The sequence below is a fragment of the Aurantimonas manganoxydans SI85-9A1 genome (genome assembly GCF_000153465.1).
Taxonomy (GTDB): domain Bacteria; phylum Pseudomonadota; class Alphaproteobacteria; order Rhizobiales; family Rhizobiaceae; genus Aurantimonas; species Aurantimonas manganoxydans.
On sequence record NZ_CH672387.1, the window covers coordinates 2,189,458 to 2,245,331 of the forward strand.

At 65.4% G+C, this 55,874-nt stretch carries 55 protein-coding genes and 4 tRNA genes (2 of these 59 only partly in view); 17 read left to right on the plus strand and 42 right to left on the minus strand.

Translation table 11 applies throughout. The features are described from left to right. The 18 genes from rplD to SI859A1_RS10470 all read right to left on the minus strand — a co-directional run. Window positions 1-384: the 5' portion of a 50S ribosomal protein L4 gene (gene rplD, locus SI859A1_RS10385; RefSeq protein ID WP_009209731.1), read on the minus strand. The gene continues 237 nt to the left of window position 1, outside the view; 384 of the gene's 621 nt are visible here — the first part of the coding sequence; it begins with the start codon at window positions 382-384; its stop codon lies beyond the left edge, outside the window. Then, complete coding sequence (gene rplC, locus SI859A1_RS10390; protein WP_009209732.1) at window positions 384-1,109, minus strand: 50S ribosomal protein L3; 726 nt, start codon at window positions 1,107-1,109, stop codon at window positions 384-386. The genes rplD and rplC overlap by 1 nt, the downstream gene beginning before the upstream one ends. A gap of 25 nt (window positions 1,110-1,134) precedes the next feature. Then, window positions 1,135-1,443 carry a 30S ribosomal protein S10 gene (gene rpsJ / locus SI859A1_RS10395; RefSeq protein ID WP_006205468.1) on the minus strand — a complete coding sequence of 103 codons (309 nt, stop codon included), beginning with the start codon at window positions 1,441-1,443 and terminating at the stop codon, window positions 1,135-1,137. A gap of 165 nt (window positions 1,444-1,608) precedes the next feature. Beyond that, window positions 1,609-2,784, minus strand: coding sequence for an elongation factor Tu (tuf, locus tag SI859A1_RS10400; RefSeq protein ID WP_009209733.1), 1,176 nt, complete (start codon window positions 2,782-2,784; stop codon window positions 1,609-1,611). A gap of 63 nt (window positions 2,785-2,847) precedes the next feature. Beyond that, on the minus strand, window positions 2,848-4,938 hold the full coding sequence (gene fusA / locus SI859A1_RS10405; protein ID WP_009209734.1) for an elongation factor G: 2,091 nt from the start codon (window positions 4,936-4,938) through the stop codon (window positions 2,848-2,850). 30 nt (window positions 4,939-4,968) lie between these two features. Then, a complete protein-coding gene (rpsG, locus tag SI859A1_RS10410; RefSeq protein ID WP_009209735.1) occupies window positions 4,969-5,439 on the minus strand; it encodes a 30S ribosomal protein S7 in 471 nt (156 codons plus the stop codon). A gap of 31 nt (window positions 5,440-5,470) precedes the next feature. After that, window positions 5,471-5,842 carry a 30S ribosomal protein S12 gene (gene rpsL, locus SI859A1_RS10415; protein WP_009209736.1) on the minus strand — a complete coding sequence of 124 codons (372 nt, stop codon included), beginning with the start codon at window positions 5,840-5,842 and terminating at the stop codon, window positions 5,471-5,473. Window positions 5,843-6,266: 424 nt separating this feature from the next. Then, entirely contained in the window at window positions 6,267-10,463 is a 4,197-nt protein-coding gene (gene rpoC, locus SI859A1_RS10420) for a DNA-directed RNA polymerase subunit beta' (protein WP_009209737.1), read from the minus strand. 140 nt (window positions 10,464-10,603) lie between these two features. After that, entirely contained in the window at window positions 10,604-14,773 is a 4,170-nt protein-coding gene (gene rpoB, locus SI859A1_RS10425; protein WP_009209738.1) for a DNA-directed RNA polymerase subunit beta, read from the minus strand. Between the two features lie 324 nt (window positions 14,774-15,097). Further along, window positions 15,098-15,472, minus strand: a complete 375-nt coding sequence (rplL, locus tag SI859A1_RS10430) for a 50S ribosomal protein L7/L12 (protein WP_009209739.1) — start codon at window positions 15,470-15,472, stop codon at window positions 15,098-15,100. Window positions 15,473-15,523: 51 nt separating this feature from the next. Continuing rightward, window positions 15,524-16,042, minus strand: a complete 519-nt coding sequence (rplJ, locus tag SI859A1_RS10435; RefSeq protein ID WP_009209740.1) for a 50S ribosomal protein L10 — start codon at window positions 16,040-16,042, stop codon at window positions 15,524-15,526. A gap of 363 nt (window positions 16,043-16,405) precedes the next feature. Then, entirely contained in the window at window positions 16,406-17,110 is a 705-nt protein-coding gene (gene rplA / locus SI859A1_RS10440) for a 50S ribosomal protein L1 (protein ID WP_009209741.1), read from the minus strand. A gap of 4 nt (window positions 17,111-17,114) precedes the next feature. Next, window positions 17,115-17,543, minus strand: a complete 429-nt coding sequence (gene rplK / locus SI859A1_RS10445; protein WP_009209742.1) for a 50S ribosomal protein L11 — start codon at window positions 17,541-17,543, stop codon at window positions 17,115-17,117. A 145-nt stretch (window positions 17,544-17,688) separates the two neighbouring features. Continuing rightward, entirely contained in the window at window positions 17,689-18,219 is a 531-nt protein-coding gene (gene nusG, locus SI859A1_RS10450) for a transcription termination/antitermination protein NusG (protein ID WP_009209743.1), read from the minus strand. A 31-nt stretch (window positions 18,220-18,250) separates the two neighbouring features. Then, complete coding sequence (gene secE, locus SI859A1_RS10455; protein ID WP_029703862.1) at window positions 18,251-18,442, minus strand: preprotein translocase subunit SecE; 192 nt, start codon at window positions 18,440-18,442, stop codon at window positions 18,251-18,253. Between the two features lie 131 nt (window positions 18,443-18,573). After that, window positions 18,574-18,649, minus strand: a tRNA-Trp gene (locus SI859A1_RS10460). 216 nt (window positions 18,650-18,865) lie between these two features. Beyond that, window positions 18,866-19,726 (minus strand): hypothetical protein, encoded by an 861-nt coding sequence (locus SI859A1_RS10465; RefSeq protein ID WP_009209744.1) that lies wholly within the window; start codon window positions 19,724-19,726, stop codon window positions 18,866-18,868. Window positions 19,727-19,758: 32 nt separating this feature from the next. After that, window positions 19,759-20,451, minus strand: a complete 693-nt coding sequence (locus tag SI859A1_RS10470; protein ID WP_009209745.1) for a glycosyltransferase family protein — start codon at window positions 20,449-20,451, stop codon at window positions 19,759-19,761. A 211-nt stretch (window positions 20,452-20,662) separates the two neighbouring features. On the opposite strand from SI859A1_RS10470, the gene SI859A1_RS10475 reads away from it, so the two are divergent. Beyond that, window positions 20,663-21,487 (plus strand): glycosyl transferase, encoded by an 825-nt coding sequence (locus SI859A1_RS10475; RefSeq protein ID WP_009209746.1) that lies wholly within the window; start codon window positions 20,663-20,665, stop codon window positions 21,485-21,487. A 57-nt stretch (window positions 21,488-21,544) separates the two neighbouring features. Here SI859A1_RS10475 and SI859A1_RS10480 read toward each other — a convergent pair whose 3' ends face one another. The 4 genes from SI859A1_RS10480 to SI859A1_RS10495 form a co-directional block, all read right to left on the minus strand. Continuing rightward, window positions 21,545-22,255 (minus strand): hypothetical protein, encoded by a 711-nt coding sequence (locus SI859A1_RS10480; RefSeq protein ID WP_009209747.1) that lies wholly within the window; start codon window positions 22,253-22,255, stop codon window positions 21,545-21,547. A gap of 335 nt (window positions 22,256-22,590) precedes the next feature. Next, window positions 22,591-23,766, minus strand: a complete 1,176-nt coding sequence (tuf, locus tag SI859A1_RS10485; RefSeq protein WP_009209733.1) for an elongation factor Tu — start codon at window positions 23,764-23,766, stop codon at window positions 22,591-22,593. A 161-nt stretch (window positions 23,767-23,927) separates the two neighbouring features. Further along, window positions 23,928-24,001 (minus strand) — tRNA-Gly (locus tag SI859A1_RS10490). 27 nt (window positions 24,002-24,028) lie between these two features. Continuing rightward, window positions 24,029-24,113 (minus strand) — tRNA-Tyr (locus tag SI859A1_RS10495). A gap of 264 nt (window positions 24,114-24,377) precedes the next feature. Here SI859A1_RS10495 and rlmB point away from each other — a divergent pair. The 4 genes from rlmB to SI859A1_RS21465 all read left to right on the plus strand — a co-directional run bounded on the left by rlmB (window position 24,378) and on the right by SI859A1_RS21465 (window position 27,459). Next, entirely contained in the window at window positions 24,378-25,232 is an 855-nt protein-coding gene (gene rlmB, locus SI859A1_RS10500) for a 23S rRNA (guanosine(2251)-2'-O)-methyltransferase RlmB (protein WP_009209748.1), read from the plus strand. A gap of 218 nt (window positions 25,233-25,450) precedes the next feature. Beyond that, window positions 25,451-25,906 carry a hypothetical protein gene (locus SI859A1_RS10505; RefSeq protein ID WP_244400962.1) on the plus strand — a complete coding sequence of 152 codons (456 nt, stop codon included), beginning with the start codon at window positions 25,451-25,453 and terminating at the stop codon, window positions 25,904-25,906. A gap of 119 nt (window positions 25,907-26,025) precedes the next feature. Next, on the plus strand, window positions 26,026-26,322 hold the full coding sequence (locus SI859A1_RS10510; protein WP_148233808.1) for a hypothetical protein: 297 nt from the start codon (window positions 26,026-26,028) through the stop codon (window positions 26,320-26,322). 300 nt (window positions 26,323-26,622) lie between these two features. Beyond that, window positions 26,623-27,459 carry a hypothetical protein gene (locus SI859A1_RS21465; protein WP_148233809.1) on the plus strand — a complete coding sequence of 279 codons (837 nt, stop codon included), beginning with the start codon at window positions 26,623-26,625 and terminating at the stop codon, window positions 27,457-27,459. Between the two features lie 424 nt (window positions 27,460-27,883). Here the strand turns inward: SI859A1_RS21465 and SI859A1_RS10515 are convergent. Next, window positions 27,884-27,958: transfer RNA gene (locus SI859A1_RS10515), tRNA-Thr, on the minus strand. Between the two features lie 157 nt (window positions 27,959-28,115). On the opposite strand from SI859A1_RS10515, the gene SI859A1_RS10520 reads away from it, so the two are divergent. Continuing rightward, complete coding sequence (locus SI859A1_RS10520; RefSeq protein ID WP_040325676.1) at window positions 28,116-28,889, plus strand: NAD kinase; 774 nt, start codon at window positions 28,116-28,118, stop codon at window positions 28,887-28,889. Window positions 28,890-28,916: 27 nt separating this feature from the next. Here SI859A1_RS10520 and SI859A1_RS10525 read toward each other — a convergent pair whose 3' ends face one another. From SI859A1_RS10525 to SI859A1_RS10535, 3 genes are all read right to left on the minus strand, one after another. After that, the gene (locus SI859A1_RS10525) at window positions 28,917-30,056 is read right to left on the minus strand and encodes a DUF2336 domain-containing protein (RefSeq protein ID WP_009209753.1); all 1,140 of its coding nucleotides are present in this window, start codon (window positions 30,054-30,056) and stop codon (window positions 28,917-28,919) included. A 160-nt stretch (window positions 30,057-30,216) separates the two neighbouring features. Further along, window positions 30,217-30,837 (minus strand): flavin reductase family protein, encoded by a 621-nt coding sequence (locus SI859A1_RS10530; protein ID WP_040326454.1) that lies wholly within the window; start codon window positions 30,835-30,837, stop codon window positions 30,217-30,219. Between the two features lie 2 nt (window positions 30,838-30,839). Beyond that, window positions 30,840-31,424 (minus strand): nitroreductase family protein, encoded by a 585-nt coding sequence (locus SI859A1_RS10535; protein WP_040325677.1) that lies wholly within the window; start codon window positions 31,422-31,424, stop codon window positions 30,840-30,842. A 162-nt stretch (window positions 31,425-31,586) separates the two neighbouring features. Between SI859A1_RS10535 and SI859A1_RS10540 the strand changes: the two genes are divergently transcribed. Then, window positions 31,587-32,744, plus strand: coding sequence for an RgsD C-terminal domain-containing protein (locus tag SI859A1_RS10540; protein ID WP_081451370.1), 1,158 nt, complete (start codon window positions 31,587-31,589; stop codon window positions 32,742-32,744). A gap of 36 nt (window positions 32,745-32,780) precedes the next feature. On the opposite strand, the gene SI859A1_RS10545 is transcribed toward SI859A1_RS10540, so the two are convergent. Further along, the gene (locus tag SI859A1_RS10545; RefSeq protein ID WP_009209757.1) at window positions 32,781-33,635 is read right to left on the minus strand and encodes a lysophospholipid acyltransferase family protein; all 855 of its coding nucleotides are present in this window, start codon (window positions 33,633-33,635) and stop codon (window positions 32,781-32,783) included. A gap of 102 nt (window positions 33,636-33,737) precedes the next feature. Then, entirely contained in the window at window positions 33,738-35,714 is a 1,977-nt protein-coding gene (gene thrS, locus SI859A1_RS10550; RefSeq protein ID WP_040326455.1) for a threonine--tRNA ligase, read from the minus strand. 154 nt (window positions 35,715-35,868) lie between these two features. Between thrS and SI859A1_RS10555 the strand changes: the two genes are divergently transcribed. Further along, complete coding sequence (locus SI859A1_RS10555; protein ID WP_040325678.1) at window positions 35,869-36,360, plus strand: LysM peptidoglycan-binding domain-containing protein; 492 nt, start codon at window positions 35,869-35,871, stop codon at window positions 36,358-36,360. Window positions 36,361-36,384: 24 nt separating this feature from the next. Here the strand turns inward: SI859A1_RS10555 and yidD are convergent, their stop codons facing one another. Continuing rightward, complete coding sequence (yidD, locus tag SI859A1_RS10560) at window positions 36,385-36,780, minus strand: membrane protein insertion efficiency factor YidD (protein ID WP_040325679.1); 396 nt, start codon at window positions 36,778-36,780, stop codon at window positions 36,385-36,387. A 48-nt stretch (window positions 36,781-36,828) separates the two neighbouring features. After that, a complete protein-coding gene (locus tag SI859A1_RS10565) occupies window positions 36,829-37,275 on the minus strand; it encodes an iron-sulfur cluster assembly scaffold protein (RefSeq protein ID WP_040325680.1) in 447 nt (148 codons plus the stop codon). A 259-nt stretch (window positions 37,276-37,534) separates the two neighbouring features. On the opposite strand from SI859A1_RS10565, the gene folE reads away from it, so the two are divergent. From folE to SI859A1_RS10580, 3 genes are all read left to right on the plus strand, one after another. Beyond that, window positions 37,535-38,158: a GTP cyclohydrolase I FolE gene (gene folE, locus SI859A1_RS10570; RefSeq protein WP_009209762.1), complete on the plus strand. Its 624-nt coding sequence runs from the start codon at window positions 37,535-37,537 to the stop codon at window positions 38,156-38,158. A gap of 8 nt (window positions 38,159-38,166) precedes the next feature. After that, on the plus strand, window positions 38,167-38,598 hold the full coding sequence (gene hisI, locus SI859A1_RS10575; RefSeq protein WP_009209763.1) for a phosphoribosyl-AMP cyclohydrolase: 432 nt from the start codon (window positions 38,167-38,169) through the stop codon (window positions 38,596-38,598). Between the two features lie 111 nt (window positions 38,599-38,709). Further along, the gene (locus SI859A1_RS10580; RefSeq protein ID WP_009209764.1) at window positions 38,710-39,654 is read left to right on the plus strand and encodes a patatin-like phospholipase family protein; all 945 of its coding nucleotides are present in this window, start codon (window positions 38,710-38,712) and stop codon (window positions 39,652-39,654) included. A 52-nt stretch (window positions 39,655-39,706) separates the two neighbouring features. On the opposite strand, the gene SI859A1_RS10585 is transcribed toward SI859A1_RS10580, so the two are convergent. Next, window positions 39,707-40,138, minus strand: a complete 432-nt coding sequence (locus tag SI859A1_RS10585) for a CBS domain-containing protein (protein WP_009209765.1) — start codon at window positions 40,136-40,138, stop codon at window positions 39,707-39,709. A 72-nt stretch (window positions 40,139-40,210) separates the two neighbouring features. Beyond that, entirely contained in the window at window positions 40,211-40,957 is a 747-nt protein-coding gene (locus tag SI859A1_RS10590) for a rhomboid family intramembrane serine protease (RefSeq protein WP_009209766.1), read from the minus strand. 405 nt (window positions 40,958-41,362) lie between these two features. On the opposite strand from SI859A1_RS10590, the gene SI859A1_RS10595 reads away from it, so the two are divergent. The 3 genes from SI859A1_RS10595 (at window position 41,363) to SI859A1_RS10605 (ending at window position 43,848) form a co-directional block, all read left to right on the plus strand. Continuing rightward, entirely contained in the window at window positions 41,363-41,962 is a 600-nt protein-coding gene (locus SI859A1_RS10595) for a PilZ domain-containing protein (RefSeq protein WP_050767707.1), read from the plus strand. A gap of 291 nt (window positions 41,963-42,253) precedes the next feature. After that, complete coding sequence (locus SI859A1_RS10600; RefSeq protein WP_009209768.1) at window positions 42,254-43,507, plus strand: AI-2E family transporter; 1,254 nt, start codon at window positions 42,254-42,256, stop codon at window positions 43,505-43,507. Between the two features lie 128 nt (window positions 43,508-43,635). Next, window positions 43,636-43,848: a hypothetical protein gene (locus tag SI859A1_RS10605; protein ID WP_040325682.1), complete on the plus strand. Its 213-nt coding sequence runs from the start codon at window positions 43,636-43,638 to the stop codon at window positions 43,846-43,848. Between the two features lie 165 nt (window positions 43,849-44,013). Here SI859A1_RS10605 and SI859A1_RS10610 read toward each other — a convergent pair whose 3' ends face one another. The 3 genes from SI859A1_RS10610 to SI859A1_RS10620 form a co-directional block, all read right to left on the minus strand. Beyond that, window positions 44,014-44,388, minus strand: coding sequence for a hypothetical protein (locus tag SI859A1_RS10610; protein ID WP_040325683.1), 375 nt, complete (start codon window positions 44,386-44,388; stop codon window positions 44,014-44,016). A 44-nt stretch (window positions 44,389-44,432) separates the two neighbouring features. Beyond that, window positions 44,433-44,822: a hypothetical protein gene (locus tag SI859A1_RS10615; RefSeq protein WP_040325684.1), complete on the minus strand. Its 390-nt coding sequence runs from the start codon at window positions 44,820-44,822 to the stop codon at window positions 44,433-44,435. Window positions 44,823-44,953: 131 nt separating this feature from the next. Further along, window positions 44,954-46,537, minus strand: coding sequence for a bifunctional aminoglycoside phosphotransferase/ATP-binding protein (locus SI859A1_RS10620; RefSeq protein ID WP_009209770.1), 1,584 nt, complete (start codon window positions 46,535-46,537; stop codon window positions 44,954-44,956). 142 nt (window positions 46,538-46,679) lie between these two features. On the opposite strand from SI859A1_RS10620, the gene SI859A1_RS10625 reads away from it, so the two are divergent. Beyond that, the gene (locus SI859A1_RS10625; protein WP_009209771.1) at window positions 46,680-47,030 is read left to right on the plus strand and encodes a c-type cytochrome; all 351 of its coding nucleotides are present in this window, start codon (window positions 46,680-46,682) and stop codon (window positions 47,028-47,030) included. A gap of 44 nt (window positions 47,031-47,074) precedes the next feature. Here the strand turns inward: SI859A1_RS10625 and SI859A1_RS10630 are convergent, their stop codons facing one another. The 4 genes from SI859A1_RS10630 to SI859A1_RS10645 form a co-directional block, all read right to left on the minus strand. Beyond that, window positions 47,075-49,768, minus strand: coding sequence for a bifunctional acetate--CoA ligase family protein/GNAT family N-acetyltransferase (locus SI859A1_RS10630; RefSeq protein ID WP_009209772.1), 2,694 nt, complete (start codon window positions 49,766-49,768; stop codon window positions 47,075-47,077). 107 nt (window positions 49,769-49,875) lie between these two features. After that, window positions 49,876-50,949: an NAD(P)-dependent alcohol dehydrogenase gene (locus SI859A1_RS10635; protein WP_040325686.1), complete on the minus strand. Its 1,074-nt coding sequence runs from the start codon at window positions 50,947-50,949 to the stop codon at window positions 49,876-49,878. Window positions 50,950-51,012: 63 nt separating this feature from the next. Beyond that, complete coding sequence (locus tag SI859A1_RS10640; protein WP_040325687.1) at window positions 51,013-51,270, minus strand: hypothetical protein; 258 nt, start codon at window positions 51,268-51,270, stop codon at window positions 51,013-51,015. Window positions 51,271-51,291: 21 nt separating this feature from the next. After that, window positions 51,292-52,134 carry a universal stress protein gene (locus SI859A1_RS10645; RefSeq protein WP_040325688.1) on the minus strand — a complete coding sequence of 281 codons (843 nt, stop codon included), beginning with the start codon at window positions 52,132-52,134 and terminating at the stop codon, window positions 51,292-51,294. Window positions 52,135-52,309: 175 nt separating this feature from the next. Here SI859A1_RS10645 and xth point away from each other — a divergent pair, with 175 nt between their 5' ends. Both xth and SI859A1_RS10655 read left to right on the plus strand, forming a co-directional pair. Next, entirely contained in the window at window positions 52,310-53,140 is an 831-nt protein-coding gene (xth, locus tag SI859A1_RS10650) for an exodeoxyribonuclease III (protein WP_009209775.1), read from the plus strand. A 4-nt stretch (window positions 53,141-53,144) separates the two neighbouring features. Continuing rightward, window positions 53,145-53,585 (plus strand): DUF1810 domain-containing protein, encoded by a 441-nt coding sequence (locus SI859A1_RS10655; protein WP_009209776.1) that lies wholly within the window; start codon window positions 53,145-53,147, stop codon window positions 53,583-53,585. A gap of 17 nt (window positions 53,586-53,602) precedes the next feature. On the opposite strand, the gene SI859A1_RS10660 is transcribed toward SI859A1_RS10655, so the two are convergent. The 3 genes in view from SI859A1_RS10660 to SI859A1_RS10670 are tightly spaced (each overlapping or abutting the next) and all read right to left on the minus strand, a layout consistent with a single transcriptional unit that may run on beyond the window. Continuing rightward, window positions 53,603-54,547: an ABC transporter permease gene (locus SI859A1_RS10660; protein WP_040325689.1), complete on the minus strand. Its 945-nt coding sequence runs from the start codon at window positions 54,545-54,547 to the stop codon at window positions 53,603-53,605. Further along, entirely contained in the window at window positions 54,544-55,596 is a 1,053-nt protein-coding gene (locus SI859A1_RS10665; protein ID WP_009209777.1) for an ABC transporter permease, read from the minus strand. Before SI859A1_RS10665 ends, SI859A1_RS10660 begins: the two co-directional genes overlap by 4 nt. After that, window positions 55,596-55,874 carry the 3' end of an ABC transporter ATP-binding protein gene (locus tag SI859A1_RS10670; protein ID WP_009209778.1) on the minus strand. 1,245 nt of this gene lie beyond the right edge of the window, so only the last 279 of its 1,524 coding nucleotides appear in the window; the start codon falls outside the window, past its right edge — the gene reads right to left on this strand; it ends in the stop codon at window positions 55,596-55,598. The genes SI859A1_RS10665 and SI859A1_RS10670 overlap by 1 nt, the downstream gene beginning before the upstream one ends.

Sequence of the window (55,874 nt, forward strand, 5' to 3'; positions counted from 1 at the left end):
CAGCTCGTCGATGACGACGATGCCGCCCGACTTGGCCTTGGCCGACAGCGCATGGCGCAGGGCCAGGGCCCGCACCTTCTTCGGCAGGTCATGCGCATGGCTGCGCGAGACCGGACCGTGAGCCTTGCCGCCACCGCGGAACTGCGGCGCACGCGCCGAGCCGTGGCGGGCGCGACCGGTGCCCTTCTGGCGGTACAGCTTGGCGCCTGTCCGTGCGATTTCCGCACGGCCGAGGGTCTGGTGGGACCCCTGCTGGCGCTTGGCCAACTGCCAGCGAACCATGCGCTGAAGAATGTCTTCGCGCGGCTCGAGACCGAAGATGTCGTCGGCCAGGGTCGCCGTGCCGGCGTCCTTGCCGTCGAGGCTTTTGATCGTAACGTCCATTATTCCGCTCCCTCGGAAGCGTCCGCGGTCTCGACAGCAGCACCGTTTCCGGCGTTGCGGAGCGCGGCCGGCTTCGGCGCGTTGTCGGGCAGCGACGCCTTCACGGCGTCACGAATTTCGATCCAGCCACCCTTGGAGCCCGGGACGGCGCCACGAACCAGGATCAGGCCCTTCTCGGGATCGATGCGCACGACCTGCAGGTTCTGCGTGGTCACGCGGACGTCGCCCATATGGCCGGCCATCTTCTTGTTCTTGAAGACCTTGCCGGGATCCTGACGCTGACCGGTCGAACCGTGCGAACGGTGCGAGACGGACACGCCGTGGGTGGCGCGCAGGCCGCCGAAGTTGTGGCGCTTCATGGCGCCGGCGAAGCCCTTACCGATCGAGGTACCGGTCACGTCGACCATCTGGCCCGGCACGAAGTGCTCGGCCGTGATCTCGGCACCGACGTCGATCATGTTGTCGTCCGACACGCGGAACTCGACGAGCTTGCGCTTCGGTTCGACCGAAGCCTGGGCAAACACGCCGCGCATCGGCTTGGACGTGTTCTTGACCTTGGCGAGGCCAGCGCCGACCTGGACGGCGGTGTAACCGTTCTTTTCCTTGGTCCGCTGGGCGACGACCTGGAGGTTCTCGACCTTCAGGACGGTGACCGGAACATGCTCACCGACGTCGTTGTAGACGCGGGTCATGCCGACCTTCTGTGCTATCACACCTGAACGCATGGGCGTTATCCTTCCCGTGCTCGGATCAGAGCTTGATCTCGACATCAACGCCGGCGGCGAGGTCGAGCTTCATGAGCGCATCAACCGTCTGCGGCGTCGGATCGACAATGTCGAGGAGCCGCTTGTGGGTGCGCATTTCGAACTGCTCGCGCGACTTCTTGTCGACGTGCGGCGAACGGTTCACGGTAAACTTTTCGATCCGCGTCGGCAGCGGGATCGGCCCCCGCACATTCGCGCCGGTGCGCTTAGCGGTCGACACGATCTCGCGGGTCGACGCATCGAGAACCCGGTGATCGAACGCCTTGAGGCGGATGCGGATATTCTGGCCGTTCATTTTATTCGTCCTCTCGTCGGAGACCACCGGCGCGGCGGCGCTTTCCGAGCGCTTGTCTTGTCAAAGCAGCCAATGTCGCGCGGGGCGAACCCCGGCTCGCCCGCGGGGGGCAAAGAACCGGGGACGCCGTTCTCAAGCGCGCGGCGTCCCCGAGATCGCTTCGTCCTACTCGATGATCGAGGCGACGATGCCGGCGCCGACGGTGCGGCCGCCTTCGCGGATGGCGAAGCGCAGCTTGTCTTCCATCGCGATCGGCACGATCAGCGTCACGTCCATCGTCACGTTGTCGCCCGGCATCACCATCTCGGTGCCCTCGGGGAGCGTGCACACGCCGGTCACGTCCGTCGTGCGGAAGTAGAACTGCGGACGGTAGTTGGTGAAGAACGGCGTATGACGGCCGCCTTCTTCCTTCGTCAGGATGTAGGCCTCGGCCATGAAGCGCGTGTGCGGCTTCACCGAACCCGGCTTGCACAGAACCTGACCGCGCTCGACGCCCTCACGATCGACACCGCGAACCAGCGCGCCGATGTTGTCGCCGGCCTGGCCCTGGTCGAGCAGCTTGCGGAACATCTCGACGCCGGTCACCGTCGTCTTCTTGGTGTCGCGGATGCCGACGATCTCGACTTCCTCGCCGACCTTGACGATGCCGCGCTCGACGCGGCCGGTCACCACCGTGCCGCGACCCGAGATCGAGAACACGTCCTCGATCGGCATCAGGAACGGCTGGTCCACCGGACGCTCCGGGGTCGGGATGTAGGCGTCGACTTCCTTCATCAGCTCACGCACCGCGTCCTCGCCGATCTCCTTGTTGGAGTCTTCGAGAGCGGCCAGCGCCGAGCCCTTGACGATCGGAATGTCGTCGCCCGGGAAATCGTAGGACGACAGCAGCTCGCGAACCTCGAGCTCGACCAGCTCCAGCAGCTCGGCGTCGTCCACCTGGTCGACCTTGTTCAGGAACACCACGATCGCCGGCACGCCGACCTGGCGGGCCAGAAGGATGTGCTCGCGGGTCTGCGGCATCGGGCCGTCGGCGGCCGAGCACACCAGGATCGCGCCGTCCATCTGGGCGGCACCGGTGATCATGTTCTTCACGTAGTCGGCATGGCCCGGGCAGTCGACATGGGCGTAGTGACGGGCTTCCGTCTCGTACTCCACATGCGCCGTCGAAATCGTGATGCCGCGCGCCTTCTCTTCCGGCGCCGCGTCGATCATGTCGTACGCACGGTACTCGCCGAAGTACTTCGTGATCGCCGCCGTCAGCGACGTCTTGCCATGGTCAACGTGACCGATCGTGCCGATGTTCACATGCGGCTTGTTGCGCTCGAATTTGCTCTTGGCCATCTTGCCACTCCGTTTGTCTAGTGCGGGCTCAGGAAGCCCTATTCGTCTCGAAGCCGTTCGCGATCAGGCGAACTTCTTCTGGATCTCGTCAGCGACCTGGTTCGGAACCTGCTCGTAGTGATCGAACTGCATCGTGTACTGGGCGCGGCCCTGGGACATCGAGCGGAGCTGGTTCACGTAACCGAACATGTTGGCCAGCGGGACCATGGCATTGACGACCTGCGCGATGCCGCGCGGCTCGGTGCCCTGGATCTGGCCACGCCGGGAGTTCAAGTCGCCGATGACATCGCCGACGTAATCCTCAGGCGTCACAACCTCGACCTTCATCACCGGCTCCAGGAGGCGCGGACCGGCCTTCTGGATGGCTTCGCGGAACGCCGCACGGGAGGCGATCTCGAAGGCCAGGACCGAGGAGTCGACGTCATGGTAAGCACCGTCGAGGAGCTCGGCCTTGATGTCGACCATCGGGAAGCCCGCAAGCGGACCCGCACCGAGGACGGACTGGATGCCCTTCTGGACGCCCGGGATGTATTCCTTCGGCACGGCGCCGCCGACGATCTTCGACTCGAAGGAGAACCCTTCGCCGATCTCGGCCGGCTCGAACACCAGCTTGACGCGGGCGAACTGGCCCGTACCGCCGGTCTGCTTCTTGTGGGTGTAGTCCACCTCGGCCTTCCGCGTGATCGTCTCGCGGTATGCCACCTGCGGTGCACCGATGTTCGCCTCGACCTTGAACTCCCGCTTCATGCGGTCGACCAGGATGTCGAGGTGAAGCTCACCCATGCCGGCGATGATCGTCTGGCCGGATTCCTCGTCGGTCTTGACGCGGAAGGACGGATCCTCGGCTGCCAGGCGGTTGAGCGCGAGGCCCATCTTCTCCTGGTCGCCCTTGGTCTTCGGCTCGATCGCGATCTCGATGACCGGATCGGGGAATTCCATGCGCTCGAGAATGACCGGCTTCAGCGGATCGCAGAGCGTGTCGCCCGTGGTGGTCTCCTTGAGACCGGCCAGAGCCACGATGTCGCCTGCATACGCCTCTTCGATGTCTTCACGCGAGTTGGAGTGCATCTGCAGCATGCGGCCGACGCGCTCGCGCTTGTCCTTCACCGTGTTCATCACCGAGGAACCCTTGGTGAGGACCCCCGAATAGATGCGGGCGAAGGTGAGCGAACCGACGAACGGGTCGTTCATGATCTTGAAGGCCAGCATCGACAGCGGCTCGTCGTCCGACGACTTGCGGATCATCTCGCCATCGGTCTTCGGGTCGATACCCTTGATCGCCTGGACTTCGACCGGTGACGGCAGGAAGTCGACGACGGCGTCGAGCAGCGGCTGAACGCCCTTGTTCTTGAAGGCCGAGCCACACAGAACCGGGGTGAACCAGACGTCGCAGGTGCCCTTGCGGATCAGGCGACGCAGTTCGTCATTGTCGGGCATCTCGCCTTCGAGATACTTCTCGGTAGCGGCCTCGTCGATCTCGACCGCAGCCTCGATCATCAGCTCGCGATATTCCTCGGCGCGGTCCTTCAGATCATCCGGGATCTCGACGATGTCCCACTCGGCGCCGAGATTCTCGTTGCGCCAGACAAGCGCCTTCATCTCGATGAGGTCGACGACGCCCTTGAACTCGTTCTCGGCGCCGATCGGCAGCTGGATCACGACCGGACGCGCACCGAGGCGCGACTTGATCATGTCGACGCAGCGGTAGAAGTCGGCGCCGGTCTTGTCCATCTTGTTGACGAAGATCATGCGCGGGACATGATACTTGTCGGCCTGGCGCCAGACGGTCTCGGTCTGCGGCTCGACACCGGCGTTGGCGTCGAGCAGTGCGATCGCACCGTCGAGCACGCGGAGCGAACGCTCGACTTCAATGGTGAAGTCGACGTGGCCCGGGGTGTCGATGATGTTGAAGCGGCGCTTCTTGCCGTCGCGACCCTGCCAGAAGGTGGTCGTCGCAGCGGACGTGATCGTGATGCCGCGCTCCTGCTCCTGCTCCATCCAGTCCATCGTCGCAGCGCCGTCGTGCACTTCGCCGATCTTGTGGGACTTGCCGGTGTAGAAGAGCACCCGCTCGGTCGTCGTCGTCTTTCCCGCATCGATGTGAGCCATGATGCCGAAATTACGGTAATCTTCGATCTTATAGTCGCGTGCCATCGGGCGTCGCCTTTCGGACAGAAGCTAGAATTACCAGCGGTAGTGCGAGAAGGCGCGGTTCGCTTCCGCCATGCGGTGCGTGTCTTCGCGCTTCTTCACGGCGGTACCGCGGTTGTTGGCGGCGTCCATGAGTTCGCCCGACAGGCGATCGACCATGGTCGTCTCGTTGCGGTTGCGAGCCGCGGTGATCAGCCAGCGAATGGCCAGTGCCTGACGACGCTCCGGACGAACGTCGACCGGGACCTGGTAGGTCGCACCACCAACGCGGCGCGAACGGACTTCCACATGCGGCGAGATGTTCTCGAGCGCCTGGTGGAAGATCGCCACGGCGTCCTGGCGGGACTTCTCGTGGACGGCGTCGAACGCGCCATACACGATGCGCTCGGCAACCGACTTCTTGCCGTCATACATGACGGCATTCATGAACTTGGATACGATGAGATCGCCGAACTTCGGGTCCGGGTTGATCTCGCGCTTTTCGGCTCTGTGACGGCGGGACATTTATCGTCTCTTCCAGTGATCAGCGTTGGGCTTATTTCGGACGCTTGGCGCCGTACTTCGAACGCCGCTGCTTCCGGTTCTTGACACCCTGCGTGTCGAGCACGCCGCGAATGATGTGATAGCGAACGCCGGGAAGATCCTTCACGCGACCGCCGCGGATCATCACCACGGAGTGCTCCTGAAGGTTATGCCCCTCGCCCGGGATATAGCCGATCACCTCGTAACCGTTGACGAGGCGAACCTTGGCGACCTTACGCAGAGCCGAGTTCGGCTTCTTCGGGGTCGTCGTATAAACTCGCGTGCAGACACCGCGCTTCTGCGGGTTCGCTTCGAGTGCCGGGACCGTATTGCGCTCGGTGGGACGCACGCGAGGCTTGCGGACAAGCTGGTTGATGGTCGGCATTCCAACCTTCCCTCTTCTTCCAAATCCAAAGTTCGAAACGAAGCAGCCCGCCCGTACATGGAGTGGACTTCTCCATGCACGAAACCGAGCATATCGTTCGCATGTATTGCGAACTGCCCGGCACGAAGCAGAGGACCGCCAGGGCGATCATGCATACAGCGATGTGGCGTCTCGTTGAACGAAGCCTTGTTTGAAGCTCTGGATCCCGGACGCGGCGTCCTTGGGAAGAGTCGGCTTCACATCGGCTCTGTTGGAGGGCTATCTATCGATTCCCTCCCCCCTCGTCAACCCCGATCCCCCGCTCCTGCCGCAAAGCGCCGGCATATTGCGGGCGCCCGCGCCCAGCAGCGCCGCATTGCGGGGCAGGAATGACAAAGGGCCGCCCGAAGGCGGCCCCTGAAGGGTCTTAACAGGCGGTTAAGGCCTATTCGGCCGGGTCGCTGACCGAGGTCAGCATCCGGTCGGTCTCGGCGACGTTGGCCGCCTTGCGGCGATCGTCGAGAATCAGGTCGTCGCGCGCCGTGGCGATGCGGCGGACCTGGGTCATGGTGCCACCGGTACCGGCCGGGATGAGTCGGCCGACGATGACGTTCTCCTTGAGGCCCTGCAGCGTGTCCGTCTTGCCGGCAACCGCGGCCTCGGTGAGCACCCGGGTCGTCTCCTGGAAGGAGGCGGCCGAGATGAAGGACGGGGTCTGCAGCGACGCCTTGGTGATGCCGAGCAGGACCGGGTTGCCCGAGGCGGGACGCTTGCCCTCCTCGTTCAGGCGCTCGTTCAGCTCCGCCAGCTCGATCCGGTCGACATGGTCGCCCGGAATGTAGCCGCTGTCGCCGGATTCGACGATCTCGACCTTCTGCAGCATCTGCCGGACGATGACCTCGATGTGCTTGTCGTTGATCAGAACGCCCTGGAGCCGGTAGACCTCCTGGATCTCGTTGACGAGGTAGCTCGCGAGAGCCTCCACGCCGCGGATGGCCAGAATGTCGTGCGGTGCCGGGTTGCCGTCGAGGATGTAGTCGCCCTTCTCGATGACGTCGCCTTCCTGGAGATGGAACGGCTTGCCCTTCGGGATCAGGTACTCGACGGGCTCGGCGCCCTCCTCGTGCGGCTCGATGACGATCCGGCGCTTGTTCTTGTAGTCGCGCCCGAACTTCACCGTACCGTCGATCTCGGCGATGACCGCGTTGTCCTTCGGCTTGCGGGCCTCGAACAGCTCGGCGACGCGCGGCAGACCACCGGTGATGTCCTTGGTCTTGGCGCTTTCCATCGGAATACGCGACAGGACGTCACCGGCCGAGACCCGCGTGCCCGGCTCGACCGACAGGATGGCGTCGACCGACTGGTAGTAGCGGGCATCGGAACCGCGCGGCAGCTTGAGAACCTCGCCGTCGTCGCCCTTGATGACCATCGCCGGCTTGAGGTCCTGACCGCGCGGGCTCGCCCGCCAGTCGATGACCGCACGCTTGGTGATGCCGGTGGCCTCGTCGGCCTGTTCGGACACCGAGATGCCGTCGACCAAGTCCTCGAAGTCCACCGTGCCGTCGAGCTCGGTGAGCACCGGGCGGGTATACGGGTCCCACTCGGCGACACGCTGGCCGCGCCGCACGGTATCGCCATCGTCCACATAGACGCGGCTACCGTAGGTGACGCGATGCGAGGCCCGTTCCTTGCCCGCCTGATCCATGATCAGGATGGCCATGTTGCGGCCCATGGCGACCAGCTGGCCATCGGAGTTGCGCACCACGTTGCGGTTGCGGATCTGCACCGTGCCTTCGTAGGACGCCTCGAGGAACGAGGAATCCACCACCTGCGCGGTACCGCCCATGTGGAAGGTCCGCATGGTGAGCTGCGTGCCCGGCTCGCCGATCGACTGTGCGGCGATGACACCGACGGCCTCGCCCATGTTGACGGGCGTGCCACGGGCCAGATCGCGGCCGTAGCAGGTGCCGCAGATGCCGGTGCGGATCTCGCAGGTCAGCGCCGAGCGAATGTTGATCGACTGGATGCCGGCCTTCTCGATGATCTCGACATCCGGCTCCTCGATGGTGACGCCACCCTTGACGATGACCTCGCCGGTGAGCGGATGCACGATGTCCTCGAGCGCGGTCCGGCCCAGCACGCGCTGGCCCAGCGACGCGACCACCTGGCCGGCATCGACGATCGGCTGCATCGTCAGACCCTTGTCGGTCCCGCAGTCGACCTGCGTGATGATGCAATCCTGCGCGACGTCGACGAGACGACGGGTCAGGTAACCCGAGTTGGCGGTCTTCAGGGCGGTGTCGGCCAGACCCTTACGGGCACCGTGGGTCGAGTTGAAGTACTCGAGAACGGTCAGGCCTTCCTTGAAGTTCGAGATGATCGGCGTCTCGATGATTTCGCCCGAAGGCTTGGTCATCAGGCCGCGCATCGCCGCCAGCTGACGCATCTGGGTCGGCGAACCACGCGCGCCCGAATGCGACATCATGTAGATCGAGTTCATCGGCTTCTGACGGCCGTCCTCGTCGAACTCGACGGCCTTGATGCGGGCCATCATCTCGTCGGCGATCTTGTCCGTGCACTTGGCCCAGGCGTCGACGACCTTGTTGTACTTCTCGCCCTGGGTGATCAGGCCGTCATTGTACTGCTGCTCGTATTCCTTCGCGAGCGCCTGGGTCTCGCCGATCATCTGCGGCTTCGTCTCGGGGATCAGCATGTCGTCCTTGCCGAACGAGATACCCGCGGTACACGCATGGCGGAAGCCGAGCTGCATGATCCGGTCGCAGAAGATCACCGTCTCCTTCTGACCGCAGTGGCGATACACCTGATCGATCATCCGCGAGATGTTCTTCTTCGTCATCAGCTCGTTGCAGATGTCGAAGGGAACCTTGGCGTTCTTCGGCAGGATCTCGCCGATGAGCATGCGGCCGGGGGTGGTCTCGTAGATCTGCGAGACCGGGTTGCCCTCGGCGTCGATGGTCTTGAACCGGCCCTTGATCTTGGAGTGCAGCGTCACGGCGCCGGTGAACAGCGCCTGCTCCATCTCGCCGATGTCGGAGAAGGCCATGCCTTCGCCCGGCTCGTTCTCGTTCATGATCGACAGGTAGTACAGACCCAGCACCATGTCCTGCGACGGCACGATGATCGGCTGGCCGTTCGCCGGGTGCAGGATGTTGTTGGTCGACATCATCAGAACGCGGGCTTCGAGCTGCGCCTCGATCGACAGCGGCACGTGGACCGCCATCTGGTCACCGTCGAAGTCGGCGTTGAACGCGGTGCAGACCAGCGGGTGCAGCTGGATGGCCTTGCCCTCGATCAGCACCGGCTCGAACGCCTGGATGCCGAGACGGTGCAGCGTCGGCGCACGGTTCAGGAGGACCGGATGCTCGCGAATAACCTCGTCGAGAATGTCCCAGACTTCCGGACGCTCCTTCTCGACCAGCTTCTTGGCCTGCTTGACCGTTGAGGAGAAGCCCTTGGCGTCGAGGCGCGCATAGATGAACGGCTTGAACAGCTCGAGCGCCATCTTCTTCGGCAGGCCGCACTGGTGCAGCTTCAGCTCGGGACCGGTCACGATGACCGAACGGCCGGAATAGTCGACGCGCTTGCCGAGCAGGTTCTGACGGAACCGGCCCTGCTTGCCCTTGAGCATGTCGGAGAGCGACTTCAGCGGGCGCTTGTTGGCGCCCGTGATGACGCGGCCGCGACGGCCGTTGTCGAACAGCGCGTCGACAGACTCCTGCAGCATCCGCTTCTCGTTGCGGATGATGATGCCCGGTGCGCGCAGCTCGATCAGCCGCTTGAGGCGGTTGTTCCGGTTGATGACGCGGCGATACAGGTCGTTGAGATCGGAGGTCGCGAAGCGGCCGCCGTCCAGCGGGACGAGCGGGCGCAGGTCCGGCGGGATCACCGGAACGACGCTCATGATCATCCATTCCGGCTTGTTGCCGGATTCCAGGAAGTTCTCGACGATCTTCAGCCGCTTCATCAGCTTCTTCGTCTTGAGCTCGGAGGTGGTCTCCGCAAGCTCCGAACGAAGGTCGCCGGCGATCGTCTCGAGATCCATCGAGCCGAGCAGATCCTGGATCGCCTCGGCACCGATCAGCGCCGTGAACGAATCCTCACCGAACTCGTCGGTGGCGATCATGTACTCTTCCTCGGACAGGAGCTGGTGCTCCTTCAGCGAGGTCAGGCCCGGCTCGGTGACGATGTAGTTCTCGAAATAGAGAACCCGCTCGATGTCCTTGAGGGTCATGTCGAGCAGCGTGCCGATGCGGCTCGGCAGCGACTTCAGGAACCAGATGTGGGCAACCGGCGCGGCGAGCTCGATATGGCCCATGCGCTCGCGACGCACGCGCGAGAGGGTGACCTCGACGCCGCACTTTTCGCAGATGATGCCCTTGTACTTCATGCGCTTGTACTTGCCGCAAAGGCACTCGTAGTCCTTGATCGGACCGAAGATGCGCGCGCAGAACAGGCCGTCGCGCTCGGGCTTGAACGTACGGTAGTTGATCGTCTCCGGCTTCTTGATCTCGCCGAACGACCAGGAGAGGATCTTCTCAGGCGAGGCAAGCGAGATCCGGATCGAATCGAACGTCTGCGCAGCCACCTGCGGATTGAAGATGTTCATGACCTCTTGGTTCATGGCTTTTCTCCTTCTGGGGCGCCTGCCCCGGGCCGCGGCGGGGGTTACCGGCGGCCGCTCAAATTCTTCAATCGTCGAGGACCGGCGCCGAAGGGGCGCCGGTCCGGACCGCGGCTGACCGCGGTCCTGTCATGAATGGCCTATTCGGCAGCGTCCGGCAGGTCGGCCGGAGCCGGCAGCTCGGCTGCGGAGTTCGCCAGATCGACGTCGAGGCCGAGCGAGCGCATTTCCTTGACCAGCACGTTGAAGCTCTCCGGGATGCCGGATTCGAACGCGTCGTCGCCGCGCACGATCGACTCGTAGACCTTGGTACGGCCCGCGACGTCGTCCGACTTCACCGTCAGCATCTCCTGCAGCGTGTAGGCCGCGCCGTATGCCTCGAGCGCCCAGACCTCCATCTCGCCGAAGCGCTGGCCACCGAACTGCGCCTTGCCGCCCAGCGGCTGCTGGGTCACGAGCGAGTACGGTCCGATCGAACGGGCGTGGATCTTGTCGTCCACCAGGTGGTGCAGCTTCAGCATGTAGATGTAGCCGACCGTGACTTGCCGGTCGAAGGCTTCGCCGGTACGTCCGTCATAGAGCGTGACCTGACCCGAGCCGTTCAGCCCGGCCCTCTCCAGCATCTCGACGATGTCCTGCTCGACCGCGCCGTCGAAGACCGGCGTCGCAATCGACACGCCGCGCTTCATCTGCTTCGCGAGCGTCAGAACGCTTGCGTCGTCGTAGGTCTTCACCTTCTCGTTGCGATCGCTGTCGCCCAGGAGCCCGGCGATCTCGTCGCGCAGCGGCGAGACGTCCTGGCTGGTCTGGTAGGCCTCCAGCATGTCGCCGATCTTCCGGCCCATGCCGGCGCAGGCCCAACCCAGATGGGTCTCCAAGATCTGTCCGACATTCATGCGCGACGGCACGCCCAGCGGGTTCAGCACGATGTCGACATGGGTGCCGTCCGCGTTGAACGGCATGTCTTCCACCGGCAGGATCCGCGAGACAACGCCCTTGTTACCGTGACGGCCGGCCATCTTGTCGCCCGGCTGGATCTTGCGCTTGACGGCGACGAAGACCTTGACCTGCTTCATGACGCCCGGGGGCAGCTCGTCGCCGCGCTGGACCTTCTCGACCTTGTCCATGAACCGCTGCTCGAGCGTCTTCTTGGCTTCGTCATAGACGTTGCGCAGATCCTCGAGAGCCGCCTGGGTCTTCTCGTCCTCGACGGCGAACATCCACCACTGCGACCGCGGGTATTCACCCATCGCCTCGGCGGTGATGACGGAGCCCTTCTTGAAGCCCTTCGGCGCTGCGACCGCAGCCTTGCCGTCGAGCATTTCGACCAGGCGACCGTAGACGTTACGATCCAGGATCGCCTGCTCGTCGTCGCGATCCTTGGCGAGGCGCTCGATCTCCTCGCGCTCGATCGCCATGGCGCGCTCGTCCTTCTCGACGCCGTGGCGGTTGAACACGCGGACCTCGACCACGGTGCCATAGGCGCCGGGAGGCATGCGGTTGGAGGTGTCGCGGACGTCGGACGCCTTCTCACCGAAGATGGCGCGCAGAAGCTTCTCTTCCGGCGTCATCGGGCTTTCGCCCTTCGGCGTGATCTTGCCGACCAGGATGTCGCCCGGCTGCACCTCGGCACCGATATAGACGATGCCGGCTTCGTCGAGGTTCTTCAGCGCCTCTTCCGACACGTTCGGAATGTCGCGCGTGATCTCCTCGGGTCCAAGCTTGGTGTCACGCGCCATGACCTCGAACTCCTCGATGTGGATCGAGGTGAAGACGTCGTCGGCGACGATGCGCTCGGACAGGAGGATGGAATCCTCGTAGTTGTAGCCGTTCCACGGCATGAACGCGACGAGCACGTTCCGGCCGAGGGCGAGATCGCCCAGATCCGTCGACGGACCGTCGGCGATGATGTCGCCCTTCTCGACCCGGTCACCCACCGCGACCAGCGGACGCTGGTTGATGCAGGTGTTCTGGTTCGAGCGCTGGAACTTCATCAGACGATAGATGTCGACGCCGGACTTGCCGGCTTCCAGATCCTCGGTCGCCCGGATGACGATACGCGTCGCGTCGACCTGGTCGACGATGCCGGTGCGGCGGGCACCGATGGCGGCGCCCGAGTCGCGGGCCACGATCGGCTCCATGCCGGTGCCGACGAACGGCGCTTCGGCGCGCACCAGCGGCACGGCCTGACGCTGCATGTTCGAGCCCATCAGTGCGCGGTTCGCGTCATCGTTCTCGAGGAACGGAATGAGCGCGGCCGCGACCGAGACGAGCTGCTTCGGCGAGACATCCATCAGGTCGACATTGTCGCGCGGCGTCATGAAGACGTCGCCCTGGTGGCGGCAGACCACGAACTCGTTCTGGAACTGGTTGTCGTCCGTCAGGATCGCGTTCGCCTGGGCGACGTGATGCTTGGATTCCTCCATGGCCGACAGATAGACGACGTCGTGGGTGACCACGCCATCGACGACCTTGCGGTACGGGCTCTCGATGAAGCCGTACTTGTTCACCCGCGCGAAGGTGGCGAGCGAGTTGATCAGACCGATGTTCGGGCCTTCCGGCGTTTCGATCGGGCAGATGCGGCCGTAATGGGTCGGATGCACGTCGCGGACTTCGAAGCCGGCCCGCTCGCGGGTCAGACCACCGGGTCCAAGCGCCGAGAGACGACGCTTGTGGGTGATCTCCGACAGCGGGTTGGTCTGGTCCATGAACTGCGAGAGCTGCGAGGAACCGAAGAACTCGCGCACGGCGGCGGCCGCCGGCTTGGCGTTGATCAGGTCCTGCGGCATGACGGTGTCGATCTCGACCGACGACATGCGCTCCTTGATCGCCCGCTCCATGCGCAGCAGACCGACGCGGTACTGGTTCTCCATCAGCTCGCCGACCGAGCGCACCCGACGGTTGCCGAGATTGTCGATGTCGTCGATCTCGCCCTTGCCGTCGCGTAGGTCGACCAGCGTGCGCACGACCGCGAGGATGTCCTCCTTGCGCAGCACGCGCACGGTGTCCTCGGCGTCGACGTCGAGACGCATGTTCATCTTGACGCGGCCGACGGCCGACAGATCGTAGCGCTCGGAATCGAAGAACAGAGACTGGAACATCGCCTCGGCGGTTTCCATCGTCGGCGGCTCGCCCGGGCGCATGACCCGGTAGATGTCGAACAGCGCGTCCTGACGGCCTTCGTTCTTGTCCACCGCGAGGGTGTTGCGGATGTAGCCGCCGACATTGACGTGGTCGATATCGAGAACGGTGAACTCGTCGTAGCCCGCATTGATCAGGTCGATCAGCGAACCCTTCCGCTCGCCGGTCTTGGCGTCGACGGTCATCTCCAGTTCCTGGCCGGCTTCGAGATAGATCTCGCCGGTCTCGGGATTGACGATGTCCTCGGCGATGTAGGAGCCGACCAGATCGTCCTCGGTCGCGCGGAGCGCCTTGACGCCCTTCTCCTGCATCTGACGCGCCTGGCGCGCGGTGACCTTCTTGCCGGCCTCGACCAGCACTTCACCGCTGTCGGCGTCGATCAGGTCGACGACCGCGCCCTGGCCGCGCACGCGCTCGACCGAGAAGGGAACGCGCCAGCCGTTCTTGTCCTTCTCGAACTTCACGGTGCCGTAGAAGGTCGACAGAATCTCTTCGCCGTCCATGCCCAGCGCCATCAACAGGCTGGTCACGGGGATCTTGCGGCGCCGGTCGATGCGCGCGTGCACGACGTCCTTGGCGTCGAACTCGATGTCGAGCCAGGAACCGCGATAGGGAATGACGCGCGCCGCGAAGAGCAGCTTGCCCGACGAGTGGCTCTTGCCCTTGTCATGATCGAAGAAGACGCCCGGCGAACGGTGCATCTGCGAGACGATGACGCGCTCGGTGCCGTTGACGATGAAGGTGCCGTTCATGGTCATGAGCGGCATGTCGCCCATGTAGACGTCCTGCTCCTTGATGTCCTTGATGGACTTGGAGCCGGTGTCCTCGTCGACATCGAACACGATGAGGCGCAGCGTCACCTTCAGCGGCGCAGCATAGGTCAGATCGCGCTGACGGCACTCCTCGACGTCGAATTTCGGCTGCTCGAACTCGTACTTGACGAATTCCAGCATGGCCTGACCGGAGAAGTCGGAGATCGGGAAGACCGATTTGAAGACGGCCTGCAACCCTTCGTCCAGACGCCCGTTTACCGGCTCGTCCACCATCAGGAACTGATCGTAGGAGGCCTTCTGGACCTCGATCAGGTTCGGCATTTCGGCCACTTCGGGGATCGACCCGAAGAACTTGCGCACGCGCCTGCGACCGCTAAACGTCGTCGTCTGAGACATCGTCGCTCCTTCTCGTGATATCGCCCTCGACCAAAGGGCTGAAATTCCTCTGTCTCTCCGCCGAGAGACTCCGCTGCGCCCTGCGGCGGCAGCGACTGACCGATCTGTCGGGCGCGGGGCCCGCGTCTTCGAAGGGCTTGCCGGCAAGCCTTTCGAACACACGCACTGCATTCCCGTCCCGCGTCTTACCGTCCCGCACCGCGGAGAATGCCCTGCCCGCCAGATCGACCCCGAAAGGCCGGAACCCTATGGCGAGCACGGAAGGCGGAACGGCAAACTGCCGTCCCGCCCCCGGATGTTCTGCGTAAGCGCGGCGAACCGCGATTACTTGACTTCGACCGTGGCGCCAGCCTTCTCGAGCTGGTCCTTGATCTTGTCGGCCTCGGCCTTGTCCACGCCTTCCTTGACGGGCTTCGGCGCGTTGTCGACGAGGTCCTTGGCTTCCTTGAGGCCAAGACCCGTGATCGCACGGACTTCCTTGATGACGTTGATCTTCTGCGCACCGGCAGATGCGAGGATCACGTTGAACTCGGTCTGCTCTTCGGCGGCTTCGGCCGGAGCACCACCACCAGCGGCCGCAACGGCGACCGGAGCGGCAGCGGAGACGCCCCACTTCTCTTCGAGCATCTTCGACAGCTCAGCCGCCTCGAGGACGGTCAGGGCCGACAGGTCTTCAACGATCTTGGCGAGATCAGCCATGTTAGTATTCCTTCAGGTTCGAACTTTGAGGTGTGCAGCGAGGAACCATCCTCACGCCGCTTCGTCTTTCTTGGCATAGGCACCGAAAACGCGTGCGAGTTGCCCCGCAGGCGCCTGGAGAACTCCAGCAATCCGAGTGGCCGGCGTATTGATCATGCCGACCAGCTTGGCCCTGAGTTCGTCCAGCGACGGCATGGTGGCCAAGGCCTTCACACCGTCTGCATCGAGTGTCGTGGCGCCCATCGAACCGCCGAGGATGACGAGCTTGTCGTTCCCCTTGGCGAAATCGTTGGTCACCTTGGCCGCCGCCACCGGATCGCTCGAATAAGCGATCAGCGTCTGGCCCTCGAACAGATTCGAGATGCCTGCGGCGTCCGTGCCTTCAAGAGCGATCTTGGCGAGGCGGTTCTTCGCGACTCTGACGGTGCCTCCCGCGACGCGCATCTTCGAACGATAATCGTTCATCTGCGCGACCGTGAGACCGGCATAGTGGGCCACGACGACCGTTCCCGAGGCCTGGAAGGTCTCGTGAAGGGACGTGACGAATTCGCGCTTTTCCGCTCTGTCCACTGCCTCTCTCCAGTTAGCCCCGGTTCTTGCGAAACGAGGCCGGTTGCCTTTTGCCGCCCGGACCATCCGGGCGACGCTCGGAGATCCTGTCCCCCCGGCCAACCCGCAGCAGCTCCGTGGAACCGTTGGGCGACGCAAGGCATTCAGAGGTTCGAACCGACCAGACCGGCGATGCCGGAAAACTCGGAACTTCCCCGTCTCATGAGGGCTATCTAACGATTATGACCGGAGCCGAAGCACCGGCCGCCCACAATCTCGGACAGGCATTCAGGAGGCTTTCAAAAGCCTCCACGTACCGGGACGAGCCCGGAACCTTGATGGGGAAGCGGCGCATATAGGCACGCCGCTTCCGAATTGTAAGTGTCAGCCCTGCGAGGCGCCGACGGTCGACGGATCGACCTTGACGCCGGGGCCCATGGTCGAGGTCACGGCGATGCGCTGGACATAATTGCCCTTGGCGCCCGACGGCTTGGCCTTCTGGACCGCATCGGCGAAGGCGCGGATGTTCTCCACGATCGCCTTGCTGTCGAAGCTGGCCTTGCCGACGCCGGCATGCACGATGCCGGCCTTCTCGACGCGGAACTCGACGGCGCCGCCCTTCGAAGCCTTGACGGCCGCTGCGACGTCCGGGGTCACCGTGCCGACGCGCGGGTTCGGCATCAGGCCGCGCGGGCCGAGAACCTTACCGAGACGGCCGACAAGCGCCATCATGTCCGGCGTGGCGATGGCACGGTCGAAGTCGATCGCACCGCCCTGGACCTGCTCGACGAGGTCTTCCGCACCGACGATGTCGGCGCCGGCAGCCTTGGCTTCCTCGGCCTTGTCGCCACGTGCGAAGACGGCGACGCGCACGGTGCGGCCGGTGCCGTTCGGCAGATTGACCACGCCGCGGACCATCTGGTCGGCGTGACGGGGGTCGACGCCGAGATTCATCGCAACTTCGATGGTCTCGTCGAACTTGGTCTTGGTCCGGTCCTTGAGCATCTGCACGGCTTCGTCGAGGCCATACAGCTTGGTGCGCTCGATGCCCTCGCGGGCGCTACGGATTCGCTTGCCACTCTTTGCCATCGTCTCAGCCCGCCACTTCGAGGCCCATGGAGCGGGCAGAGCCCTCGACCATGAGAACCGCCGCATCAATGTCGTTCGCGTTCAGATCCTTGAACTTCTTCTCGGCGATCTCGCGAACCTGCTCGCGGGTCACCGAACCGGCGACGCTGCGACCCGGCTCCTTGGAGCCGCTCTTGAGGTTGGCGGCCTTCTTGAGGAAGTAGCTCACCGGAGGGGTCTTCATCGCGAAGGTAAAGGACTTGTCCTGGTAGTAGGTAATGACCACCGGGATCGGCTGGCCCTTTTCCTGCTCCTGGGTCTGCGCGTTGAACGACTTGCAGAATTCCATGATGTTGATGCCGCGCTGACCCAGCGCCGGACCGATGGGCGGCGACGGCGTCGCCGAACCAGCCGGGACCTGAAGCTTCAGCTGGCCCTGTACTTTCTTAGCCATTTGTACCTGCCTTCAATGTTCACGCCGGGCGGCCGGCACGAAGCCAGCCGGGCATCCGGCAGTCTGCAGTCCGCGCGGTCCGGAACAGGGGCCGGCTAAAGCCCGAGCGCCTCCCGCACGAGGATGGGCTTGGCGCCCGTTCGGATCAGGCCTTCTCGACCTGACCGAATTCGAGATCCACCGGCGTCGCACGCCCGAAGATCGAAACTTCCACCTTGAGACGCGCGCGCTCCTGGTCGACTTCCTGAACGATGCCGTTGAACGAGGCGAAGGGGCCGTCGGAGACCCGCACCTGCTCGCCGATATCGAAGGAGACGGTCGGCTTCGGCCGCTCGACACCGTCCTGGACCTGCGCGAGGATCTGCTCGGCTTCCTTCTCGGTGATCGGGGTCGGCCGGTTCTCGGCGCCCAGGAAGCCAGTGACCTTCGGCGTGTTCTTGATCATCGAGAACACCTGGTCGGTGAGCTCGGCCTTGACCAGGACATAGCCGGGGAAGAACTTGCGCTCGGCATCGACCTTGCGGCCGCGGCGCACCTCGACGACCTTCTCGGTCGGCACGAGAATCTTCTCGAATTTATCGGACAGACCCTTCTGACGGGCCTGCTCCTCGATCGATTCTGCCACCTTCTTTTCGAAATTCGAATAGGCGTGGACGATGTACCAACGAGCGGTCATGAAACTTGTGATAACTCCTGCAGCGTCCGGATCAGACGCTCATGATCAGGCCGACGACGTAGCCGAGCAGCTGATCCGCGATAAAGAAGAAGGTTGCGGCGAACGCCACCATCACGAAAACCATGATCGTCGAAATGACGGTCTCGCGACGGGTGGGCCACGTCACCTTCGCGGTCTCCGACCGGACCTGCTGAAGAAAGCTGAAGGGATTGGTCTTGGCCATAAACCGCTCACGGCTAAGGCGCATGAAGGCTAGCGACCGCCCCACGCGCCATATGTCATTAAGAATGCCCCACTTAGCCGCCCTCGGAATGATTCACAAGGGCTGCCGGGGAAAACTCTCGTTCGCGTTGCTGGCAGGGGCAGTAGGGCTCGAACCTACGGCCTGCGGTTTTGGAGACCGCCGCTCTACCAACTGAGCTATACCCCTACGGTGGCGCCCAGATATCGCCTCGCGGCGCGAACTGCAACACCCTTTTTCGTCGAAAGGCCGCCCGAGGCATCCAAACCGCGCTCATGGGGCGCAGCCATCGGACCGCCTCACCTGCGAAACCGACAAGGCCGGTCATCGCGACCGCTTGCTCGAAGCCAGCGCGTGATGAGGCCGCGTATCGCCGGTGTCCGAACGAATCGGTCGCGGCGTTCGTCAGTTGCCTTGCGACGGTGCCTTGGCCGCCTGTTCCGCCAGCTTTTGCTTGCGCGTCTTCGGTTTCAGTCCGCGCAGGAATGCGTCGAGCCGCCCCTGCAGCCGCGTCAGCGACATCAGCCGGTCGATTGCCTGGTTGGTGCCTTCGAGCCGTTCCGACAGAACCTCCGAGGAGACGAGCGCGACATCGGCGGCCGTGACGCCCGGAATCCGCGTGGCGATTCGCGACCATTCGCCGGCACTGCCGCCGCCATCCATCGTCAGCCGGCCGGTGCGCGCCAGCAGCCGGTTCACCATCTGCTCGAAGGTCCATTCATGGTCGTGGAACAGCTTCCACCGCGTCGAGCGGCGCGCGGTGAAGCCGGCCAGCACGATGGGCAGTGCCGGACAGGCTTCGGCCAGCCAGAAGGCCAGCGCAAAGCCGCTCGTCGGGACATGGGTGGCCGGATAGAAATCGGCAAAGACCGGGGCGAGGTCGAGGAAGCCGACCGGCGCGCCCTCGAAGGATTCGGCTGGGCTGAAACGTTCCGCGGTGCCGGCCTTCAGATTGGCGATGCCATGGAATTGCGGGCCGCGCAGAAGCTGCAGGACGGTGCCGACTTCCCGGCGATAAACGATGTTGGCGCCCGCCTGGCTGCTGCGGGCGATCAGCAGCGACGGCCGGTCGAAGGGCCCGTCGAGAACCTTGAACACTTTGTTGAAGAAGACGAAGAGCGTGCCGTCGCCGTAACGCGCCGACAGCGCCGCAATATCGACCGCGTCGCTGTTGGCGACGAGGACGACGCGGTCGAAGCCGCCGAAGAACGCCGCCCAGTCCTCAGGCGTGTCCGGCAGCCCGCCCGCATCATTCGCCTGCGTCATTGCGTCATGTCCCGCAGCCCCGCCGCAAGACCTCAGGCGCCGCGCTGCTGGACGAACAGTGTCCGCTCGCGCGCGGCAAACCATTCCTCGGCGTAGTCATCGTTGCGGTATTCGTCGAAATACGGACCGCCGTCGGTGAAATGCACATTCCGGGCATCAGGATTGTGGTCGTACTCGTTGACCAGCCAGTTCCACTCCGCCGGCAGTTCACCAATGTTCTCGTCGCCGTCGAGCCATTTGAACTGGTGCAGCTGCAGGCCGGTGGCGGTGTTGACGTAGTCCGGCGTCAGCGCCTGGCACTTGGCGTTGTTGAACAGCATGACGCTCGACCAGTTCTTCTTCTCGTATTTGGTCTGTGTCTGGCCGAGGAACTTGGTCTCCACCTTGGGCTGGTAGTCGTGCTTGACGCACATGACGGAATGGCGGTCGTCGCGCAGCGCCCAGAGTTCGGCGATGTCGGCGCGCATCAGCATGTCGCAGTCCATGAACAGGCTCCAGCCCGTGAACCCCGAGAGATACGGCACCAGAAAGCGCGAGAAGGAGAATTCCGTCGACTGCAGCGCGTTGCGCTCGCGCTGGAACGCGCCTTCCAGGTTGGGCAGATAGAGCGGCGAGAGCACCACGGGCACGGACGAGCGCTCGAGAATGCTCTGGCACAGGACGTGATAGGCGATCACCTCCTTGGAATCGAACCCGATGAAGACGCGGCCAATTTCTGTCGACATTTGTCACCCTTCTGTGGCAGGCAGCGGTCCGTATCAAAGAACGCGCTGGAGTCCAAGGCGCCGGGTGCGGCAAACCGAATGGTCGCTGCGCTTCGCCGAACAGATTTCCGACAGCGAAGCGCGTTTCCAATCCTCGCGACGATGACCGGCGGACGATTGGCCCTGTCAAACAGATATCGCATTCACAGCATGCCAGGCCGGAAGAACATCCATGCGCGTCATCTCGCTGAGCACGATCCCATCACGCTTCGAGGAGATCGGGCCGACGCTCGAGACCCTTCTGACCCAGACCGGCCATATCGACGAGGTTCGTCTGTATGTTCCTCAGGTCTACAGGCGTTTCCCAGACTACGATGGATCTGTGCCAAAGGTGCCGACGGGCATCAGCATCTTCCGACCGGATCATGATCTCGGTCCAGCGTCCAAGATCCTGTTCGCAGCGAAGGATCTGAGGGATACGGATGCGCAGATCCTTTTCTGCGACGATGACCAGATCTACGGAGCCGATTGGGCCGAGCAGTTGTTCGAGGAGCAGGCTAAACGTCCCAATGAGTGCGTCGCTTTGTTCGGCAAGCTGTTGTCGCCGGAGACGGGCCGCACGACATGCGGCCGCGAAGGCGCAACGCGGCGTAATTCGAACTTTGACTGGCAGTACCGGGTTGCCAAGCTCCGCCACCAACTCTCGCGCTTAGGCGGCTCCCCCCAGCTGGCGCCGTCGCGGCGGCGGATCGGTAAATCAGGCTACGCCGATATCCTGCTGGGATACGGCGGGGTCGTCGTGCGGCCGCGGTTCTTCGACGAACAGTCCTATACGATCCCGCCTGTGCTATGGTCGGTCGACGATTTCTGGCTGTCCGGGATGCTTGCGCGGAATGGCGTTCCGATTTGGCTTCCAGCCGATTTCTTCGCGCCGCTCGGATCTAGCGCCAGCGATATCGAGAGCCTTTTTTCAGCGACCATCGACAATGCGGATCGCAAGGCCGCCAACGCGGCTTGTGTCAGATACATGCAGGAAACGTTCGGTGTCTGGCAGTGATCCCGTTACGTCCGGAAACGAGCACCGGCTGCAGGCTCCAACGGGACGAGGAGCATATCAGGCCGTCGGCGTCAGCCCCAGTTCGCCGCGTTGACTGTCCGTGATCGGAAAAATACGGCCCTGCGCGCATGCTTCGCGCCACCATTCGGGGAGATCCGAAGTGGCAAACTGCTTGGTCTTGTAGGCTTTCTGAAGCTTGGCGGAACGGCGGCTTTCCTGCTTATGCATCGTGGCAGCTCCTGTGGTCATGCGCTGGACCAGCCGGAAAGCACGGTTCCTGCTCGCCTTCTGGAACGTATTCTCGCCGAGCCAAAGCGATGTTAGCTTGGTCTCAAGCGACACGTCCCACCATGCGTATCCCAACGATACCTGGTCCCAGACATGCGGAAATTCCACGCAATAGCGGCACCAGCGTTCGACCAGCTGATCCGCGGCGTCGCCTACGCCAAAATACACCTGCCCCCCGAAGAAGGACCATCCGTCGCGTCGCACGGCCGCAATATCCACATTGCTTCCTGCCACTTCCGATAGCGGTCGAAGCATGATCGCGTCGGCATCCACCCAAAGTACCGGCGCCCCGAGCTCGGCACGCATCTGTGATATGAACAGCGCCTTCTGTGCACAGTTCTCAACCCAGGAAGAGCGCGCCGGCCTGCCCTCTATCCGGTATTCCAGCCCCAAACGCCGGAGGGAGGCTGTCAGCTTTTCAGCATGCGTCTCATACGCAGTATCCGGCGTATAATAGGAGATGACGATCGGATGCTGCATCGGATGACCTGTCGGATTTGCCGAAGTCGCAACGTGCGCACTCTACGGTGCGGCGGCCCCATCCTAGCGTTGCCAGATAGCCGTGAACATCGTCAGAGTTCGCCGCTCCGCGAAACGAACTCACGAAGATGCTGTCGAACCGGCTTCGTGTGGAAATGTCGCACTTGGGGTGCGACGGCAAATCAATAGTCAGAGCTGCTGATGTGCACCTACGAGCATAGGTACGGGACCTGCACGGGGACATAGCCACCCGGTAGAAGCAACGGTCAGGCAGAGCGGAAACCCGTAAGCTTGCAAACAGGGGCAGGCCACGTAGCCTGCCCCTGGTTTTCGTCCTACTCGATGATCGAGGCGACGATGCCGGCGCCGACGGTGCGGCCGCCTTCGCGGATGGCGAAGCGCAGCTTGTCTTCCATCGCGATCGGCACGATCAGCGTCACGTCCATCGTCACGTTGTCGCCCGGCATCACCATCTCGGTGCCCTCGGGAAGCGTGCACACGCCGGTCACGTCCGTCGTGCGGAAGTAGAACTGCGGACGGTAGTTGGTGAAGAACGGCGTATGACGGCCACCCTCTTCCTTCGTCAGGATGTAGGCCTCGGCCATGAAGCGCGTGTGCGGCTTCACCGAACCCGGCTTGCACAGAACCTGACCGCGCTCGACGCCTTCACGATCGACACCGCGAACCAGCGCGCCGATGTTGTCGCCGGCCTGGCCCTGGTCGAGCAGCTTGCGGAACATCTCGACGCCCGTCACCGTCGTCTTCTTGGTGTCGCGGATGCCAACGATCTCGACTTCCTCGCCGACCTTGACGATGCCGCGCTCGACGCGGCCGGTCACAACCGTGCCACGGCCCGAGATCGAGAACACGTCCTCGATCGGCATCAGGAACGGCTGGTCGACCGGACGCTCAGGCGTCGGGATGTAGGCGTCGACTTCCTTCATCAGCTCACGCACCGCGTCCTCGCCGATCTCCTTGTTGGAGTCCTCGAGGGCGGCCAGCGCCGAGCCCTTGACGATCGGAATGTCGTCGCCCGGGAAGTCGTAGGACGACAGCAGCTCGCGAACCTCGAGCTCGACCAGCTCCAGGAGCTCGGCGTCGTCCACCTGGTCGACCTTGTTCAGGAACACCACGATCGCCGGCACGCCGACCTGGCGGGCCAGAAGGATGTGCTCGCGGGTCTGCGGCATCGGGCCGTCGGCGGCCGAGCACACCAGGATCGCGCCGTCCATCTGGGCGGCACCGGTGATCATGTTCTTCACGTAGTCGGCATGGCCCGGGCAGTCGACATGGGCGTAGTGACGGGCTTCCGTCTCGTACTCCACATGCGCCGTCGAAATCGTGATGCCGCGCGCCTTCTCTTCCGGCGCCGCGTCGATCATGTCGTACGCACGGTACTCGCCGAAGTACTTCGTGATCGCCGCCGTCAGCGACGTCTTGCCATGGTCAACGTGACCGATCGTGCCGATGTTCACATGCGGCTTGTTGCGCTCGAATTTGCTCTTGGCCATCGTCGGCTCCCAACTTAGCGGATGCGTGAGTCCGGGCGCGACATAACGAGTGCGGCGGCCAATGACAAGCGCTGCGCAAACGTGCCGGACACAAAGACGCCGCACGCGGGCACGCATGGTTTGATTAGTACAGCGGATGAGACCGGGAAATGCGGGAGGTCTGGAGCGGGTAGCGGGAATCGAACCCGCATATTCAGCTTGGAAGGCTGCTGCTCTACCATTGAGCTATACCCGCGCCTTCGCATCAGCGTTCGACCGGCAGTGGTGGAGGGAGTTGGATTTGAACCAACGTAGGCATAGCCAACGGATTTACAGTCCGTCCCCTTTAACCACTCGGGCACCCCTCCGGACTGCCGTCGAAGCATGCAGGCGCTTGGCCTGGCTGCTGGAAGCGTTCGGCGCGGGACCGAGCGTTTCCGAGCGGCCTTATGATGGCCTTGGCGCGATCTGTCAACGCCGAATGGCACTGGAAATCGCATCGAATTTCACCCGGCGGCCATCGCGGCCGCACGAAACCGATTGCCCGACCTGTTGCGCCCCCTGGGACGGAAGCCGGGCCGCGCGGGCATCGCCGCTTTCTTCGCATCGCCGGGTGGGATAGAGAGGCGCCTATGAGCGACGATACGCCTTCGGGCACCCCCAAGGACACCCATTACGCCACTCTTCGGCGTGCCCACCGCGACCGCAAGCGCACCGATGGCGGCGCGGCGCCCGCGGGTGCGCTCAAGCGGCGGCCCCAGCCCGGTCGCCCGGCGCCTGCCGGACGGGTGCGCCTCTATGGCATCCATACGGTCGCGGCGGCGCTGAACAACCCGCACCGCAAGCTCCACTCCCTGCTGGTGACGCGCAACGCCCTCGCCCGCCTGGAGATCGCCGAGGATGCGATTCGCTGCCCGGTCGAGATGGTCGAGCCGAAGCGCCTCGATGCCGAACTCGGCGGCGAGGCCGTGCATCAGGGCGTCATGCTGGAAACCGAGCCGCTGCCGGCGATCCGCCTGAGCGACCTCGGCAAGGCCCGGCTGGTCATCGTCCTCGACCAGGTGACCGACCCGCACAATGTCGGCGCGATCCTGCGCTCGGCCACGGCCTTCGGCGCCGATGCACTGGTGACCACGGCGCGGCACTCCCCGCAGGAGAGCGGCGTTCTCGCCAAGGCTGCCTCGGGCGCACTCGAACACGTGACCCAGATCGAGGTGGTCAATCTCGCCGATGCGCTCAGCGCGCTGTCGAAGCAGGGCTTCCGCACCATCGGCCTCGATTCGGACGGCCCGGAATCCTTCGAGGCGAGCCTTTCCGGCGAGCGCATCGCGATCGTTCTCGGCGCCGAGGGCAAGGGCCTGCGCCAGAAGACGCAGGCGACCGTCGATGCCCTCGCCCGGCTGGAAATGCCCGGCGCGATCCGCTCGCTCAACGTCTCCAACGCCGCCGCCATCGCGCTCTACGCGACGCGGCGCCATCTCGGCTGAACGAACGTTCGCTGTTTTGGATGAATGGTGCCGGATGAGGGGATTGAACCCCCGACCTTCGGTTTACAAATCACACTGTCCAAACAGCCTAGGTACCTGATTTCATTCACTTATGCGCCAAAACGCAGCGGAAAACACACCCGTTTGCGGAAACTAAGACTGTGTTCGGAGACACACCTCCGAACACAGTCCCTGAATGCGGCATAAGGGAATACAGCATGACGATTTCACCAGTGGACGGCTTCGACTCCAAGAAGCCCTGGCCCGAAGGCGCAGTCGAGGACTGGCAGCACGGCGCCAGCTACAGCTGGCTGGTCGACAAACATGGTCGCCAGTACAGCACCGTGGCCCACCACATCCGCTTCATGAAGACGCGCCATGGCCTGGAGCCGACCGTCGACATGTCGAAGCGGCGCCGGGGCGGCCGGCAGACGTTCGCCGAACAGAGCCCGATCTCGCAGTTCCATCGGAACGTCGGCGTGAAGCTGAACTACTATCGCGAGGTCATCAACGATCTCAACTACGAGGAGATGGGCGCCAAGCTCGGCGTGAACCGTCTCATCACTCGCAAGATGGAGCTGGGCATCCACGACTTCACCCTGTCCCAACTCGAGAAGGTGTCCGGTCTCCTGGAGACGGGCATCCCTGACCTCATGAAGCCGGGAGCCAAATGATCGACACGCGCTGAAGTGCTGCGGCTGAGCGCGCTGCGGTTTCTGTAGTGAACTCAGCCGGAGGCGACTTGATCCAATCGAGGCGACTAGGTAGGTCGGCCCTTTTTCCGAGAGAAACCATGCTTCGAATTCTAGCAGTCCTGTTGTTGATGACCACGGTGGCCCACGCGGACGATGTGCTCGACCGGGTGAAGCAGGTCAACAACGTGCGGTATGCAGCACTGACCCCCTCCGGCTCATCGGTCAGAGCCGTGGTCTACGACCGCCACGACACACAGGTCGTTCGCAAGCTCTGCGAGGTCAGCTCAGATTTCCGGTATGTCTTCATCGTGCCGCTCGGGGAATTCAACAAGGCGCATCGCGAGCTCAATCGCGTGCCGATCACCCGAACAGTTCAGCACTCCTGCAAGGGCTAAGCCGCCTGGGAGTTTGATCCCATCGTCATGCGGAGGATGGCCACATTGGTCTCCTCCTCATTCGCGAGCGCGTTCTCAATCAAATAGACGATCTCGGAGGAGAGCGACCGGCGCTGGAAGCCGGCGCGGCGCTCGATCGTGCGTAGCGAAAGTACGCTCGATGCCTAGAAACATGAATAAATGAAACATGGGGATGTGGACAAAGATCGGAGCGGAAGCGGCCGTCTGCGGTTTCGCTGGACTATTTTTCTGTCCGTGGGGATAGAGAGGTTCCGATCAGCAAGATCAAAAGGAAACGTCGTGCAGCGAATTTCAATACCGTGGGTTATCGAAATCGCCGCCGTGTTGGACGGCCTCAACGCGGTCGCTACTGGCCCGCTGTCACCAATGAACTGGCATGCGATCTTCAATGCTAAAAATCAACTCGAAGCGCTTTTCAGTGCCAGTCCATATGGGCCTTTCCTGAGAAGCACACGCACCAAGCACGACAGTCTTCAAACAGAGCTCAACCGCCTACTGACACCAGTTGGGAACAGCCCGACAGGTAATCTAACAGAATACGACGTTTGGAATATGAAAAACCTGAGAGACCAATTCAAAATGGTATTCCTCTCAGAGCTGAACACTATACCCACTTACTTGGTCACCGGAAAGGAGAGCTTTGACGTAAACCTGCTAATCGATGCAGGCGTTGGACTATTTCCGAGGACTCTTCTTGTTAAAGCACCGGAAACGGAGCGGGATGCAATGCAAGCAGGAAGGGCTCTCGCATTTGAACTCGGGACAGCTTGCGGCTTTCATGTTTTCCGGGTCACAGAGTCGGTAGTTCGTAGATATTGGGACGAGGTTTCAGGTTCGCCGCGACCGAACTTGGAAACCCTAGGAAACTTCGCGGCTGAGATGCACAAGAAAGGCTTTGGCGATACGAAAATTGTAGAGGCGATAAAGCAAATGACGAAGCTACACAGAAATCCACTTATCCACCCAGAGGTGATCCTTTCGGTCGAAGAAGCCATTGGCATAGTCGGCATTGCGAGAAGTGTTGTTGGTGCAATATTGACCGTGTTGCCAGACGCCCCGTTGACAATCTCTAGCCCCCTTCCTGCGCTATACGCAGCAGCGACAGAAACAACTTGATAGCGACTCAGCGTGTGAGAGATCGTAACTTATTTGGGTTGGGCTTTAAACTGATTTAGCATTCGTGCTTACCCTTTGCAAAATCGCCCTGCCGGGCCGCGCCTCTTCCAAGGCCGCGAAGTCATCAGGTCCGCGTTTTCCGCAGCATTAGGGGCGGTACACATAGCGTCCCAGCAATGGATGATCGTTTGGACGCCCACTCACCACATGATTTCGATACAGTTGCTCCCCCCCATTGCATCTCACTTCGAGTGAGAATGACCGTCAACGATAGGTATGAAAACATAGCGTTTTTCTTGGAATCACCAAAACAGCGGAAGGCAAGGGAGTTTAGGCTCGGCGCTGCGAGCACACTCTCAAACACAGGAGCAACTGTTTTTGACTGCCCCCAAACGCAATTCTGCAGTGAAATGAATGGGTTGCATGGTGCCGGATGAGGGGATTGAACCCCCGACCTTCGGTTTACAAAACCGCTGCTCTACCGCTGAGCTAATCCGGCGCGGCTGCGCCATAGCATATCGTTTGGTGATTTGCAGCGGGATTTTCGGCCATGTGCGGACTATGGCCGCGCTTGGCGTGCGGCGCAGGACGGGTTACGTCCTCAAGGGACCCGCGGGCCCTGCCGCCTCATGCCTCCAGAAGTGCCGATCCCATTCATGCGACGTCTGCCCCAGTCCATCAGCTTCCTGGCCAGCGAGGCCGAACCCGCGCAGGAAGCAGCCCAGCGTCTGTCGGCGCTCTATGGCAACGACCGTCCGGAGAGCGCCGAGGTGGTCGTCGCGCTCGGCGGCGACGGCTTCATGCTGCAGACGCTGCACCGGTTCATGAACACCGGCATCCCGATCTACGGCATGAACAAGGGCACGATCGGTTTCCTGATGAACGACTATCGCGAGATCGGTCTGCGCGAGCGTCTGGCCGAGGCGGTCGAGAACACCATTCATCCGCTGACGATGACCGCGACGGATGCCGAGGGCGAAACCCACCGGGCGCTGGCGATCAACGAGGTCGCCCTGTTCCGGCAGTCCTACCAAGCCGCCAAGCTGCGGATCACCATCGACGGTCAGGTGCGACTGGAAGAGCTGGTCTGCGACGGCGTGATGGTGGCGACGCCGATCGGGTCGACGGCCTACAATCTGTCGGCCCAGGGGCCGATCATTCCGGTCGACGCGCCGCTGCTGGCGCTCACCCCGGTCAGCGCGTTCCGGCCCCGCCGCTGGCGCGGCGCTCTGCTGCCCAACCACCAGACGGTGGAGATCACCGTGCTGGAGCCGGAAAAGCGCCCGGTCAACGCGGTGGCCGACGCGACGGAAGTCAAATCGGTCCGGCACATCACCATCTGCGAATCGATGGACGATACCGGCCTGATCCTGTTCGATTCGGATCATTCCTGGGACGAGCGCATCCTGGCCGAGCAGTTCCGCTACTGACGCATCGACGCTGATTTTCGCTGCTGCCTATGCTGCGAGCTGGCGGGCGTGCTGGCGCGCGGCCTCGCGGCTGGTTTCGCCGGCAAGGCGATGCAGGAAGCGCATGATCTCGTCGAAGCCCGAATCGCCCTGCGTGGCCGTGAACGACCCGGCGACCCGCTGCATGACGACCTGCGGCACGTCCTCGACCGCCACGGACAGGCGTCCAGCGGCCAGGTCACGCCACACCGCGACGGCGCAGCGAAACAGCGGGGCCGAAGCGACGGGAAGTCCGGCCGCCGTCATCAGCGTGCGGAAGGCACTCTGGCGACCATCGGCAAGGATCGTGCGGACGCGGCGGTCAGACATGGCCGAGAGCCGCACCAGCGCTGCGGCGAACAGATCGATATTGCCGGTGCAGACCGTGCGCAGCAGGAAGGCGACGTTGAGCTGGCCGCTGGCGCGCAGATGCTCGACCAGCGCCGGCACTTCGGCCTCGCCGACATTGTCGGCCAGGAGCGCGGTTGCCCGTTCGCAGGCTTCGAAGGCCAGCCTGTCGGCACGTTCGCCGCCGATAAGGTTGCGCAGCATCGGCAGTTCCGCCAGCGCCTGCCCGGTCCGCAGGATCAGGGTCTGGCGCACGGTGGACGGCAGGTCGTCCCGCGCCACCAGCGCACCGCGCAGCGCTGCGACATCGCCATGCCGCTCGGAAATCCGGCGGTAGCTGATGCTGGCGATCCCGGCGCCCGGATTGCCGAGCAGGGTGATGCAGGTGGCGGCCGCGGCCAGTTCCGCCAGGGCCGCCGCGACCCGTGCCGAGACAAGGCGGCGCGCGGCGATGGCGTCCCGGAGGGCCTCGGAGCCGGTTGCGACGAGGTCAATCAGGTCGTCATCGGATAATGCCGGCGAGCGGCCGGCGACGATGCAGGCAATGCTGTCATTGTCCTCGCAGAGCGCGCGCAGGACGGCGCGCGGCGCCCCTCGCCCGTCGGCCAGTTCCAGTGCCATGGCCTGGCGCACCTTCGGCGAGGGATCGTCGAGCATGAGCATCAGGGCCGCGTCGGCACCCGGCCGCTCCTCGGCGGTGATGCGCCCGTCGAGCAGCGCCCGCGACAGGATCGCGGCGCCTTCGGCCCGCTGCGTGCTGGTCGCCGTCTCACACCATTTGACGAACCGCTGAACGATCATGGAACTGGCGACCTCTGCTGCGCACCCGACTGTTGGAAAGGAGTGTGTCAGGCAAAGGTTTAGGTTTCGTTCACCATATCGATCGACGGAGCATCAACCATGTCGGCAGGTCGCCGCCCCTGCGACCTGTCCCTCGCAAGGGCGCGTTTCGCCTCGGAGATCAGCTGTCGCTGGCATCCTCGAGCGTCGGCCGGCGCATCTGGAATACCTCGTCCGCGACGGCGTAGTCGAGATAGCCGAGCCGCGACAGCGGACGGGCGAGGCTCATCTCCAGCATGCCGTTCTTCAGCACCGATTCGGCGATGTGGATGCCGACGACCTGCCCGATGACCATCACCCAGTCCGACGGCTTGCCGTCGACGTCGACCGGCTGGAACGACTGGGTGACCTTGCATTCGAGCGCCGCCGGGCTCTCGGCCACGCGCGGCGCGGCGACAAGGCGGCACGGCGCCTCGGTCAGGCCGGCCAGTTCGAACTCGCTGCGGCCGCGCGGGGCCGGCGCCGAGGTGCGGTTCACCGCCGCGGCCAGATCGCCGGTCGCCATGTTGGCGACGAACTCGCCGCTCTCGATGGCGAGGTTGGCCGAATCCTTGAAGCCGGCCGAGGCGAACATCACCAGCTTGGGATGGTCGCTGACCGCGTTGAAGAAGCTGTAGGGCGCGAGATTGACCGCGCCGTCCTTCGCGCGCGTCGAAATCCAGCCGATGGGCCGCGGGGCGACGATGGCCTTGAACGGGTCATGCGGCAGTCCGTGGTCGCCGCGCTCGGGTTCGTAGAACAGCATCACTTCGCCTCCCGCGCCCGTGCCTCGGTGACGATGTCGGCGAGGTCGGGTCGCGGACGTTCCGTCGGCGCGTCCTGCGGGGTGCCGACATGGACGAAGCCGACGACCTTCTCGTCCGCCGCGATGCCGAGAAGCGCCTTGGCGTCCTCGTCATAGGCGATCCATTCGGTCACCCAGTTGGCGCCGTAGCCGCGCGCATGCACCGCGGTGACGAGGTTCATCGCCGCCGCGCCGGCGGACAGCACCTGCTCCCACACCGGGATCTTCACATGCTCGCGGGCCGTCGACACGATTGCGATGACCAGCGGGCTGCGGCTGAGCCGGGTCGATTCGGCGCGCTGGCGCGCCTCGCCCAGCGGTGCGCCCTCGCGCGCCTCGGCCAGTTCGGCGAGCGCCTTGCCCAGATCGTTCGCAGCGTCGCCGCGGTAGAGAATGAAACGCCACGGCGCCAGCTTGCCGTGATCGGGAACGCGCGATGCGATCTGCAGGATCTGGTCGAGCTCGGCCCCGTCTGGTGCCGGCGCGGCGAGCAGCGGAATCGGGATCGAGCGCCGGGTGGCGAGGAATGTCGTCGTGTCGGTCAAGGCAGCGTCCTTACGTGATGGTGCGTTCCAGCTAGCCCTTGGCGGCCGCCAGATCAAACCGGCCGCGCCGCGCGAAACGGCGGGTCGGCGCGGCGAATTCGCCGTCGCATGAGCATTCGCCTTGAATTCGTCCATCATCTGGGGTCATGAGAGACGGGGTTTGTGAAAGCAGGGGTCTGGTTCGTGGCGGTCGATGCCCGTCTTGTGGCGATCATCAGTTCGATAGTGGTCGCGACGAGTCCGGGGCTGGCGCAGGATATCCCGATTCCGTCGCTGCTCGATCGCGGTGGCGGCCTGTTCGGCGGCGAGCCGCGCAAGCCGGGCGCCTATGTCTCCCCTTCCGCCAGCGAATTGCTGCCCAATGCCGCGGATGTGGGCGCAGCGCCGACGCGCGGCCTGCAGCGGTTCGACCCGATCGCCCTGCCCGTCGCACCCGGCATTCCGAAGGCGCCGAAGATCGAGCTTCCGGGTCTGCCCGCCTACGCGCCGCAGAACATGCCCAGCCAGGACATCATCCGTTCGCGCGCGACGCTGACGTTGAAAGCGCGGCTGACCGAGGACGGCGAGCCGATCCCCAACGGGCTCGTCTGGCGGCTGTTCTCTGCCATTCCGGCCATCGACGGGCGCGCGACGCTGATCGCCTCGTCCGAAAGCAGCGAAGCCAATTTCGAGGTTCCGGCGGGCTCCTACATCCTGCATGTCGGCTTCGGCCGCGCCGGGGTCGTGAAGCGGATCGACTTCACCGGCGTGAAGACGCAGGAGACCATCACGCTGAATGCCGGCGGCCTGCGGCTAGACGCCATGGTCGGCGACGGCCAGACGATAGAGCCGGCCCGCCTCTCCTTCGACGTGTACAGCGACGCCGAGACCGAGAGCGACCGCGACCTGATCGCCAGCGACGTGCCGCCCAACAAGGTGCTGCGGCTGAATGCCGGCACCTATCATATCGTGTCCAGCTACGGCTCGGTGAACGCGTCGGTGCGGGCCGACATCCGCGTCGAGCCGGGCAAGGTCACCGACGCGACCCTGCAGCACCGCGCCGCCTTGCTGACGATGAAGCTGGTGCGCGAGCTCGGCGGCGAGGCGATCGCCGACACGGCATGGTCGGTGACCACGGCCTCGGGCGATCCGGTGCGCGAAAGCGTCGGCGCCTTCCCGTCGATGGTGCTGGCGTCGGGCGACTACGTCATCGTCGCCCGCAACAACGACAAGGTCTACCAGCGGGCCTTTGCGGTGGAACCCGGCCAGAATACCGACGTGGAAGTGCTGACGTCGGATCTCGCGGAGACGCCGGACCCACTTGCCGGATCGGGCGACTAGCCCCGCACGATCATTCCCTTCGGTCGACAGTAAGAATCAGGCGGCGATCGGTTCGCACACGGATTGGGGCTGGGCCGCCGGCCGCGCGAGACTGAAGACGGCCTGGCGCAGGCGCTCGGTCAGTAGCCGTCGGTCGCCGATGGCGGACAATTCCCCGGATGCGATCAACGGCCCGATGCTGAGGTCGATGGACCCGCCATATCTGCGCCGGAACTCGCCGATCAGCAGCCCGACGCGAAGCGTCATCGACCAGCGGCTGACGAGGTGGAACAGCGGCCCGTTCTGGCCATGGACATGGATCGGCAGAACGGCGGCGCAGCCTGACCGGATCAGCCGCGCCGTGAACTGCTTCCAGGGCAGATCGGCTGCCTCGCCGAAGATCTTCGGCGCCGTGGCCACGCCGCCGGCCGGGAAGACGACGATGGTCGTGCCCTCGGCCAAGAGTCGCATCGCCTCGACCCGCGTCGCCATGTTGGCGGCCATCGCCGCGCGCGTCTCCTCGAAGGACACCGGCAGCCCATAGGCGGCCATTTCGGGGATCTTCATCAGGTCGGCATTGATGAGGATGCGGAACGGCCGGCCGAGCTGCTCCGCCAGGGCCAGAAGCGCGACGCCGTCGCCGATCCCGAAGGGATGGTTGGCGACCATCACCAGGCGCTCGGGCAGTGTCGCCGGGTCCGGGAGGCGGCCCTCGATCCGCAGGCTGATCCGCATCAGATCGAGCATCATGCCGAAGGCCGGCACGTCGCCGGATGCGAGGTGGCGCTGCCAGACCGCATAGAGCCGAGCGAGCCGGCGGCGGCCAGAGAGCTCTTCCATGGAGCGGATGGCGAGGCGCCGGACGAGCGTGTCCGAAGGGCGGGCGTAGGTCAGATGGGTCGTGGTTCGCATCGGCCGGCCATGAACGGTTTTCCGTCCCTAGCCGACCACCGATGACAGGCCGATGACGAAAACGGGCCCCGGATCGGCTCCGGGGCCCGTCGAATGTTCGTCTCAGGCGACCTTGCGGCGCGCCTCCTGCCGGCGCTTCAGGTCCGGCGGCACAGCCTCGTCGGCGAGCGCCGCGACCGCGTCGTCCAATGCCATCGGCGTCTGCTCGCGAGCACCGAGCCGACGGATGTTGACGGTCCGCTCCTCGGCCTCGCGCTTGCCGCAGACCATGATCACCGGGACCTTGGCCATGGAGTGCTCGCGGACCTTGTAGTTGATCTTCTCGTTGCGAAGATCGGTCTCGACCTGCAGGCCGGCCTGGCGCAGCTCCTCGGCGACCTGCAGCGCATAGTCGTCGGCCTCCGACGTGATCGTCGCCACGACGACCTGCAGCGGCGACAGCCACAGCGGCAGATGGCCGGCGCAGTTCTCGATCAGGATGCCGATGAAGCGCTCGACCGAGCCCAGCATCGCGCGATGCAGCATCACCGGCGTCTTCTTCTCCGAATCGCGGTCGATGTAGAACGCTCCGAAGCGGCCCGGCAGGTTGAAGTCCACCTGATTGGTGCCGACCTGCCATTGCCGGCCGATCGCGTCGCGCAAGGTGTACTCGTATTTCGGGCCGTAGAAGGCACCGTCACCCTCAGCGACGGCCGTGGTGATGTGGCCCTTGCCCTGCTCCTCGATGATCGCGAGAACGTCGCGCATCGAGGCTTCCGCCTTGTCCCACAATTCATCCGACCCGACGCGCTTCTCGGGCCGGGTGGACAGCTTCACCAGCACGTCCTCGAAGCCGAAATCACGATAGATCGACAGGATCAGGTCGTTGATCTTCAGGCTTTCGGCGGTGATCTGCTCCTCGGTGCAGAAGACATGGGCGTCATCCTGCGTGAAGGCGCGCACGCGCATCAGCCCGTGCAGCGCGCCGGACGGCTCGTACCGATGCACGGCGCCGAACTCGGCGATCTTCAGCGGCAGGTCGCGATAGCTCTTCAGCCCATGCTTGAAGATCTGCACGTGCCCCGGGCAGTTCATTGGCTTCAGCGCGAAGACCCGCTCATCCTCCGTCTCGGTGACGAACATGTCCTCGTGATATTTTTCCCAATGCCCTGAGGTCTCCCAGAGCGACCGCTCGAGGAGTTGCGGCGCGTTCACTTCCTGGTAGCCCTCGGCCTCCTGGCGCCGGCGCACATAGGAGACGAGCGTCTGGTAGAGACGCCAGCCCTTGGGATGCCAGAACACCGTGCCCGGTGCGTCCTCCTGGAAATGGAACAGGTCCATCTCGCGGCCGAGCCGCCGGTGGTCGCGCTTCTCGGCCTCCTCCAGCATGTGGAGATAGGCTGCGAGCTGCTCCTTGGTGGCCCAGGCGGTGCCGTAGATGCGAGTCAACATCGGGTTGTTGGAATCACCGCGCCAGTAGGCGCCGGCCACCTTCATCAGCTTGAAGGCGTCGCCGATCTGGCCGGTCGCCGCCATGTGCGGACCGCGGCAGAGGTCGAACCAGTCGCCCTGGCTGTAGATCTTCAGGTCCTGGCCTTCGGGGATCGCGTCGACGAGCTCGACCTTGTAGGCCTCGCCTTTCTCGGCGAAGACCGCCTTCGCCTTGTCGCGCGACCAGACCTCCTTGGTGAAGGGCGCGTTGCGACGGATGATCTCCACCATCTTCTTCTCGATGACCGGCAGGTCGTCCGGCGTGAACGGCGTGTCGCGGGCGAAATCGTAGAAAAAGCCGTTCTCGATCACCGGGCCGATCGTGACCTGGGTGCCCGGCCACAATTCCTGCACCGCCTCGGCCATGACGTGCGCCGCATCGTGGCGGATCAGTTCCAGCGCCCGCGGGTCGTCGCGGGTGATGATCTCGATCGCCCCGGCACGGCCGACCGGGTCGGCCAGGTCGCGGACCTCGCCGTCGAGCGCATAGGCGACGGATTTCTTGAGAAGCGATTTGGAAATGCCGCCCGCGATGTCACGGCCGCTCGTGTCGGCCTCGTATTCGCGCACGGATCCATCGGGGAAGGTCAGGGAAACGGCGTTCGCCATCATGTATCTCTTTCGTTCCAGTCCCGCCTACGATCGCGGGTGGTTGCTGTGACCGGCAACGGCCGGCCGAACGGTGGCAGTCGGGTACGATTGCTCAAGGGGTTCGGGCGGGATATATTTGGATGCGGCGTTCCGATGCAAGGGAGCCAGTTCGATGAACATCGAAATCCTGCAGCCGAAGCCTTTCGATCTTGTCGGAAGCCGGATCCTGATCGCCGGTAACGCGGTCGGTTTCGAGGCGCATCTGTCGATCCTCATCGGCGAAGGCCACGACGAGGTTTCCGCCTCCGCCACGGCCGGCTCGACATCGATCCGCCAGTTCCAGGCGGCGGTCGACATTCCCGACGGCACAGCCTTCACCCTCAACCGGCTGTTCGTAACCGTCTCCGACGACAGCGGCGGCGGCGACGGGGTGCCTCCCCCCACCGTGACGGTACCGGTTCTCTACGGCCCGCTGATCCTGCCGGGCTTTTCCGGCTACTGGCTGCACCAGGTCGCTGCTGGCGACACGCTGTCGAAGCTGGCGCTGCGCTATTTCGACGACGCCACCAAGTTCCCGATCATTCACCAGGCGAACCAGCACATCGTCGCCAATCCGAGCCTGATCTTTCCCGGCCAAGTGCTAAGGATTCCGCGCGCCTTCTGAGCGCCGGCCAGACTGGGCGGGCCGCTACTCTGGAGTGCGCACAGCCGGGCGGCCCAGCCGCAGCAAGCGCCACGGCGCCCACCAGCGGTGCCGTGCCGGCAGCGCTTCGGGTACATTGTCGATGCCGCTGGTGCCGAACGGGCCGCAGCGGCCGACCCGAAAGACGGACAACCAGCCGCCGCTCCACAGGCCATGGCGCGCCACGGCCTCATAGGCATATTCCGAGCAGGTCGGCAGATGCCGGCAGTGGCTGCCGATCAGCGGCGACAGGGTCAGCTGGTAGAGGCGCACGAGACCGAGGCCCAGATACCGGCCGGGCGTTGCCCGCCACGGGCCGGAATAGTTGCGCCCAGCTGCGATGCCCATGCCGGCGGCGGCCGCACGGCCAGGATCGGCGTCGTCGGTCTGGCGGTCGCACATGGGCCTAGTGCCCCGCCCGGATCGACGGCGCGTACCGGCCACTCAGGCTCACGCCGCCGCGCTCTTGTCCCGTGCGGCGATCTTGTCCAGCGCGTCGACCACGGCGTCGAAGGTCAGCATGGTCGAGGCGTGGCGCGCCTTGTACTCGCGCACCGGCTCCAGATATCTTAGATCGGCGAAGCGGCCCTCCGGCGGTGCGCCGTTCTCCTTGAGCATCCGCCGCATGGTCTCGCGGGTGGCGCGCAGTTCTTCCGGCGTCGCCCCGACGACGTGGCTCGCCATCACCGACGACGAGGCCTGGCCGAGGGCGCAGGCCTTCACCTCGTGGGCGAAGTCCGCCACGACGCCGTCGGCAAGTTTCAGGTCGATCGTCACGGTCGAGCCACACAGCTTGGAATGCGCCGTGGCGCTGGCATCCGGAGCCTCCAGCCGCCCGATGCGGGGTATGTTTCCCGCCAGTTCCAGTATCCGCGCGTTGTAGACGTCGTCGATCACTTGCACACCAATCCATCGCGCAATTGCCGATGGCCCTGTCATTTCGTTCGGTCGGAAATTATATAGGACGCGTGGCACCGGTTCGAAAGTCGCCGTCAGGTCGGCTTCGACATGAAGCGGCCCCTTGCGGCCACCGAAGATAGAGATGAGCGTGACGAAGATTTCGATTGCGGGCCGGGCCGGCCATCCGGCCAAGAATCCCGACCATCATTCGCAGTGGATCGCAGCGCGCATTCCCACGGCACCGGAGCGCAACGACATGGAATCCGTCGTCAAGAAATTCCCCGAAGCAGCCGACGAGCGCGCGGACGACCGGCCGAGCCGGGCCGAGGCGGAGGCTGCGGTCAAGACGCTGCTGCGCTGGATCGGCGAGGACCCGTCGCGCGAGGGCCTGCTGGAGACCCCTGCCCGCGTGGTGAAGGCGTATGAGGAACTCTTCGGCGGCTACAAGCTCGAAGCCGGCGACGTTCTCGGCCGCACGTTTCAGGACGTCTCGGGCTATGACGACATGGTTCTTGTCCGCGACATCGACTTCCACTCCCATTGCGAGCACCACATGGTGCCGATCATCGGCAAGGCGCATGTCGCTTATGTGCCGGACGGTCGCGTTCTGGGCCTGTCGAAGATCGCTCGCGTCGTCGACATCTACGGGCGCCGTCTCCAGACGCAGGAATCCATGACCGCGCAGATCGCCTCGGCCATTGCCGGCATGCTGGTCCCCAAGGGCATCGCCGTGATGATCGAGGCCGAACACATGTGCATGTCCATGCGCGGCATCCGCTCCAAGGGCTCGATGACCATCACCTCGGCCTTCCAGGGCGTCTTCGCCGAGGATGGGGAGTTCAAGTCCCGCTTCCTCGCGCAGGCCAGCAGCCGCTCGTGACTGCCGACATGTCGCCTGCCCCGCTCTTTGCTGCTCCCTCCTCTGATCACCACGAACAGGAAGAGGGCGCGGTTCTGCGTCCGCGTTTCGACGCGGCCGGTCTTGTCACCGCCGTCGTCACCGACGTGGCGTCCGGCGACCTCCTGATGGTCGCGCACATGAATGCCGAGGCGCTGGACCGGACGCTGGCCACGGGCATTGCCCATTACTGGTCGCGCTCGCGCCAGGCGCTGTGGAAGAAGGGCGAAACCTCCGGCGCCCTGCAGAGCGTCGCCGAGATCCGCATCGACTGCGACCAGGACGCGGTGTGGCTCAAGGTCGCCGCCGCCAAGCCCGATGACACCTGTCACACGGGCCGCGACACCTGTTTCTATCGCCGCGTGGCCGCCGACGGCCGCACGCTCGACGCCTCGCCGGGCCGGGACTCCGACGCCAGTTGATCCTTAAGCAGTTGATCAAACTTTAGGCGCATCATGATCCATTGATCGTGATTGCCAGCCGGAGTGACGCGGATGCTCGATCGGGTTTTCAGCCGCCGGGAAGGACCGCCGATGGACGCCGCGCCGGTCCGGTCCGAGACCGCCAGGAAGCAGCCGGGCATTGCCCTGGCGCTGGGCGGCGGCGCGGCGCGCGGCTGGGCCCATATCGGCGTTCTGCGGGCCTTCGACGAAGCCGGCATCCCCATCTCGATGATCGCCGGCACCTCCATCGGCGCGCTCGTCGGCGGCTGCTACCTCGCCGGCAAGCTCGATGAGCTCGAATCCTTCGCCCTGTCCCTGACACGCCGCGGCTTGATCCGCTTCCTCGACTTCCGTTTCGGTGCCGGCGGCCTGATCGGCGGCATGCGGCTCAGCCGAAAACTGTCGGAGGCGCTCTCGGACCTGCGGATCGAGGATCTCGACCGGCCGCTGGTCTGCGTGGCGACGGAAGCGCGCAGCGGTCACGAAGTGTGGATCGATTCGGGCTCGCTGGTGTTGGCCATGCGCGCCTCATACGCCCTGCCCGGCGTGTTCGAGCCGCTCGACTGCGGCGGGCGCAGCCTGATGGACGGCGCGCTGGTCAATCCGGTCCCGGTGAGCGTCTGCCGCGTCTACGAGGAACGCTTCGTGGTCGCCGTCAACCTGCACTACGATCTGTTCGGACGCGCGGCGGTGATGCGGCTGCGCGCCGACCCTGCGACCGCGGCGACGCAAGCCGCGGACCTCGCCGCCCGCATGGTGGACGCAGCGCCGCTCGACGATCTCGCCCAGCGGCGCGAGAAGCTCGGCATGGCGCGCTCGATGGTCGACGCCTTCAACATCATTCAGGACCGGATCTCGCGGGCCCGCCTCGCCGGCGACCCGCCGGACCTGTCGCTGCAGCCGCGCGTGCGCGACATCGGCCTGTCGGAATTCTTCCGCGCCCGGGAAGCCATCGATCACGGCTACGAGGCGACGATCAGCCGGATCGCCGAAATCCGGCGCATGACCGATATCCCGGCCGACGCCACACGCTAGGTCGGCGCGTTCCCCTGTTCCGGGACCCGGGGCCGGGCCCCGGCGGTTCCGCTCAGCCGGCGGCGATATATTCGCGCATCTCCATGGCCTCGCGCTCGACTTCCTCGATCCGCTGCTTGACCACGTCGCCGATCGATATGATGCCGACCAGACGATCATTCTCGCAGACCGGCAGGTGACGGAAGCGGCCGGTGGTCATCATTTCCATGGCCTGGTTGACCGTGGTCGCCTCGGTGCAGGTGCTCACCTGCGATGTCATCACCTCGCCGACGCTCTGGGAGATGGCGCCGACTCCCGCGGTGCCGAGGACGCGGACCACGTCGCGTTCCGACACGATGCCGGCGACGCCGCCATTCTCGTTGGTCAGGACGATCGCGCCGATGCGCCGGTTCGCCAGAACCTGCATCGTCTCCTCCAGCGTCGCCTCCGGCTTGAGGGTGACGACGTCGCGTCCCTTGGCTTCCAGTATGTGCCGCACGTTCATGGCTGTTTCTCCCGCTGACATGCCCATTCGTGATGGTGTGCCACCACGACGCAGACGGCAAGAGGCCCCGGTTCAGCGGCGCAGCGGCCGGGACAACGGATCGAAGAGCCGGAACAGCAGGAAACCGAAGGCGAAGCCGCCCAGATGCGCCTCCCAGGCGACGGCGCCGCCGCCCATTTCGCCGCCGACGCCGCTTCCGATGAGGAGATTGGTGCCGAAGAACACGGCGATGAAGATCAGTACCGTCCGGTTTCTCAGCGATTCGCCGATCGACACCAGCGGCCCGTTCGACCGGCCCGGCGCCAGCGACACCCTTCCGCCGAAGGCGAAGCGGCAGGCGCCGCCTATCAACGCCGAGACGATGCCGGACGCCCCGATCACCGGAACGATCAGCGTCGGGTTCAAGAGGTAGAAGGCGGCCGCCCCGGCGATGGCGCCGCAGGTGCAGAAGGCCAGGAACCACGTCACCCCGACCCGCCGGGCGACCGGCGTGCCGAATGCCAGCAGCCAGACCGCGTTGGCGCCGAAATGCGTCCAGTCGCCGTGCAGGAAGGCGTAGCTCAGCGGCGACCAGAGATCGGCGCCGGGCGTGCGGAAACCGCAAACCGGATCGAGATCACCATAGCAGCCGGGAATGAAGGCGAGATCGAGAAGCGCCTGCGCCGTGGCGACGGGTCCGAGCAGATAGACCCGCACCCCGTGAACGAGCGCGAAGGTCGCGATCAGGACGAGGATGATCCCCGGCACGTTGAAGGCGGGCGGGTGAGAACGGCGAATTTGGATATCGGCACCGGGCTCGCCGTTGTCTTCTGGTCTCATTGCTGTCGCTCCCCGTGGTCCGGTGCCGTTGCCGGCTTGGTGCCGCGCATCGGTCATGTTCTGCCGACCGCACAGGTCGCGCGCAGATGGTGCCGCCTCGCCTTATGCCAGTGCCCGCACCGGCGTCCCAGAACAAAAAAACCGCCCTGCGCGGCGCAGGGCGGTTGGAAATGCGGTTGCCGTGACTGGAGGGCCAGGAACCCGGTCGTACTGCTGTGTCAAAATCGGACTGGATTTGTCCTGAACGTTGCTAGGCCGGTTCGCCGGCACCAGCAAACCGTTTCGTGCCGGACAGTTAATGGGGTGCAAATCCTCACGGTCGGTCTTACCGCTTGTTAAGCTTCCCGCGATAAGGTGGATCTGCAGCGGAACTCCCCGCCGACGCCCCGAGAAATGGTCGTAGCGATGTCAGCCACAGCCCAGGCGCCCCGTTCGGAGCCAGCCGAACGCAGCAGCTTCATGCGCGTGCGGATCGATCTGCTCGGCCGCTTCATGCGCGAGGACCGGACGGAATTCCCGTGCCGGGCCGAGAACATGTCGCCGGGCGATGTCTCGGTCACCGCCTCCGTGGTGCCGGTCGAGAACGAGCGGATCATCGTCTATATCGACCATATCGGCCGGCTCGAAGGCGCGGTCTCGCGCGTCTTCGAGGGCGGGTTCGACCTGGCCTTCCAGTCGACGCCGCGCAAGCGGGAGAAGCTGGCGGCGCAGCTCACCTGGTTCGCCAACCGCCATGAGTTGTCGCTGCCGGAAGACCGCCGCCACGAGCGGAACGCGCCGGAAAACCCATTCGTCGACATGGTTCTGGACGACGGCCGCCGCTACCCGGCGCAGATCATCGATCTGTCGCTCTCCGGCGCCGCCGTGACCAGCAGCATTCGCCCGGCGGTCGGCTCGCGCATCACCCTCGGCACCACGACCGGACGGATCGTGCGTCACATCGAGGACGGCTTTGCGGTCGAGTTCAGCGCCGAACGCGCCAGGCACGCCCCGAACATCGTTTAGCACGAGACCGTCGGACCAACATCGTTTGGCACGAGTCCGTCGACCGTGCTGTCGTGACAGCTGCTGCCTCGGCGGCTGACCACGCTGCGTACGGCCCCTGTTTTCGGCGCGTCCGCCTGAACACGTCGGACTTCAGCGCCGCTCTGGTCCATCCGCATCCCCGACAACGCGCCCTTTCGATGGAACGCACCGCCGTCTCGGCCATTGGGTGCATGACCGCGCTCACGCGGCCGTGAGGCAGCTGTCCCGGCGTCGGTCCGACCGCAGACCACAGATGCGACAGGAGACAGGATGGCCGGGTCCGCCACCACCCCTACCCCCCATTCGGACGGCGAACGGGCCGCGCGTACCGAACGTGTCTCGAAGGTCTCGCGCCTCCCCTGGCAAACCATCGCCATCGGACTGCTCTCGATCATCACGCTGATCCTGGTCGGCTGGGCGCTGCAGGCGATGAGCTCGGTCGTCGTGCCCTTCATCTTCTCGATCCTGATCGCCCTCGTCGTGGCGCCGGTGGACAGCATGGTCAAGCGGCGCATGCCTCGGCGGTTCGGCTGGCTCGGCCATGTGGCCGCGATGGGCCTGATCATCGTCATCCTGTTCGTCTTCCTCGGTGGACTCTGGCTGTCGGCGCAGCGGATCTCGGAAGCCTTCCCGCAGGTCTCCCAGAAGATCGAGGAGCTGGCGCCGATGATCTCTTCCGGCTCGTCGGGGAATGCCGAGGGAGCGCAAGGCGCGTCGACGGCCGGCGGCGAGACTGCCGCCGGCGCCGCCGGGTCGTCCGGAACCTCCGACTCGTCGGACGTCTATTCCAGCGTCACCGACCAGTTTCGCGGCGCGGGCGGCCAGCTCGGCAGCAGAATCGCCGAATATGCGTCGAGCTACGCCAGTTCGGTGCTGAGCTCCGCCGGTTCGGCGCTGGCGGCCATGGTGCTGATCTTCTTCTTCACGCTCCTGATGCTGATCGAGGCGCCGAACTGGCGCGCCAAGGTCTGCGCGGTCGTCGATCCCGACCAACGCAGCGGCGTGTTCGAATCGCTGGACGTCATCGCGCGCCAGCTCCGCCGTTATCTCCTCATCCGCGTCGTGCTGGGACTGCTGACGGCCGGGCTCTACGCCGCGTGGCTCTGGTTCTTCGGCGTCGATCTCCTGCTGGTCTGGGCGATCCTGGCGTTCCTGTTGAACTTCGTGCCGACCCTCGGCTCGCTCGTCGCCGGCGCGCTGCCGGTCGTTCACGTCTATGTGCAGCAGGATTTCCGCACCGCGGTGATCGTCGGCATCGGCATTCTCGTGATCGAGCAGATCATGGGCAATTACGTCGACCCACAGGTGCAGGGGAAGCAATTGTCGGTGTCGCCGCTGGTCATCCTGCTGGTGCTGCTGGTCTGGGGCTGGGTCTGGGGTGTCGCCGGCGCGCTTCTGGCGGTGCCGGTCACGATCGGCATCATCGTGACCTGCGCCCATCTTCCGCGCCTGCGCCCCGTCGCGCTGTTCCTCAGCGACGAAACCAGCATGGACGATCTCGACGACATCGTGAGCGCTAAATGAGATCGGGTCCCGGCTGACATATCCCTGTCAGCGAATGCTGGCATTTGTCCCCCGATGACACATATCAATTCGTGGCAGCGTGGTTCGTCTATGCTGCCTTCGACGTTTCGTGAAAAAGGACTTTCGCGATGAGCAGGCATCGACAGTTTCAGGACGTTTCCGCCAACCGCGCCGTGCCGGGCACCGACACCGTGACGGGCCGCAGTCGCTGGCTCGACGGCTGGAAAGGCGAACCGATGCTGGCGGAGATGCTCGACGACCCGATCGTCCAGATCCTGATGTCGCACGACCGTGTCAGCCGCGAGGAGATCGAGACGATCGCGTCGCGCCACGCGGCATAGAAGCGACGATCCGCCACGCCTTCAGACACAGCACGAGGTCGGCAACAGCCCCTCCGACAGACCAAAGCCGTTGTCCTGATCGTCAGGACGACGGCATCGCTTTATCTGGCAATGGCGGGCTTTCGCTGGCCGGACTGGCTGCTGCCAGCCCGGAGGTCGGTCGCGCTATTCTGCCGGATCGTCCGAACGGATCCACGCGGTGACCAGCGGTTCGGAAACCTCGTCCACCAGGCTCGCCTCCAGCCGCGGGAGGCTCGTCTCCATCTGCGCATAGTCGGCTGCGGCCGCGGCCATCCAGTCGCGCTGGAGCCGCAGGGCATCGGCCGGTCCCTCGCATGCGGACAAGGCGCGCATCGCCCGGCCATCGGCAAGACACCGCCGGCCGGCCATCTCGTGCATCTCCGCCGACAGCCGCGCGGCCGCCTGCGCCGCATGCACCCCGACCATCACGGCGGTCTGCCAGCCCTGCATCTGCAGGAACATGAGTTCGGTCGGCGTCAGCCAGGCAACTGTGTCGGGCGTCGTGTTCGAAACTGTCATGGTATCGCTCCGTGCGGTCGAAGAGTTGGGGGCGGCAGTGCCGCTCAGATCGGCCCGACCTTCACGACCTGGTAGGTGTGGGTCTCGCCGCCGCGCCGGATCGAGACGTATTCCCCCGGCACGAAGCGCTCCTGATCGAAGTGGAAACCGATCTCGTCGTCGGCCGGCCCGGCCTCGTAGTCGAAATACCACGTGCCGCCGGGCTTGCGCCGCAGCCGCCCGATCCGGTCGCTCTCGCCGTCCTGGAAGTGGCGGACGCGGCAGGCCGCCTGATGCGGCTTCCATTCCGCCGGATCGATCCGGCTCTCCGTGTCGAGCGGCACCAGAAGGTCATAGCCGTAGCGGCTGTCGCCGCCGGGATGGTCCTTCTCGCGGGCAAGTTCCAGCCGGACGTGCCGGAACGAGGCGGGAAAGTCTTGCGGCGTGGTGGTCATCGGGATCTCCTTCGATCCGCCCAGCCTAACTGCGATCGCGGACCCGACATTGATCGGCGTCAAGCGCGGGACCGGTCGGCGTAGATCGCTGCTCAGCGTCAGCGATCGCGCCCCGCCGGTCGGCGCCAAGGCTAACCCAGCTCTGTGTCACGCGCGTCTCGCCCCTGTCGGCTGCGCTGCAGGTGTTCGCCCTGCCGATCGACGGCGCGGCGGGCCGTCTCTGCAACCCGCTCGGGTTCGCCATCCCCGTCGATCCGCTCCCAGTCGATGTCGCCGGGATCGCGAGCGAGTTGCTGCCTCACGATCGCGGTCGTGGCGTCGGAGGGATCGTTCCGACGCGCCGCGACCCGGCGCAGCATCTCGGCTGGATCGACATCGAGCCAGAGACCCTGGAAATCGACGCCGGCGTCGCGTGCGGTCGCGGCGATGCGGCTGCGGTCGACGGCGCGCTCGAAGGTGGCGTCCGCCACGACGCCGTAACCCAGCCGTAGGATGTGCTCGGCGTCTGCTGCCATGGCCGCATAGACCCGCTCGGTCGTGTCCGACGTATAGGCATTGGCCTCCAGCCGGGTCTCGGCCGACACGCCACAGAGACGCTTGCGAATGCGATCGCTGGACAGCGTGCGCGCGCCCGGTGCCGGGCCGATGCGCGGCGCCAGAGCGGCGGCGACCGTCGACTTGCCGGAACCCGACAGGCCGCCGACGGCGATCAGCCGGGCCGGCCGGGGTTTCAGAAGGTCGAGCGCCAGCGCGAAATAGCGTTGGGCCTCGGCGCGGATATCGCTCGCCCGTGGCCCGGCATCCGAGAGCTGCGCGGCACCGACATGGGCCCTGACCGCAGCGCGCACCGCCATGAAGAAGGGCAGCGCCGGCAGACCGCCCTCGTCCCGGGTCGCGTCGAGATAGCGGTTGAGAACACGATTGGCGAACTCCTCCAGCCCGCGATGCCAGAGATCCATCAAAAGGAACGCCAGATCGTAGAGGGTGTCGGTGGTTCCCAGTGCCTCGTCGAACTCGAGGCAGTCGAACAGCACCGGTTCGCCGTCGACGGTGCAGATGTTGCGCAGATGCAGGTCGCCGTGGCACCGCCGCACCCGGCCGGCCTTCGCGCGCCCGTCCAGAAGCGGCCCGAGCCGCGCCAGCTCCCGGCGGAACCGTCGATTGAAGCGGTCGGTCTCCTCTCCGCCGAACAGCTCGGTCGCGGCGAACGCCGCCTCGTTGATGTCGAGGACCGCTGCCATCCGCATGGCGCCGTCCGGCGCGGGATCAGGCGGGATCGTCTCGTGGAACGCCGCGATGGTCCGGGCGAGACGATCCATCAGCGGACCGGTCAGCGTGCCCTCCATGGCGCGCCGGTCGAGAAGGCCGTCCGCATCGAAGCGGCGCATCTCGACGACCGCGTCGACAAGCTCTCCGCCGCCATCGAGGGCGAGGCCGCGCCCGGGCGCGCGCGTGATCCTGCGAACGGCGCGGTAGAGCTGCGGCGCCGTGCGCCGGTTGAGGTCGAGTTCGCGTTCGCAGGCCGCAAGCCGCAGGGCGGACGTCGAGAAATCCACATAGGGCCGTTTGACCGGCCGCTTGAGCTTCACGGCAGTCTCACCACCCAGGAGCACGATGGAAATATGGGTGGTGACGGTCTCGATCCGTTCGGCCGGAACGCCGGCGAAGAGCGAGGAGCGGATGCATTCGAGGACTGTGTCGTCGGCTTCGTGCATGACGCCCCGCTTTTCCGGCAGCCGATCGGCCGCGCGCGCCGTTGCCTCGCCCGGATCAGATCGCCCCGCATTGATCGGCGTCAAGGCGGGGTGCCGCGCGCGGTGGTGAGATGCCGCGACGGGTACACACCGGGAGACGACGATGACGCGATCGACATCCATGCGGGGGCGGCTGGCACTGATGGCCATGGCGGTGGCGGGCCTTGCCCTGCTGCTATCCGCAGCCACGGCACAGGATCTCGCACAGATCGCCAACGGCCAACGCTTTCTCGAAACTAATTGCGCCCGTTGTCATGCCATCGCGCGGACCGGCACCAGCCCGCATCCGCAGGCACCGGCGTTCCGCACGCTGTCGCAGAGCTATCCCATCGCCAGCCTCGAGGAGGCATTGGTGGAAGGCCTTTGGACCGGGCATCCCGACATGCCGGAGTTCATCTTCGGTCCCGGCCAGGCACGGGCAATCATCGCCTATATCGAGAGCATCCAGGACTAGCCATGATACGGGGCGGCGGCCGGCGCCCCCGTCAGCACTCCGCCTCAGGCGTCAGCCTCTCTGTCGAATTCGATGGTGACATGCGCGGTTTCTGAGAAGTCTTCCGTCCTGTCGGCGCGGAAGCCGAGGTCGCGGGCCATCTGCAACATGGTGACGTTCTCGCGCAGCACCTCGCCATAGACGCGGTGCAGGCCGCGCTTGCGGCCATAGGCGAGGATCTCCGACAGGAGCCGGTAGCCGAGCCCCCGCCCCTTCATGTCCGAGCGCACCAGCACGGCGAATTCGGCGGCCTCGTTCTCCGGGTCGGAGACGAGGCGCGCGACACCGTAGATCGGCCCCTGCCCGTAGGCACTGCCCGGCTCGACCGCGACCAGCGCCATCTCGCGGTGATAGTCGATCTGCGAGAACCGCGCCGCCGTCTGGTGCGGCAGCGCCTTCATCGGGGCCATGAAGCGCAGCCGCAGATCCTCCTGCGTACAGCGCGCGACCATCTCCACCAGCGGATCTTCGTCCTCCGGCCGGATGGGCCGCAGCACAAAGCGTTCGCCGTTGCGCAGTTCGACGGCGCGCTCCAGTTCGCGCGGATAGGGCCGGATCGACGGCGCGACCCGCACCGCGCCCGCCGCGTGCAGCGAGATGCGGGCGTCGAGTGCCAGCACACCCTCGGCGTCGGCGAGCAGCGGATTGATGTCGAGTTCGGCGACATCCGGCAGATGCACCGCCAGTTCGGACAGGCGCACCAGAACATCGGCCAGGGCATCGAAGGCAACCGGCGCCACGTCGCGATACCCCGCGAGCAGCTTAGAGATCCGGGTGGCGCGGATCATCTCGCGCGCCAGGACGGAATTGAGCGGCGGCAGGCCGATGGCGCGATCGCCGATCACCTCCGCCGCCTTGCCGCCGCGACCGAACAGGATCACCGGGCCGAAGGTCGGGTCCGGCGCGATGCCCGCGATCAGTTCATAGGCGCCGTCGCGCACGATCATTGGCTGCACGGTGAAGCCGTCGATGCGCGCATGCGGGGCGTATGCGCGCACGGCCTCCAGCATCGCCTCGGCGCTCTCGCGCATCTCCTGCGCCGAGCCGATATTCAGGCGCACCCCGCCGGCATCGGATTTGTGGGAGATCTCGGCGGAGACGATCTTCAGGACGGCGGGGGCCCCGATCGCCTCGAAACAGGCGACCGCGCCGTCCACATCGCCCGCCATGCGGGTGGTCACGGTCGGGATTCCGAAGGTCGCGAGCAGCCGCTTGGCCTCGTACTCGCTCAGGATCGTGCGGCCATCCCGGCGGACGGTCTCGATCAGCTCCTGCGCACTTGCGATATCCTCGTGGCCGATGGCGACGCCGGCCGATGGCGTTTCGAGGAGAAGCTCCTGATTGCGCTTGTATTCGACGAGATGGGTGAAGGCCCGGATCGCCTTTTCGGGACTGTCGAAGGTCGCGACCTTCTCGGCGGCGAAGAGGTCGCGCACCGGGGCCGCGGAGGTTCCGCCGAGCCAGTTGGTGAGCACCGGAAACCGCGGACGCCGCTTGGCGATCGCGGCAATGCGGCGGCCGGCCTCCATGCCGTCGGCAACGGCGGTCGGGCAATTGATGACGAGGATCGCGTCGCTCTCGCGCTCCTTCATCAGGATGTCGAGCGCCGCGCCGTAGCGCTCGGGCGTGGCGTCGCCGATGATGTCCACCGGGTTGGCGCGCGACCAGGTCGGCGGCAGCACGCCGTCGAGCGCGGCAATCCCCTCCTCGCTGAGTCTGGCCAGCCGCCCACCGTCGGATTCCAGCGCATCGACGGCCAGGACGCCTGCTCCGCCGCCATTGGTCAGGATGGTCAGCCGGTCGCCGGAGATCCGCACGCCGCTGGCCAGCGTTGCGGCGGCTTCGAACAATTCCTCGATCTCGCGCACCCGCAGGATGCCGGCGCGTCGGAAGGCGGCGTCGTAGACGACATCGGAGCCGGCCAGCGCGCCGGTGTGGGACTGCGCGGCCCGCGCGCCGGCCGCGCTGCGCCCGGCCTTGATCACCAGGACTGGCATGGAGCGAGCCGCCAGCCGGGCGGCCGACAGGAATTTCTGCGCCTCGGTGACGTTCTCGACATAGAGCAGGATCGAGCGGGTCGTCCGGTCGGTCGCCAGATAGTCCAGCATGTCGCCGAAATCGACGTCGGACATGTCGCCGACGGACAGGAGATGGGAGAAGCCGATGCGGCGCTCGTCGGCCCAGTCGATGACCGAGGTCAGCATCGCGCCGGACTGGCTGACCAGAGCGATGTCGCCGGCCCGCGGCATCAGATGGGCGAAGCTGGCATTGATGCCGGCGGCCGGGGAAATCAGGCCGAGGCAGTTCGGCCCGACGATCCGCATGAGATGCGGGCGCGCGGCGTCCAGCACCTGCTGGCGCAGGGTGGCGCCGTCCACCGCCTCGCCAAGGCCGGCCGAAATGACGATCGCGGCGCAGCAACCGCGCTCACCGAGCGCCGAGATGATGCCAGGCACTGTGCGCGCCGGCGTGGCGATCACGGCTAGGTCCGGCACTTCGGGTAGCGTTTCCACCGAGCGATGGCATTGCCGACCGTGGATCTCGCGCGCGTGCGGATTGACCAGCATGATCCGGCCGGCGAAGCCGCCGGAGACCAGATTGTCGACCAGCACCGAGCCGACCGATCCCGGCTCGTTGCTGGCGCCGATCAGCGCAATCGACCGCGGCGCGAACAGCGCATCGAAATTGCGGATACTCATGCGGCGCCGGCCGTCAGCGCGCCTCGGGTCTGGGTCATGATCGTCCGTCCCTGTGCCGCCAACCTCGCGTCAACGGCGAGGAACATACCATGCCGGAGCCGTTGCTTCTAAGGCTGGATGGCGACCTTCAGGACACCGTCGCGCTGATGCGAGAAGAGATCGTAGGCATCCTCGACCTCGTCGAGCCTGTAACGATGGGTCACCAGGGGAGTCGTGTCGAGGCGCTGCGACGCGATGACATCCATCAGCCGGCGCATGCGCTCCTTGCCGCCCGGGCACAGCGTCGTGACGATCTTGTTGTCGCCGAGGCCGGCGCTGAAGGCGTCGAGCGGGATGGTGAGGTCGTTGGAATAGACGCCGAGTGAGGAGAGCGTGCCGCCCGGGCGCAGAATCCGCAGCGCCGCCTCGAAGGTCTCCTGCCGGCCGAGGGCCTCGATCGCCACGTCGACGCCGCGGCCATCGGTCAGGCGCATGATCTCGGCGACGACGTCTCCCTTGGTGAAGTCGACAACGTGGTCGGCGCCCATCTTGCGGGCGATCTCCATGCGCTCGGGCACGGAGTCCACCCCGATGATCGTGGTGGCGCCCATCAGCCGCGCGCCGGCCGTGGCGCAGAGGCCGATCGGCCCCTGGGCGAACACCGCGACGGTGTCGCCGATCCGCACAGACCCGCTCTCGGCGCCCGAGAACCCCGTCGACATGATGTCGGGACACATCAGGACCTGTTCGTCGGTGAGACCATCCGGGATCGGCGCCAGATTGACCATGGCGTCAGGCACCAGCAGAAACTCGGCCTGGGCCCCGTCGATGGTGTTGCCGAAGCGCCAGCCGCCCATCGGCCGGAAGCCGTGCTTGGTGCCGGGACCATCCTGCGAATGGCAGCCGCACAGGCAGGCATTGCTGTAGCCGCTGGGCGAGATCGCCCCGGCGATGACCCGCTGGCCTTCGGTGTAGCCCTGCACGGCCGAGCCGAGCTTCTCGATCACCCCCACCGGCTCGTGGCCGATCGTCAGCCCGCGCTCGACCGGATATTCGCCCTTGAGGATATGCACGTCGGTGCCGCAGATCGTCGTGGTGGTGATCCGCACCAGCGCGTCGAGCGGGCCGACATCGGGAATCGGCTTCTCATCCAGCACGATCCGGTTCGGTTCGACGAAGATCGCCGCTTTCATCATGGTCATCGGCCTCAACCTTGCATTCGTTACGGGGACTGCTTGTGTCGAACGAAGCCGCCTGCCGGGCGGTCAGCACATGGCGCGACCGGGCCCGGCCGCGGCCGGCGACGGGGTCACGATCCGGGCGGGCAGGCCTGCCGCGTGGCGGGGCCGCGCGACCTTCAGCCTCACAGCCTGCCCGAGCCGCGTCACGCGCTCGGCATCGGCGAAGGCCGAGCGCAGGGCGTCCAGCCGACGGTGGAACCGGCCGTGGGGCGAATGGCAGAAACTGACCTGCCAGCCCTCGCCGCACGGCTCGATGCTGTATTCCAGGTGACCGTAATGCATCGCGCGTCTCCGGAAGGATCGTCAGCGTGACAGGAGCAGCGGGACGTCGCAGCGGGAAAGAAGCTCGCGCGTCACGCCGCCCAGCAGCATCTCGCGCAGGCGGGAATGGCCATAGGCGCCGACGACGATCAGATCCGCGGCGAGGGTTTCCGCCTCCTTCATCAGGGCATCGGCAGGATGGCGCCAGTTCGGCAGTTCGCGGGTCTCCACCGTCACCCCATGGCGATCGAGATGGCGGGCCATGTCGGCCATCGGCTCCAGGTGCCGCTGCTCGGTCGCGCCATCCTCGACCACACTCGCCAGGACGACGAGCTTGGCCTGCTTCAGGAAGGGCAACGCCGCCGCCACCGCATGGGCGCATTCGGGCGAGTCCCGCCAGCCGACGACGACCGTCTCCGGTGCAGCGAAGCTGCGCTTCGGCTTGGGCGGCACGACCAGCGTTGCCGCGCGCGCATTGAACAGGATTGCCTCGACCACCTGCCCGCTGAGGGCATGCTTGCCGCTCTGCTGGACCAGCACGAACAGATCCGTCGTGCCGGCAAGCCGTTCGGCTGCGGCCGACAGATGACCGAGGCTGCCGTCCGAGCGCCGCAGACCATAGGGGACCGCGACCCGATCCAGTCGCTGGCGCAGCTTCTGCTCGGCGGCATCGCCAGTGTCCTTGCCGACCTTGAAGAGCTCGGCAACCAGCATGTCGGAGCCCGGCCCGGCCGGCACGCCGGTGATCTGGATATGGTTGGCGAGCATGCATTCGAGATGGGCGCCGAATGCGCTGGCGATCGTTTCGGCATAGTCGATGGCGACTTCGTCCGACGGCGATCCGTCGAGATAGACCGCAAGGTCCGCGATGGGGGATTTGTGCATGGGACGACCCTTTGCCCGAGTTGCGATCGCGACGGCGTTCGACATGCCGTCAGAGTGCCGGCTCGGCGCAGCCCCCGCCTTGATCAAGGTCAAAACTCCGAACAGGACCGCGCCCGCCCGCAATTCGGCGCTGGCCGCCTCTCGAAATCAAGCGGCATGACGCCAAGTCTGCCGGATGAAGATCGCCAGTTTCAACATCAACGGGGTCAATGGCCGCCTGCCCGTGCTGCTGCGCTGGCTCGCCGAGGCCGAACCCGACGCCGTCTGCCTGCAGGAGCTGAAGTCCCCGGACGAGAAGTTTCCGATCGACGCCATCCGCGAGGCCGGCTACGGCGCGATCTGGCATGGGCAGAAGAGCTGGAACGGCGTCGCGATCCTCGCCCGCGGCACCGACCCGCTCGAGACGCGGCGCGGCCTGCCCGGCGACGACGACGACCATCAGAGCCGCTATCTGGAAGCGGCGGTGAAAGGCGTTCTGATCGGCTGCCTGTATCTGCCCAACGGCAACCCGGCGCCGGGCCCGAAATTCGACTACAAGCTGCGCTGGCTGGGGCGCTTCGCGAACCACGCCGCCGATCTGATGGCGACCGGGGCCCCGGTGGTGCTGGCCGGCGACTACAACGTCATCCCGACCGAGCTGGATGTCTACAAGCCGGAGCACTGGGTGGACGACGCGCTGTTCCGGCCGGAGGTGCGCGAAGCGTTCCACCGCCTTCTCGACGCGGGCTGGACCGACGCGATCCGCAGCCTGCACCCGGAGGCCTCCATCTATACCTTCTGGGACTATCTGCGGAACGCCTGGGGCCGCGATGCCGGCCTGCGGCTGGACCATCTGTTGCTGAGCCCCACCCTCGCCCCACGATTGCTGGCCGCCGGCGTCCACCGCGACGTGCGCGGCTGGGAAAAGGCCAGCGACCACGCGCCGGTCTGGATCGAGATCACCGATGCGGAAGCCGGCACCAAACGGCGTGCAGCGCGTTCATCGAAACGCCGGCCGAAGGAGTAAGGATGTGACGGAAGACGATCCCAACGATCTGGAACGCTTCGTGGCCGCGCAGGCGCCGGTCTACGCGCAGGCGCTCGGCGAATTGCAGGCAGGGCGCAAACGCAGTCACTGGATGTGGTTCGTGTTTCCGCAATTGCAGGGTCTCGGCCATTCCGACATGGCCAGGCATTTCGGCATCGCTTCGCTCGACCAGGCCCGCGCCTATCTCCGCCATCCCGTGCTGGGGCCCCGGCTCGTCGACTGCACCAAGGCGGTTCTGGCGCATGGTGACCGGTCGCTCGCCGCGATCTTCGGCGCGCCCGACGACATGAAGTTCGGCTCGTCGATGACCCTGTTCGCCCATGCGGCCGATGGCGATCCGTCCGTTTTCCGGGACGCCCTTGCTCTGTTTTGCAACGGCCGCGAGGACCAGGCGACGCTGCGGCTGCTGGAGATCGCCGGCTGACAATCCCTCGCCGGTCTTCAGCGTTCGCCGCGCCGGTAGGGCTGCATCAGCGCCTGGGGCACGCGGGCGCGCCGCGCCATCACCACCAGCGCCACGATCGACAGCAGGTACGGCATCATCAGGAACATCTGATACGGGATCGCCTTGCCGAACTCGGTCTGCAGGCGAAGCTGATAGGCGTCGAACAGGGCGAAGAGAATGGCGCCCAGCAAGGCCCGTCCCGGCCGCCAGGTGGCGAAGACCACGAGCGCGATGCAGATCCAGCCGCGTCCCTGGATCATGGTCGGGAAGAAGCTGTTGAAGGCCGAGAGGGTGAGGAACGCGCCGCCGACGCCCATCAGCGCACTGCCAGCCACCACCGCACCGATGCGGATGGCGATCGGGTCGACGCCCTGCGCTTCGGCCGCATGCGGGTTCTCGCCGGTCATGCGGATCGCCAGCCCGAACGGGGTGCGGGCCAGCACATAGGCCATCACCGCCGCCACCAGCAGCGCCAGATAGGTGGGCGCCGTCTGGGTGAAGAGCGCGTCCCCGACGATCGGCAGGTCGGACAGGATCGGCACATGCAGCGGCTGGAACGGCTCGATGGTCGGCGGCGTGCCCTGCAGCGGCACGACCAGCCGGAAGATGAAATAGCTGAGGCTCGACGCCAGCAGCGTGATGCCCAGCCCGGTGACGTGCTGGGACAGGCCCAGGGGCACCGTCATCAGCGCGTGCAGCAGGCCGAAGGCCGCGCCGCCCAGCGCCGCCGCGAAGAGGCCCATCCACAGATTGCCGCCCTCGAAGACCGTCAGCCAGCCGATCATGGCGCCGAAGCTCATGATCCCTTCGATGCCGAGATTGAGCACGCCTGCGCGTTCGCACAGGAGCGCGCCGAGGGTGCCGAAGATCAGCGGCGTCGCGATGCGCAGCACAGCTTCCCACATGCCGGCGGAGGCGAAGATGTCGAGCGCGGCACTCATCGGCGGATCCGGTAGGCAGTGAAGAGCAGCGCGACCAGCATGGTCAGCAGCGACAGGGCGACGGTCACGTCGGCGATGAAGCTGGGCACGCCGAGCGCCCGGCTCATGGAATCGGAGCCGACGAACATCATCGCCGCGAACAGCGCGGCGGCGACCACGGCCAGTGGCTGGAGATTGGCCAGCATCGCGACAATGATGCCAGCATAGCCGTAGCCGGGCGACAGGTCCGTCGTGACGTAGCCCTTCACGCCGATCACCTCGATCGCGCCGGCCAGCCCGGCGAGCCCGCCCGACCAGCAGGCGACCTTCACCAGTGTGCGGCCGAGCGGCACGCCGGCAAAGCGCGCCGCGGCGGGGTTGAGCCCTGCCGCCCGCGATTCCAACCCATAGGCGGTGCGCGACTGGACGACATGCACGACGATGGCGACGACGACGGCAATCAACAGGCCGACATGCAGACGCGACCGCTCCAAGAGTTTCGGCAATTGGGCCTCGGCGACCACCGGGACCGATTGCGGCCAGCCGAAGGCCAGCGGGTCCTTCATCGGCCCTTCGATCATCATCGACACGAAGAGCAGGACGACGAAGTTCAGGAGCAGCGTCGTCACCACTTCGTCGACGCCGAAGCGCAGCCGGAGCGCAAGCGGCACCAGGAGCAGCACCATGCCCGCCAGCGCGCCGGCGATCATCACCGCCGGGATCAGGGCGATACCCGGGAGGCCGGCGAGACCCAGCTGCGAGCCGAGGAAGGCCGCGGTCAGCGCGCCGACATACAGCTGGCCCTCGGCGCCGATGTTCCAGACCTTGGCGCGAAAGGCGACCGCCACGGCGAGGCCGGTGAGGATCAGCGGCGTCGTGCGCGTCAGTGTTTCGGTCAGTGCGAGCCGCGAACCGAAGGCCCCCTGCACGATGCGGGCATAGGCCTCCAGCACAGGCGCCCCGGCCAGCGCGATCAGCACGCCCGACAGTGCGAGTGCGACCAGCACCGCGAGGATCGGCGCGACCACCATGAGGGTCGCGGGACGGGTGTCCCGACGTTCCAGACGCATCAGGCGGCCTCATGGGGGGCGACAGCCCATTCGCCGGCCATCATCAGGCCAAGACGCCGGGCGTCGAGGGATCCGATCGGCACCGGCTCAGACAGGCGCCCGCCGACAATGGCCTGCACCCGGTCGGCCAGCGCCAGCACTTCGTCGAGATCTTCCGAGATCAGCAGAACACCCGCCCCCGCGTCCCGGGCGGCGAGGATCTCGCCATGGACGGCCGCAATGGCACCCTCGTCGAGACCGCGCGTCGGCTGCGCCGCGACCAGCACCCTGGGAGACCC

Excerpts from the sequence above, each read along its gene's own strand:
- rplC (WP_009209732.1), bottom strand. The coding sequence starts at position 1,109 with ATGCGTTCAGGTGTGATAGCACAGAAGGTCGGCATGACCCGCGTCTAC.
- rpsJ (WP_006205468.1), bottom strand. The coding sequence starts at position 1,443 with ATGAACGGCCAGAATATCCGCATCCGCCTCAAGGCGTTCGATCACCGG.
- tuf (WP_009209733.1), bottom strand. The coding sequence starts at position 2,784 with ATGGCCAAGAGCAAATTCGAGCGCAACAAGCCGCATGTGAACATCGGC.
- fusA (WP_009209734.1), bottom strand. The coding sequence starts at position 4,938 with ATGGCACGCGACTATAAGATCGAAGATTACCGTAATTTCGGCATCATG.
- rpsG (WP_009209735.1), bottom strand. The coding sequence starts at position 5,439 with ATGTCCCGCCGTCACAGAGCCGAAAAGCGCGAGATCAACCCGGACCCG.
- rpsL (WP_009209736.1), bottom strand. The coding sequence starts at position 5,842 with ATGCCGACCATCAACCAGCTTGTCCGCAAGCCTCGCGTGCGTCCCACC.
- rpoC (WP_009209737.1), bottom strand. The coding sequence starts at position 10,463 with ATGAACCAAGAGGTCATGAACATCTTCAATCCGCAGGTGGCTGCGCAG.
- rpoB (WP_009209738.1), bottom strand. The coding sequence starts at position 14,773 with ATGTCTCAGACGACGACGTTTAGCGGTCGCAGGCGCGTGCGCAAGTTC.
- rplL (WP_009209739.1), bottom strand. The coding sequence starts at position 15,472 with ATGGCTGATCTCGCCAAGATCGTTGAAGACCTGTCGGCCCTGACCGTC.
- rplA (WP_009209741.1), bottom strand. The coding sequence starts at position 17,110 with ATGGCAAAGAGTGGCAAGCGAATCCGTAGCGCCCGCGAGGGCATCGAG.
- rplK (WP_009209742.1), bottom strand. The coding sequence starts at position 17,543 with ATGGCTAAGAAAGTACAGGGCCAGCTGAAGCTTCAGGTCCCGGCTGGT.
- nusG (WP_009209743.1), bottom strand. The coding sequence starts at position 18,219 with ATGACCGCTCGTTGGTACATCGTCCACGCCTATTCGAATTTCGAAAAG.
- secE (WP_029703862.1), bottom strand. The coding sequence starts at position 18,442 with ATGGCCAAGACCAATCCCTTCAGCTTTCTTCAGCAGGTCCGGTCGGAG.
- SI859A1_RS10465 (WP_009209744.1), bottom strand. The coding sequence starts at position 19,726 with ATGACGCAGGCGAATGATGCGGGCGGGCTGCCGGACACGCCTGAGGAC.
- SI859A1_RS10470 (WP_009209745.1), bottom strand. The coding sequence starts at position 20,451 with ATGTCGACAGAAATTGGCCGCGTCTTCATCGGGTTCGATTCCAAGGAG.
- SI859A1_RS10475 (WP_009209746.1), top strand. The coding sequence starts at position 20,663 with ATGCGCGTCATCTCGCTGAGCACGATCCCATCACGCTTCGAGGAGATC.
- SI859A1_RS10480 (WP_009209747.1), bottom strand. The coding sequence starts at position 22,255 with ATGCAGCATCCGATCGTCATCTCCTATTATACGCCGGATACTGCGTAT.
- tuf (WP_009209733.1), bottom strand. The coding sequence starts at position 23,766 with ATGGCCAAGAGCAAATTCGAGCGCAACAAGCCGCATGTGAACATCGGC.
- rlmB (WP_009209748.1), top strand. The coding sequence starts at position 24,378 with ATGAGCGACGATACGCCTTCGGGCACCCCCAAGGACACCCATTACGCC.
- SI859A1_RS10505 (WP_244400962.1), top strand. The coding sequence starts at position 25,451 with ATGACGATTTCACCAGTGGACGGCTTCGACTCCAAGAAGCCCTGGCCC.
- SI859A1_RS10510 (WP_148233808.1), top strand. The coding sequence starts at position 26,026 with ATGCTTCGAATTCTAGCAGTCCTGTTGTTGATGACCACGGTGGCCCAC.
- SI859A1_RS10520 (WP_040325676.1), top strand. The coding sequence starts at position 28,116 with ATGCGACGTCTGCCCCAGTCCATCAGCTTCCTGGCCAGCGAGGCCGAA.
- SI859A1_RS10525 (WP_009209753.1), bottom strand. The coding sequence starts at position 30,056 with ATGATCGTTCAGCGGTTCGTCAAATGGTGTGAGACGGCGACCAGCACG.
- SI859A1_RS10545 (WP_009209757.1), bottom strand. The coding sequence starts at position 33,635 with ATGCGAACCACGACCCATCTGACCTACGCCCGCCCTTCGGACACGCTC.
- thrS (WP_040326455.1), bottom strand. The coding sequence starts at position 35,714 with ATGGCGAACGCCGTTTCCCTGACCTTCCCCGATGGATCCGTGCGCGAA.
- SI859A1_RS10555 (WP_040325678.1), top strand. The coding sequence starts at position 35,869 with ATGAACATCGAAATCCTGCAGCCGAAGCCTTTCGATCTTGTCGGAAGC.
- yidD (WP_040325679.1), bottom strand. The coding sequence starts at position 36,780 with ATGTGCGACCGCCAGACCGACGACGCCGATCCTGGCCGTGCGGCCGCC.
- folE (WP_009209762.1), top strand. The coding sequence starts at position 37,535 with ATGGAATCCGTCGTCAAGAAATTCCCCGAAGCAGCCGACGAGCGCGCG.
- hisI (WP_009209763.1), top strand. The coding sequence starts at position 38,167 with ATGTCGCCTGCCCCGCTCTTTGCTGCTCCCTCCTCTGATCACCACGAA.
- SI859A1_RS10580 (WP_009209764.1), top strand. The coding sequence starts at position 38,710 with ATGGACGCCGCGCCGGTCCGGTCCGAGACCGCCAGGAAGCAGCCGGGC.
- SI859A1_RS10585 (WP_009209765.1), bottom strand. The coding sequence starts at position 40,138 with ATGAACGTGCGGCACATACTGGAAGCCAAGGGACGCGACGTCGTCACC.
- SI859A1_RS10590 (WP_009209766.1), bottom strand. The coding sequence starts at position 40,957 with ATGAGACCAGAAGACAACGGCGAGCCCGGTGCCGATATCCAAATTCGC.
- SI859A1_RS10595 (WP_050767707.1), top strand. The coding sequence starts at position 41,363 with ATGTCAGCCACAGCCCAGGCGCCCCGTTCGGAGCCAGCCGAACGCAGC.
- SI859A1_RS10600 (WP_009209768.1), top strand. The coding sequence starts at position 42,254 with ATGGCCGGGTCCGCCACCACCCCTACCCCCCATTCGGACGGCGAACGG.
- SI859A1_RS10605 (WP_040325682.1), top strand. The coding sequence starts at position 43,636 with ATGAGCAGGCATCGACAGTTTCAGGACGTTTCCGCCAACCGCGCCGTG.
- SI859A1_RS10610 (WP_040325683.1), bottom strand. The coding sequence starts at position 44,388 with ATGACAGTTTCGAACACGACGCCCGACACAGTTGCCTGGCTGACGCCG.
- SI859A1_RS10615 (WP_040325684.1), bottom strand. The coding sequence starts at position 44,822 with ATGACCACCACGCCGCAAGACTTTCCCGCCTCGTTCCGGCACGTCCGG.
- SI859A1_RS10620 (WP_009209770.1), bottom strand. The coding sequence starts at position 46,537 with ATGCACGAAGCCGACGACACAGTCCTCGAATGCATCCGCTCCTCGCTC.
- SI859A1_RS10625 (WP_009209771.1), top strand. The coding sequence starts at position 46,680 with ATGACGCGATCGACATCCATGCGGGGGCGGCTGGCACTGATGGCCATG.
- SI859A1_RS10630 (WP_009209772.1), bottom strand. The coding sequence starts at position 49,768 with ATGAGTATCCGCAATTTCGATGCGCTGTTCGCGCCGCGGTCGATTGCG.
- SI859A1_RS10635 (WP_040325686.1), bottom strand. The coding sequence starts at position 50,949 with ATGACCATGATGAAAGCGGCGATCTTCGTCGAACCGAACCGGATCGTG.
- SI859A1_RS10640 (WP_040325687.1), bottom strand. The coding sequence starts at position 51,270 with ATGCATTACGGTCACCTGGAATACAGCATCGAGCCGTGCGGCGAGGGC.
- SI859A1_RS10645 (WP_040325688.1), bottom strand. The coding sequence starts at position 52,134 with ATGCACAAATCCCCCATCGCGGACCTTGCGGTCTATCTCGACGGATCG.
- xth (WP_009209775.1), top strand. The coding sequence starts at position 52,310 with ATGAAGATCGCCAGTTTCAACATCAACGGGGTCAATGGCCGCCTGCCC.
- SI859A1_RS10660 (WP_040325689.1), bottom strand. The coding sequence starts at position 54,547 with ATGAGTGCCGCGCTCGACATCTTCGCCTCCGCCGGCATGTGGGAAGCT.
- SI859A1_RS10665 (WP_009209777.1), bottom strand. The coding sequence starts at position 55,596 with ATGCGTCTGGAACGTCGGGACACCCGTCCCGCGACCCTCATGGTGGTC.